Annotated in this window: 61 protein-coding genes (1 of these 61 only partly in view); 42 read left to right on the forward strand and 19 right to left on the reverse strand. The window is 41.4% G+C overall.

The window, feature by feature from the left end; translation table 11 throughout:
• Positions 1 to 319 precede the first annotated feature (319 nt).
• The 4 genes from DP73_RS01485 to DP73_RS01500 form a co-directional block, all read right to left on the reverse strand.
• Positions 320 to 1,036 (reverse strand): ATP-binding cassette domain-containing protein, encoded by a 717-nt coding sequence (locus DP73_RS01485; RefSeq protein WP_034596948.1) that lies wholly within the window; start codon positions 1,034 to 1,036, stop codon positions 320 to 322.
• Between the two features lies 1 nt (position 1,037).
• A complete protein-coding gene (locus DP73_RS01490; protein ID WP_034596950.1) occupies positions 1,038 to 1,739 on the reverse strand; it encodes an ABC transporter permease in 702 nt (233 codons plus the stop codon).
• A gap of 111 nt (positions 1,740 to 1,850) precedes the next feature.
• Positions 1,851 to 2,741, reverse strand: coding sequence for a substrate-binding domain-containing protein (locus DP73_RS01495; protein WP_034596952.1), 891 nt, complete (start codon positions 2,739 to 2,741; stop codon positions 1,851 to 1,853).
• Between the two features lie 302 nt (positions 2,742 to 3,043).
• Positions 3,044 to 3,961: a helix-turn-helix transcriptional regulator gene (locus DP73_RS01500; RefSeq protein WP_034596954.1), complete on the reverse strand. Its 918-nt coding sequence runs from the start codon at positions 3,959 to 3,961 to the stop codon at positions 3,044 to 3,046.
• Between the two features lie 366 nt (positions 3,962 to 4,327).
• Here DP73_RS01500 and speD point away from each other — a divergent pair, with 366 nt between their 5' ends.
• From speD to DP73_RS01600, 21 genes are all read left to right on the forward strand, one after another.
• On the forward strand, positions 4,328 to 4,705 hold the full coding sequence (gene speD / locus DP73_RS01505; protein WP_034596956.1) for an adenosylmethionine decarboxylase: 378 nt from the start codon (positions 4,328 to 4,330) through the stop codon (positions 4,703 to 4,705).
• 257 nt (positions 4,706 to 4,962) lie between these two features.
• Complete coding sequence (locus DP73_RS01510) at positions 4,963 to 5,730, forward strand: geranylgeranyl pyrophosphate synthase (RefSeq protein ID WP_034596957.1); 768 nt, start codon at positions 4,963 to 4,965, stop codon at positions 5,728 to 5,730.
• Positions 5,731 to 5,745: 15 nt separating this feature from the next.
• Positions 5,746 to 6,600, forward strand: coding sequence for a UbiA-like polyprenyltransferase (locus DP73_RS01515; RefSeq protein WP_034596958.1), 855 nt, complete (start codon positions 5,746 to 5,748; stop codon positions 6,598 to 6,600).
• 19 nt (positions 6,601 to 6,619) lie between these two features.
• Positions 6,620 to 7,246, forward strand: a complete 627-nt coding sequence (locus DP73_RS01520) for an FO synthase (protein WP_034596959.1) — start codon at positions 6,620 to 6,622, stop codon at positions 7,244 to 7,246.
• A 22-nt stretch (positions 7,247 to 7,268) separates the two neighbouring features.
• A complete protein-coding gene (mqnC, locus tag DP73_RS01525) occupies positions 7,269 to 8,351 on the forward strand; it encodes a cyclic dehypoxanthinyl futalosine synthase (RefSeq protein WP_034596960.1) in 1,083 nt (360 codons plus the stop codon).
• Between the two features lie 3 nt (positions 8,352 to 8,354).
• Positions 8,355 to 9,122, forward strand: a complete 768-nt coding sequence (gene tatC / locus DP73_RS01530; RefSeq protein ID WP_034596962.1) for a twin-arginine translocase subunit TatC — start codon at positions 8,355 to 8,357, stop codon at positions 9,120 to 9,122.
• Positions 9,123 to 9,134: 12 nt separating this feature from the next.
• Positions 9,135 to 9,497, forward strand: coding sequence for a twin-arginine translocase TatA/TatE family subunit (locus DP73_RS01535; protein WP_034596963.1), 363 nt, complete (start codon positions 9,135 to 9,137; stop codon positions 9,495 to 9,497).
• A 7-nt stretch (positions 9,498 to 9,504) separates the two neighbouring features.
• Positions 9,505 to 10,473: a polyprenyl synthetase family protein gene (locus DP73_RS01540; RefSeq protein ID WP_034596964.1), complete on the forward strand. Its 969-nt coding sequence runs from the start codon at positions 9,505 to 9,507 to the stop codon at positions 10,471 to 10,473.
• A 166-nt stretch (positions 10,474 to 10,639) separates the two neighbouring features.
• Positions 10,640 to 11,236: a TetR/AcrR family transcriptional regulator gene (locus DP73_RS01545; protein WP_034596966.1), complete on the forward strand. Its 597-nt coding sequence runs from the start codon at positions 10,640 to 10,642 to the stop codon at positions 11,234 to 11,236.
• 111 nt (positions 11,237 to 11,347) lie between these two features.
• The gene (locus DP73_RS01550; protein ID WP_034596968.1) at positions 11,348 to 12,667 is read left to right on the forward strand and encodes a cytochrome c biogenesis protein ResB; all 1,320 of its coding nucleotides are present in this window, start codon (positions 11,348 to 11,350) and stop codon (positions 12,665 to 12,667) included.
• Entirely contained in the window at positions 12,664 to 13,551 is an 888-nt protein-coding gene (gene ccsB / locus DP73_RS01555; RefSeq protein ID WP_034596969.1) for a c-type cytochrome biogenesis protein CcsB, read from the forward strand. The genes DP73_RS01550 and ccsB overlap by 4 nt, the downstream gene beginning before the upstream one ends.
• 110 nt (positions 13,552 to 13,661) lie before the next feature.
• Positions 13,662 to 14,300, forward strand: coding sequence for a bifunctional precorrin-2 dehydrogenase/sirohydrochlorin ferrochelatase (locus DP73_RS01560; protein ID WP_034596971.1), 639 nt, complete (start codon positions 13,662 to 13,664; stop codon positions 14,298 to 14,300).
• A complete protein-coding gene (hemA, locus tag DP73_RS01565; protein ID WP_034596973.1) occupies positions 14,276 to 15,610 on the forward strand; it encodes a glutamyl-tRNA reductase in 1,335 nt (444 codons plus the stop codon). The genes DP73_RS01560 and hemA overlap by 25 nt, the downstream gene beginning before the upstream one ends.
• Positions 15,607 to 16,518, forward strand: a complete 912-nt coding sequence (gene hemC / locus DP73_RS01570; RefSeq protein WP_034596975.1) for a hydroxymethylbilane synthase — start codon at positions 15,607 to 15,609, stop codon at positions 16,516 to 16,518. The genes hemA and hemC overlap by 4 nt, the downstream gene beginning before the upstream one ends.
• Positions 16,519 to 16,668: 150 nt before the next feature.
• Complete coding sequence (gene cobA / locus DP73_RS01575; RefSeq protein ID WP_034596976.1) at positions 16,669 to 18,174, forward strand: uroporphyrinogen-III C-methyltransferase; 1,506 nt, start codon at positions 16,669 to 16,671, stop codon at positions 18,172 to 18,174.
• Positions 18,175 to 18,178: 4 nt separating this feature from the next.
• Positions 18,179 to 19,354 carry a putative heme d1 biosynthesis radical SAM protein NirJ1 gene (gene nirJ1, locus DP73_RS01580; RefSeq protein WP_034596978.1) on the forward strand — a complete coding sequence of 392 codons (1,176 nt, stop codon included), beginning with the start codon at positions 18,179 to 18,181 and terminating at the stop codon, positions 19,352 to 19,354.
• Positions 19,355 to 19,410: 56 nt separating this feature from the next.
• Entirely contained in the window at positions 19,411 to 20,388 is a 978-nt protein-coding gene (hemB, locus tag DP73_RS01585) for a porphobilinogen synthase (RefSeq protein ID WP_034596980.1), read from the forward strand.
• Positions 20,389 to 20,390: 2 nt separating this feature from the next.
• On the forward strand, positions 20,391 to 20,525 hold the full coding sequence (locus DP73_RS24115) for a hypothetical protein (RefSeq protein WP_282432644.1): 135 nt from the start codon (positions 20,391 to 20,393) through the stop codon (positions 20,523 to 20,525).
• A gap of 1 nt (position 20,526) precedes the next feature.
• Entirely contained in the window at positions 20,527 to 21,546 is a 1,020-nt protein-coding gene (locus DP73_RS01590; protein WP_034596981.1) for an AsnC family transcriptional regulator, read from the forward strand.
• A gap of 198 nt (positions 21,547 to 21,744) precedes the next feature.
• A complete protein-coding gene (gene hemL, locus DP73_RS01595) occupies positions 21,745 to 23,034 on the forward strand; it encodes a glutamate-1-semialdehyde 2,1-aminomutase (protein ID WP_034596982.1) in 1,290 nt (429 codons plus the stop codon).
• Positions 23,035 to 23,090: 56 nt separating this feature from the next.
• Complete coding sequence (locus DP73_RS01600; RefSeq protein ID WP_034596984.1) at positions 23,091 to 23,393, forward strand: hypothetical protein; 303 nt, start codon at positions 23,091 to 23,093, stop codon at positions 23,391 to 23,393.
• A gap of 212 nt (positions 23,394 to 23,605) precedes the next feature.
• Here DP73_RS01600 and DP73_RS01605 read toward each other — a convergent pair whose 3' ends face one another.
• A complete protein-coding gene (locus DP73_RS01605; RefSeq protein WP_034596985.1) occupies positions 23,606 to 25,303 on the reverse strand; it encodes a M3 family oligoendopeptidase in 1,698 nt (565 codons plus the stop codon).
• A 1,219-nt stretch (positions 25,304 to 26,522) separates the two neighbouring features.
• Positions 26,523 to 27,509 carry an MBL fold metallo-hydrolase gene (locus DP73_RS01615; protein ID WP_081962907.1) on the reverse strand — a complete coding sequence of 329 codons (987 nt, stop codon included), beginning with the start codon at positions 27,507 to 27,509 and terminating at the stop codon, positions 26,523 to 26,525.
• 164 nt (positions 27,510 to 27,673) lie between these two features.
• Between DP73_RS01615 and DP73_RS23270 the strand changes: the two genes are divergently transcribed.
• Entirely contained in the window at positions 27,674 to 27,811 is a 138-nt protein-coding gene (locus DP73_RS23270; RefSeq protein WP_165574366.1) for a hypothetical protein, read from the forward strand.
• Positions 27,808 to 28,806: a DUF4434 domain-containing protein gene (locus tag DP73_RS01620; RefSeq protein WP_034596988.1), complete on the forward strand. Its 999-nt coding sequence runs from the start codon at positions 27,808 to 27,810 to the stop codon at positions 28,804 to 28,806. Before DP73_RS23270 ends, DP73_RS01620 begins: the two co-directional genes overlap by 4 nt.
• A 77-nt stretch (positions 28,807 to 28,883) precedes the next feature.
• Here DP73_RS01620 and DP73_RS01625 read toward each other — a convergent pair whose 3' ends face one another.
• Together DP73_RS01625 and DP73_RS01630 are read right to left on the reverse strand one after the other, a co-directional pair.
• Complete coding sequence (locus tag DP73_RS01625; protein ID WP_034596990.1) at positions 28,884 to 30,056, reverse strand: TraB/GumN family protein; 1,173 nt, start codon at positions 30,054 to 30,056, stop codon at positions 28,884 to 28,886.
• 281 nt (positions 30,057 to 30,337) lie between these two features.
• Positions 30,338 to 31,954 (reverse strand): (Fe-S)-binding protein, encoded by a 1,617-nt coding sequence (locus DP73_RS01630; protein ID WP_034596991.1) that lies wholly within the window; start codon positions 31,952 to 31,954, stop codon positions 30,338 to 30,340.
• Positions 31,955 to 32,257: 303 nt separating this feature from the next.
• On the opposite strand from DP73_RS01630, the gene DP73_RS01635 reads away from it, so the two are divergent.
• The 8 genes from DP73_RS01635 to tatA all read left to right on the forward strand — a co-directional run bounded on the left by DP73_RS01635 (position 32,258) and on the right by tatA (position 36,783).
• Positions 32,258 to 32,467 (forward strand): DUF5320 domain-containing protein, encoded by a 210-nt coding sequence (locus DP73_RS01635; RefSeq protein ID WP_034596993.1) that lies wholly within the window; start codon positions 32,258 to 32,260, stop codon positions 32,465 to 32,467.
• Positions 32,468 to 32,597: 130 nt separating this feature from the next.
• Positions 32,598 to 32,978 (forward strand): DUF134 domain-containing protein, encoded by a 381-nt coding sequence (locus DP73_RS01640; protein WP_034596995.1) that lies wholly within the window; start codon positions 32,598 to 32,600, stop codon positions 32,976 to 32,978.
• Positions 32,975 to 33,355, forward strand: coding sequence for an iron-sulfur cluster assembly scaffold protein (locus DP73_RS01645; protein WP_034596996.1), 381 nt, complete (start codon positions 32,975 to 32,977; stop codon positions 33,353 to 33,355). Before DP73_RS01640 ends, DP73_RS01645 begins: the two co-directional genes overlap by 4 nt.
• Positions 33,356 to 33,368: 13 nt before the next feature.
• Positions 33,369 to 33,737, forward strand: coding sequence for a NifB/NifX family molybdenum-iron cluster-binding protein (locus tag DP73_RS01650; protein ID WP_034596998.1), 369 nt, complete (start codon positions 33,369 to 33,371; stop codon positions 33,735 to 33,737).
• A 1-nt stretch (position 33,738) separates the two neighbouring features.
• Positions 33,739 to 34,596: an ATP-binding protein gene (locus DP73_RS01655; protein ID WP_034597000.1), complete on the forward strand. Its 858-nt coding sequence runs from the start codon at positions 33,739 to 33,741 to the stop codon at positions 34,594 to 34,596.
• Positions 34,574 to 35,449, forward strand: a complete 876-nt coding sequence (locus tag DP73_RS01660) for an ATP-binding protein (protein WP_034597002.1) — start codon at positions 34,574 to 34,576, stop codon at positions 35,447 to 35,449. Before DP73_RS01655 ends, DP73_RS01660 begins: the two co-directional genes overlap by 23 nt.
• A gap of 190 nt (positions 35,450 to 35,639) precedes the next feature.
• Positions 35,640 to 36,410 (forward strand): peptidase, encoded by a 771-nt coding sequence (locus tag DP73_RS01665; protein ID WP_034597004.1) that lies wholly within the window; start codon positions 35,640 to 35,642, stop codon positions 36,408 to 36,410.
• 181 nt (positions 36,411 to 36,591) lie between these two features.
• Complete coding sequence (tatA, locus tag DP73_RS01670; RefSeq protein WP_014902163.1) at positions 36,592 to 36,783, forward strand: twin-arginine translocase TatA/TatE family subunit; 192 nt, start codon at positions 36,592 to 36,594, stop codon at positions 36,781 to 36,783.
• Positions 36,784 to 36,834: 51 nt separating this feature from the next.
• On the opposite strand, the gene DP73_RS01675 is transcribed toward tatA, so the two are convergent.
• Both DP73_RS01675 and DP73_RS01680 read right to left on the reverse strand, forming a co-directional pair.
• Positions 36,835 to 37,101 carry a spore coat protein gene (locus DP73_RS01675; RefSeq protein WP_052090332.1) on the reverse strand — a complete coding sequence of 89 codons (267 nt, stop codon included), beginning with the start codon at positions 37,099 to 37,101 and terminating at the stop codon, positions 36,835 to 36,837.
• 27 nt (positions 37,102 to 37,128) lie between these two features.
• Complete coding sequence (locus DP73_RS01680; protein ID WP_034597007.1) at positions 37,129 to 37,335, reverse strand: hypothetical protein; 207 nt, start codon at positions 37,333 to 37,335, stop codon at positions 37,129 to 37,131.
• A 237-nt stretch (positions 37,336 to 37,572) separates the two neighbouring features.
• On the opposite strand from DP73_RS01680, the gene DP73_RS01685 reads away from it, so the two are divergent.
• Positions 37,573 to 38,643 carry a tetraprenyl-beta-curcumene synthase family protein gene (locus tag DP73_RS01685; RefSeq protein ID WP_034597009.1) on the forward strand — a complete coding sequence of 357 codons (1,071 nt, stop codon included), beginning with the start codon at positions 37,573 to 37,575 and terminating at the stop codon, positions 38,641 to 38,643.
• A gap of 84 nt (positions 38,644 to 38,727) precedes the next feature.
• Here DP73_RS01685 and DP73_RS01690 read toward each other — a convergent pair whose 3' ends face one another.
• Positions 38,728 to 39,720, reverse strand: a complete 993-nt coding sequence (locus DP73_RS01690) for a polyprenyl synthetase family protein (RefSeq protein ID WP_034597011.1) — start codon at positions 39,718 to 39,720, stop codon at positions 38,728 to 38,730.
• A gap of 191 nt (positions 39,721 to 39,911) precedes the next feature.
• Here DP73_RS01690 and DP73_RS01695 point away from each other — a divergent pair, with 191 nt between their 5' ends.
• Positions 39,912 to 40,133, forward strand: coding sequence for a hypothetical protein (locus tag DP73_RS01695; RefSeq protein ID WP_014902168.1), 222 nt, complete (start codon positions 39,912 to 39,914; stop codon positions 40,131 to 40,133).
• Positions 40,134 to 40,478: 345 nt separating this feature from the next.
• On the opposite strand, the gene DP73_RS01700 is transcribed toward DP73_RS01695, so the two are convergent.
• Positions 40,479 to 41,738, reverse strand: a complete 1,260-nt coding sequence (locus DP73_RS01700; RefSeq protein WP_034597014.1) for an MFS transporter — start codon at positions 41,736 to 41,738, stop codon at positions 40,479 to 40,481.
• A 199-nt stretch (positions 41,739 to 41,937) separates the two neighbouring features.
• On the opposite strand from DP73_RS01700, the gene DP73_RS01705 reads away from it, so the two are divergent.
• On the forward strand, positions 41,938 to 42,498 hold the full coding sequence (locus tag DP73_RS01705) for a flavodoxin family protein (RefSeq protein ID WP_242865664.1): 561 nt from the start codon (positions 41,938 to 41,940) through the stop codon (positions 42,496 to 42,498).
• Positions 42,499 to 42,560: 62 nt separating this feature from the next.
• Here the strand turns inward: DP73_RS01705 and DP73_RS01710 are convergent, their stop codons facing one another.
• From DP73_RS01710 to DP73_RS01720, 3 genes are all read right to left on the reverse strand, one after another.
• Positions 42,561 to 42,887, reverse strand: coding sequence for a hypothetical protein (locus DP73_RS01710; protein WP_034597018.1), 327 nt, complete (start codon positions 42,885 to 42,887; stop codon positions 42,561 to 42,563).
• 100 nt (positions 42,888 to 42,987) lie between these two features.
• Positions 42,988 to 43,197: a hypothetical protein gene (locus DP73_RS01715; RefSeq protein ID WP_034597020.1), complete on the reverse strand. Its 210-nt coding sequence runs from the start codon at positions 43,195 to 43,197 to the stop codon at positions 42,988 to 42,990.
• A gap of 78 nt (positions 43,198 to 43,275) precedes the next feature.
• Positions 43,276 to 43,722, reverse strand: a complete 447-nt coding sequence (locus DP73_RS01720) for a ferritin-like domain-containing protein (protein WP_034597022.1) — start codon at positions 43,720 to 43,722, stop codon at positions 43,276 to 43,278.
• Between the two features lie 243 nt (positions 43,723 to 43,965).
• On the opposite strand from DP73_RS01720, the gene pckA reads away from it, so the two are divergent.
• Positions 43,966 to 45,543 carry a phosphoenolpyruvate carboxykinase (ATP) gene (gene pckA / locus DP73_RS01725; protein ID WP_052090333.1) on the forward strand — a complete coding sequence of 526 codons (1,578 nt, stop codon included), beginning with the start codon at positions 43,966 to 43,968 and terminating at the stop codon, positions 45,541 to 45,543.
• Between the two features lie 593 nt (positions 45,544 to 46,136).
• Here the strand turns inward: pckA and DP73_RS01730 are convergent.
• Positions 46,137 to 46,646, reverse strand: a complete 510-nt coding sequence (locus tag DP73_RS01730; RefSeq protein ID WP_034597023.1) for a type II toxin-antitoxin system HicB family antitoxin — start codon at positions 46,644 to 46,646, stop codon at positions 46,137 to 46,139.
• Positions 46,647 to 46,940: 294 nt separating this feature from the next.
• Between DP73_RS01730 and DP73_RS01735 the strand changes: the two genes are divergently transcribed.
• Together DP73_RS01735 and DP73_RS01740 are read left to right on the forward strand one after the other, a co-directional pair.
• Positions 46,941 to 47,594 carry a molecular chaperone DnaJ gene (locus DP73_RS01735; protein WP_034597025.1) on the forward strand — a complete coding sequence of 218 codons (654 nt, stop codon included), beginning with the start codon at positions 46,941 to 46,943 and terminating at the stop codon, positions 47,592 to 47,594.
• Positions 47,584 to 48,264: a cytochrome b/b6 domain-containing protein gene (locus DP73_RS01740; RefSeq protein ID WP_034597027.1), complete on the forward strand. Its 681-nt coding sequence runs from the start codon at positions 47,584 to 47,586 to the stop codon at positions 48,262 to 48,264. Before DP73_RS01735 ends, DP73_RS01740 begins: the two co-directional genes overlap by 11 nt.
• A 642-nt stretch (positions 48,265 to 48,906) precedes the next feature.
• Here the strand turns inward: DP73_RS01740 and DP73_RS01745 are convergent.
• Positions 48,907 to 49,089: a hypothetical protein gene (locus DP73_RS01745; RefSeq protein ID WP_034597029.1), complete on the reverse strand. Its 183-nt coding sequence runs from the start codon at positions 49,087 to 49,089 to the stop codon at positions 48,907 to 48,909.
• Positions 49,090 to 49,173: 84 nt separating this feature from the next.
• The gene (locus tag DP73_RS22270; RefSeq protein ID WP_081962908.1) at positions 49,174 to 49,344 is read right to left on the reverse strand and encodes a YgaP-like transmembrane domain; all 171 of its coding nucleotides are present in this window, start codon (positions 49,342 to 49,344) and stop codon (positions 49,174 to 49,176) included.
• Positions 49,345 to 49,923: 579 nt separating this feature from the next.
• On the opposite strand from DP73_RS22270, the gene sstT reads away from it, so the two are divergent.
• Entirely contained in the window at positions 49,924 to 51,153 is a 1,230-nt protein-coding gene (gene sstT / locus DP73_RS01750) for a serine/threonine transporter SstT (RefSeq protein WP_034597031.1), read from the forward strand.
• Positions 51,154 to 51,228: 75 nt separating this feature from the next.
• Here sstT and DP73_RS01755 read toward each other — a convergent pair whose 3' ends face one another.
• Positions 51,229 to 52,386: a DNA cytosine methyltransferase gene (locus DP73_RS01755; protein WP_034597033.1), complete on the reverse strand. Its 1,158-nt coding sequence runs from the start codon at positions 52,384 to 52,386 to the stop codon at positions 51,229 to 51,231.
• Positions 52,387 to 52,689: 303 nt separating this feature from the next.
• Between DP73_RS01755 and greA the strand changes: the two genes are divergently transcribed.
• The 4 genes from greA to DP73_RS01775 all read left to right on the forward strand — a co-directional run.
• The gene (gene greA / locus DP73_RS01760; RefSeq protein WP_034597036.1) at positions 52,690 to 53,160 is read left to right on the forward strand and encodes a transcription elongation factor GreA; all 471 of its coding nucleotides are present in this window, start codon (positions 52,690 to 52,692) and stop codon (positions 53,158 to 53,160) included.
• 780 nt (positions 53,161 to 53,940) lie between these two features.
• Entirely contained in the window at positions 53,941 to 55,269 is a 1,329-nt protein-coding gene (locus DP73_RS21900; protein WP_242865665.1) for an ATP-binding protein, read from the forward strand.
• 251 nt (positions 55,270 to 55,520) lie between these two features.
• Positions 55,521 to 56,297: a DeoR/GlpR family DNA-binding transcription regulator gene (locus DP73_RS01770; protein WP_034597077.1), complete on the forward strand. Its 777-nt coding sequence runs from the start codon at positions 55,521 to 55,523 to the stop codon at positions 56,295 to 56,297.
• A gap of 78 nt (positions 56,298 to 56,375) precedes the next feature.
• Positions 56,376 to 57,327: the 5' portion of a DegT/DnrJ/EryC1/StrS aminotransferase family protein gene (locus DP73_RS01775; RefSeq protein ID WP_034597039.1), read on the forward strand. Its footprint extends 224 nt past the window's final position; only the first 952 of its 1,176 coding nucleotides appear in the window; its start codon is at positions 56,376 to 56,378; its stop codon lies beyond the right edge, outside the window.

Below are 57,327 nucleotides of genomic sequence, written 5' to 3' on the forward strand. Positions count from 1 at the left end.
TCTTAGAAGAGCACGCCGGTGAGTTGACTGCTGCTAAAAAACATCTCATTGAAGATCAAAATGAGCGGCGCAAAGAAAGCATCAAAGGGTTTGTATTAGGGAAAAACAGCTAAGACCTGGGAGTTGCCATCTACAGACAATTAAGCATGTCCCAGATTCGTCACCGGTGACGAATCTGGGACATGCTCAGGCTGAGGGGGGCTATTTTAGTTAAACAACTGTCTTTGATTGTAAAATTACTACTATAAGGTTACAACCCAAAAGGGTTGCCTTATCATGAATGTCTGAGGACACTCATTATGAGACAACCCTTTTTTGGTTAGGCAGAAAAATGTGAGAGAAAACCGTCAACTTCTTCATTATGTTTTTCTTTCAGTAGTTGTGCGGGAGAACCTTCCCTTACTACCTTGCCATTTAGAAGGATCAAGGCTCTCTTGGTTAAATGGAGAATGTCTTTGAAATCGTGACTTACTATAACTGTAGTGGTTTGGGTAGATTTAAAAACTTTTGCCAGATCCCCCCGTAGTGCTTCTTTAGTTGGCGCATCTAGGGCCGAGAAGGGTTCGTCAAGGAATAAGATGTCAGGCTCAATAGCAAAGGCTCTGGCTAAGCTTACTCGCTGGGCTTCCCCGCCGGAGAGCGACCGTGCAGATTGTTTAGCCAGACGTGCTACACCAAATTGTTCCAGCCAAAAATCTACCTGCTCCCGAATTTTTTTAGAGGGGAGTCCTCGGATTTTTAACCCCAGGGCAACATTGTCAAAAACCTTTGTGTTTAGTAACAGTGATTCTTGGAAGACAATTGCTATTCTACGTCTAATTGCCAGTGGAACTGTCGCAGGCATTGGATTTCCTTGAAAAAAGAGCTGCCCAGAGGTTGGGGGCTCCAAAAAAGCGAGAATTTTCAACATGCTGCTTTTACCTGAACCGTTTGGACCGATTAGTCCAACACATTCTCCTGCCGATAGTTGAAAATTAATCTTTTGTAAAATGGTCTTTTGGCCCTGAAGCCAACTTATCTCTTTAGCCTCGAGCACACTAAGCTCCCCCTTGCTGTTTCTGTTGAAGTAGAGTCAAGCATAATGTAGCCCCATAAGCAAGTAAGCATAAAATAATACTTAAGGCAATAGCAATATCGAAATTACCTTTGGAGACTTCTAAGACTGTTGCTGTTGTTAAAACTCGGGTTTGGCCTTGAATATTTCCCCCAACAGCCATAGAAGCACCAATTTCTGATACGATTGCCCCAAAGCCGGCAATAATTGCCGCAAGTAGAGAATACCTAACCTCTTTAAGGAGCAGCCAAACATATTGTAAGCGAGTGGCCCCCAGTGCTTTGATTTGCAACCTCAATTTGGGGTTGGTTTGTTGAAGAGCTGCGCAAGTTAATGCAGCTACTATTGGGGAAGCAATAATTGCCTGAGCAATGATGATGGCCATTGGGGTATACATAATGTTCAAAAAGCCAAAAGGACCTGAACGCCAAAGGAATATCGAGACCCAAAGCCCCACGACTACCGGAGGTAATCCCATTCCAGTATTCACAATGCTTAAGACAACTCGACGTCCGGGAAAGGCTTTGAGAGCTAAAACTGTGCCAAATGGAATCCCGATTAAAAGACTTATTAAAGTTCCGATAGTAGAAACCCTAAGGGTGAGAAGGGTAATTTCCATCACCTCGGGATCCCCTGTTATGAGAAGGCGGAGGGCCGCTAAAATTCCTTGCCAGATCATTTCCATAGGTTTCATTTCCCTTTCATGGTAATAAACAAAGGAATTAACGGATTCAGACAGAAATTCAGACAGAGGGACGGTTCTTCTGTCTGAATTAAATAACTAATTTGTTCTTAATTACTTGCCTGCATCAGCGAAGAAAAGAGCTTCTCCAAATTTATCTTTGCCAAATGAACCAATGGTGGCTTGAGTATCTGGATTAATCATATATTCAACAAAGGCCTTCGCACCATCAGCGTTGACTTTGGGGAATTTCTCAGGATTGACCTGCATAACGTGATAAATATTCAAAAGAGACGCATCACCCTGGAGAAGAATATCGAGTTTTAAATTCTTCTTGGCGGCTAAGTAGGTAGCGCGATCGGTTAAAGTATACCCGGCTTTTTCAGAGGCGATAGTGAGAGTCTGGCCCATACCCTGACCAGTTGACTGATATTTGTCTGCTGCCGGTTTGACATTGGCCTTTACCCACAAGGCTTTTTCCATTTTGTCGGTACCGGAATCATCTCCACGGGTAACAAAAATTGAGGAAGTGGCAGCAATCCCTTTAAAGGCGTCTACAACAGATTTAGTTTCCTTTACTTTGGCCGGATCTGCGGAAGGCCCAACTATAACAAAATCATTATGCATTACCAGTTGGTAATTGATCGCAGTTTGATTATCAACTAATTTTTTTTCAGAAGAGGGGGCATGGACTAATAAAACGTCAGCATCCCCTTTTTCACCCATTGCTAAAGCAGCACCTGTGCCTACAGCAATGGTTTTAACTTTATACCCGGTTTTTTTCTCGAAATCCGGTATCAGAACATCCAGTAAACCGCTGTCTTGGGTACTGGTAGTAGTAGCGAGGATAATATCAGGTCTTGCAGGCGTCGGAGTTTCAGCTTGAGGTGTGGAAGGTGTTGGAACCGGAGTCTCAGTTTTTCCGCACCCGACAAGGGCTAACATAAGGGTAAATGTAAATAGGATAAAACAGAATGTAAGACGGTTGAAAATATTCTTCTTCATTAATTGTTTCCTCCTCTTTAAAAATTATTTACTGGATCAGCTATCATGCATAAATACACTCTGATAGGGATCCCTAACACCAGTTCAGCTTAATCCAGAGGATATACTGGCCAGGAACCGTCCCTGGTTTGCTTTACTGACTGTGTTGACATAAATAACATATATGCATATATCATGCCAAGACAATTTGAAGTCTAGGAAAAGGTACTTGGCATCAAACCATCAATCAAGTATGAACACAATTGAAATGTTTGCTAAAATATTAATTAAGAATTAGCTTTTTACTCTTTACCCAACACTGCCTATGTATTAAAAAGGATTTGCCCTGTCAAGGAAGTATCATACCCTTTTTGCTGATGAACAGCTTGGATGAATCCGGGGGATTTCAAAACACTCAAGAGTTGATTCCAAGCTGGAGTTTTAGCGGTTTTTCCCATACAAACCAGATCATACCGCTCTTGGAACAAAGGGATAAAATCCAGACCCAAGCGTTGGGCCGCCGCTTTAACCCCCACACCCACGTCGGCTTGGCCGTTGGCCACGTGACATGCCACCCCGGAGTGGGTAGATTCTTCATGCTCATACCCCAATATTCGACCGGGTGAGATCTTGGCAGCTTTTAAATAGGCATCAAGGCGGAGGCGTGTTCCGGACCCTTTCTGACGATTGATAAAATTCAGACCTTCAATGGTGATATCGTCCCATGTCTGAAGATTAAGGGGATTCCCAGGTGCTACTATAAAACCTTGCTCACGTTGGACTAAATTGACAATACAAACAGATTCCCCGGGTATTACATGTTTGACAAAGGAAGTATTATACTCCTTGGAGACTTCGTCCCATAGATGTATCCCTGAGATATCAGCCTCTCCTCTATATAGAGCAATAAGTCCGTCCATACTTCCTTTAAAGGAGATAGAGGATTCAATAGGAAGGGGGGCGTGTCTGAGAAACTCGAAGAGAAGCTCAACCACCGGATCATGGCTTCCTATAAAGCGAAGGGCAGGTGATATAAGTGGGGGAACTGAGATAGGTTTAGGAGCAGGATCATTAACACCTAGGGTTCCACGTAAGTATTGATCTAGAACAGCTGGATCAATACGAAGCTGGCGCCCGATATGGTGAGCTGGTATTTCTCCCCGTTTTACTAGTTCATAAAGAGTGTACTTGGAAACCTTGAGAATTTTAGCTGCTTCTGCAGCTGTTAAAGTTAGGCTCAAATAGACTCACCTCTCTCTTAAATATCTCATGGTTTTAAGTGTAGATTAGCTATGGAGGCAAGTCAATAGGTTAGAAGGTTCTACTTGGTTTTAATTTGCTTAAGTTGGTTATCCTGAGCTTTGTTCCGGTTAAGTTGTTAGTGAAATTAATGACTCCATAAGGCTGAAAAATATATAGGGGTATTCTCCACACATTTTTGAATAAAGAAACGTAAAATGATCTGATATAAAAATAAAATTTTATTGACAAGACGGTACTTTATGCTAAAATTTAACGTGATGGAAATTTGGAGATGATCTGAGGAAATCGAAGATCCACCCCAGATTCTTTCCTGTTTTTAGTAGAAAAGGGGGCAAAGATCACAATTGGCAAATTCTCTTGGACGTCATGTGTTGGCTGAAATCTATGGGTGTAGTTTCGACATTTTAAATGATCGAGAGCAGGTCGAAGCACTAATGGTCAACGCAGCTTTAGAAGCTGGTGCCGAAGTTCGTGAGGTAGTATTCCATAAGTTTAGTCCTCAAGGGGTGAGTGGTGTTGTAGTGATTTCTGAATCACACCTAGCCATCCATACGTGGCCAGAACTCGGATACGCGGCAGTAGACGTCTTCACGTGCGGGGACAGTGTCAATCCCTGGGATGCCTGCAATTATTTAACCGAACATTTCGAAGCAGGGCATATGACAGCAACGGAAATGAAGCGTGGTATTGTTGACGAATCAAAGGAAGCGGTAAATTTATAGGAGGGATATTTATTTTATTCCGGACTAAGTCAAGTACGGATGGAGAAGTCAGGTTCTTTTTTATTTCTTGTACCTAATAGACCTTGTAACTTATGAGTAAAGTTGCAGGGTCTATTACATTTTTAAGCAAATACACATATTCTTTCGATAATATTGTCATATTATCAGGGTATATTGCATAAATAGGGCAGGAGTTTGAATAAATATATCGAATACATAATAGGTTAATGTCCGAATGGAAGACAAGGAGCGATTACATGGTTCCCGTAGATTTCAGCTTCCAAGGGAAACTGAACAACGTACAGGCGCATTTGCGCCAAGAGATTAATTTTAAGCCAGCTGGATTTGAAGAACTGGTACACCTGGAAATGAATGAACTGGATCACAATGTGAGTCCGGCCATCGTTTTAGCAGTAAGTGGTTCATGTACAGAGGATAACGATAAATCAGAAGCATTAGCTGGCATTATTCAATTTATTTTTATGGCAAATAAGGTGCATAAACTGATGAAGGATGATGAAGATCTCCCAGAAGAACGCAGGCAGTTTCCGGTGCTTGTTGGAGATTTGCTCTATGGAAAGTTTTTTCTGGAGCTTTGTCGTGAGAAATTATTGATTTACTTAGACCCTCTGGCTCAAGTGATGGGTACAATGAGTCAAGGAGGTATTTCTCGCTGGCTTTCACGGGATAAAGATTTAAGTGGGGATGAGCTGCTGAAAATAATTGCACTAGAGAGTGCGTCGTTAACTGGGACAGCAGCTCGACTTAGTGCTGAACTAGCGGGGGTCTCACTTCCCCTGCAGAAAAAACTTGAATCTTTTGGGTGGGAGCTAGGCTTGGCTTGGGGAGCTTGGAAAGAAGGTTTGGAGACTTCTGTTATTCAGTCTATTCTTCGCAGAGCTAATGACATTTTAGAAGAAATTTCGGCTGAATCACAAATTAAGCTTCGTCCTCTGAGTGAAGTTTATCAATACATATCAGTACAACTGAATGTTGGGTATAAGGCTTCAGAGATAGGGTCGTAACGAACGGGGTGAATTATGGATAAATTAAAAGTTTTTTTTGAAATGATCAAGTTTGAGCATACTATTTTTGCTCTTCCTTTTGCCTACTTAGGAGCCTTTTTGGCAGCAGGGGGTGTTCCCTCCGGCATGAAACTTTTGTGGATAACTCTAGCCATGATTGGAGCTCGAACGGCTGCAATGTCTCTAAATAGACTGGTTGATAGGCATATTGATGCACGTAACCCTCGAACAGCCCTTAGGGCATTACCTGCCGGTCAGCTTAGAGTCAATGAGGTCTATGGTTATACCGTATTATCGTTTCTTCTGCTGGGTATATCTGCGTACAAGCTTAATCTGTTGGCCTTATGGTTAATGCCGATAGCTGTTTTTTTTCTGGTGTTATATTCTTATACTAAAAGGTTTACTTGGGCCTGCCATTTAGTACTGGGAATTTCCTTGGGTCTGGCTCCTGCAGGAGCGTGGATAGGGATAACCGGTCATTGGGCTCTGGCCCCCGTCCTCTTAGGACTTGGAGTTATGACCTGGGTTGCGGGTTTTGATGTTGTTTACGCCTGTCAGGATGTTGAGTTTGACCGTAGGGAAGGCCTCCATTCCATACCGGCAGTTTTTGGTTTGAAAAGAGCCTTGGAAATATCATCCTTTCTACATATTCTGGCACCAATACTCTTCATTTCAGTAGGAGTAGTCATGTCTTTGAGTTGGCTCTATTATGTAGGAGTTGGAATTGCCATCGTATTACTTTTTCGACAGCATCATCTTGTTTCGGCAGACGACTTTTCCAGGCTGGGAGTTGCCTTTTTTGACCTTAATGGTTATTTAAGCATCTTACTTTTTGTTTTCTCGGTTCTGGATTTAACCTTACTGCACTGAATCTAAAGGGAGGTAAACTATGCCCTCACTGTTTGCCCTAAGCGAACTTAAGGATCTGGTAGATAAAATTGAAAACGGTCAACGTTTAGATCTTGATGACGGCGTACGTTTGCTGAAAAGTCAAGAGATATTGACCCTGGGATATATGGCTAATCTGGTGCGCGAACAGAAAAACGGCAATAAAACCTACTATAAGGTTAATCGTCCGATTAACTTCGCTGATATTGGAGGGTCTCTCACTGAAAAGGAAAGGTTCTCAACCGCCTTGATGAGCTATGGCAACCCAATATCCCCGGAAGAGTTCATTGACAGTCTGATTAGACTTCGAAACCAACAAGACCAAACTAAACAATTCAGCACTTTCAGTCCTGTTCCTTATTATGCAAAGGAGCAACAAGTTGAAGGAAGTATGGGTGCCGGAAATACAACCGGTAATGAAGATTTGAAGATGCTGGCAATTTCGAGAATTCTTCTCGATAATTTTTCCCATGTTAGAGCGTATTGGATGTTACTGGGGCAAAAATTAGCTCAAGTTTCCTTGGCCTTCGGAGTCGATGACTTAGATGGTACTGTTATGGAGGAACAGAGTACGCCCTTGATCCACTTAATACAAAAGGCGGGGCGAGAGGCTGTTGAAAGGGACTAAGCTTTAGAAGGAGGATAAGGCATTGCAGACGGAAACCTTGAAGATCATCGAGAAACGTTTAGCGGGTGAACGGTTGTCCATCTCTGATGGAATTGAACTGTTACAAAATGCTGATCTTCTTTCTTTGGGACAAGGAGCAAATCTCGTTAGACAACAAATGCATCCTGAAAAGGTAGTGACATTTGTGATTGACCGAAATATTAATTATACAAATGTGTGTTCCTGTCAATGTAAGTTCTGCGCATTTTATTGTAAGCCGGGTGATCCCCAAGGATATATTTTGTCACAAGACCTATTACGTGCTAAAATTGAAGAGACCATAGCAGTGGGAGGAACTCAGCTCTTGATTCAAGGGGGACTGCATCCTGATTTGAATTTGGAGTACTTTGAGAACCTGTTGCAGGATATCAAAACTCATTACCCTATTCACATCCACTCCTTTAGCCCTCCGGAAATATGGGATCTTGCGGATAAATCTAATTTGTCAATTGAGGAAGTTATCATACGTCTCCGTAATGCCGGGCTGGATTCCATTCCCGGAGGAGGCGCGGAAATCCTCGATGACCGTGTACGTCACTTAATAAGTCCGAATAAGATCGGCTGGCAGAAGTGGATGGAGGTTATGACGACTGCCCATAAGCACGGAATGAAGACTACTGCGACAATGATGTTTGGGCATGTCGAGACCTTTGAAGAACGAATTTTACATATGGCTCGTGTTCGAGAAGCGCAAGATCAAACCGGTGGATTCACTGCCTTTATCCCTTGGAGTTTCGCTCCTACAAACACATTGCTTGGTGGAGAGGGCAGTACAGGAGTAGAGTATTTAAGGACTCTGGCCGTGGCTCGTTTAATGCTGGATAATGTCCCCAACATTCAAGCTTCCTGGGTGACACAAGGTGCTAAGATGGCTCAGGTTGCCTTAAGCTTTGGAGCCAATGATTTTGGTAGTACTATGTTAGAGGAAAATGTGGTTCGAGCCGCAGGTGTTCAAACACGCGTCCCGTTGCAAGAGATTATTCGCTGTATTGAAGATGCAGGCTATCAAGCTGTGCAACGCAATACCCATTACGAATATCTAAAGGTCTACAGGAAGGAAGTGTAATGGATGCGCAGGCGACAGCGAAAGCATGATGAGGCAAATTTGCCTTTAACGGATCATTTAAAAGCCTTACGTAAAGTGCTGATAATATCTGCGTATGCTATATTAATTGGTACGATTATCGGCTGGTTTTTCAGTGATCAAGTCTTTGCTTATCTTGCAGCTCCCGTAATTCGATTGCAAGATATTTCATTTATTACGACTACCCCTATGGAACCGATGCTGGTTAAAGTTAAGGTAGCACTGCTGATTGGTATCGTTTTATCCCTGCCTATAGTAATCTGGCAGATCTGGAGCTTCGTCTTACCCGCCTTAAGGCAAAACGAACGAAAATATTTATACTTCATAGTGCCTAGCTCTGTAATCCTCTTTCTCAGTGGAGTTGGATTATGTTTTTTCGTAGTACTACCAATTGGGTTGAAATTTCTGCTTTTTGTAGGTGGTGATGCAATAACCTCCTACACTCCGTTACTAACTAAGGCCTCATATTTCGGATTCCTCACCACCATGTTTTTAACCTTTGGTTTGGTTTTTCAAATGCCTATTGTCTTATTAGTTCTGATTAGGATAGGTGTTCTAAGCCCTCAGGTCTTAGCATCAAAAAGACGTTGGGCAGTACTGATTATCGTAATCATAGCTGTAGTAGTGTCCCCGACGCCTGATTTATTGACTCAACTCCTCATGGCTGGGCCAATGTATCTTCTCTATGAAATAAGCATTTGGTTGGGGTATCTCGTCGCGCGTAGCAGAGAAAAAGAGTTGGCTTTAAAGTAAGGGGGGGAACCGATGGGATTAAGTGAAATCCTCTTGATTTTAGTTGTTGTACTTATTTTATTTGGTCCAGAGGATCTGCCGGTTATAGCGAGGTCATTTGGTAAACTGGTTTTTGAAATTCGTAAAGCTACCAATGAATTAACTAAAGAATTTCAAAGTACAATAGAAACGCCGGCAAATGTTATTAACAAAGCCTTTGAACAGACTACTTCGCCACGTGTTGTTGAAAAGGATACGGTCTCAACCTCAGATGAGTCGGAAGATCTTAAACCAGAAGAAGAACTTTTGACGTATGAGGATGAAATCCCGAAGAATCCACTGGCGGAACTGCCATCAGATATGGTATCTTATGAAGAAAAGGGTGCGAGCAGGTGAATCGGTTTTGAAACAACTCTGGCTCTTTAATCAAATAAATTCAGATTTGCAACGGGTTGAAAAAGAACTGACTAAATTCGTGGAGACGGGTTATCCAATTCTTCAAGATTCTGCAATCCATTTGTTGGCTGCAGGAGGAAAGCGATTGCGCCCGGCTTTTACGCTCTTAGCAGGAAAATTCTATGGTTATCCGCTGGAAAAATTAATGCCGGTTGCAATGGCTTTAGAACTCATACATATGTCTTCACTTGTTCATGATGATGTAGTAGATGCTTCGATGACTCGAAGAGGACGAGCAACAGTTAAAGCTAAATGGGGAAATATCGTTTCTGTTGAAACAGGGGATTACCTACTGGCAAAATCCCTGATGCTTATCTCAAAGATTGATAATCCCGAAGTTTCTCGAATTCTTGCTGAAATTAGTGTTGAAATGTGCCAAGGCGAGATTCAACAGATTAAGTGCACATTTGATGTGGAGCAAACCTTAAAGCAATACTATTATCGAATAAAACGTAAAACCGCCTTATTAATCTCTGCTTGCTGCAAATTGGGCGCACTGGTTTCAGGTGCTCCTAAGCGTCAAGTGTGGGCGTTAGGTGCCTATGGTCATTCCTTGGGTATGGCCTTTCAAATTGTCGACGATGTTTTAGATATTACAGCTAAGCCCTCTGAATTTGGCAAGCCAATTGGAGGGGACTTGCGCCAGGGAATAATGACCTTACCCATGATTCTCGCTCTTAAATCATCGCCACAGTCTTCTGAGTTAAGAGAATTACTCAAGAAAAAGGACAAAACCGAGGAAGAGGTCTGGGAAACAATAGCCATGATTAAATCCTCCGGAGCAATTGATCAGTCCATGCATCTTGTGGACATCTATATAGAAAAAGCTAAAAAACATTTGCAGGATCTGCCTAAGATTCCAACTCGCAAAGCCTTGGAAGAGCTCGCTGAATTTATACGGACTCGCAAGTTTTAGTTAATAGCTCACACCAATAGTTAAGCCCTGTAGCATTGTCTGCGGGGCTTTATCTATGGATTTATGAATAGGTTCATTTTTAATTGACAATAATAAGGTCTACAAATATAATGAAAAATGAACAGATTCATTTTTTGTACTGAGAGGAATCTCTGGAGGGATACTAATGCATCAGGAAATGAGTAAGCGCGAGAAAAAGAAGCTTCAGACCAAAAAGACCATATCAGAAATAGCTCTAAAACTATTTTCTACCAAAGGCTTAGAGGAAACTACTATAGCTGAGATCATGGAAAAAGCTGCTCTGGGAACAGGCACTTTTTACAATTACTTCGAAACTAAAGAAGCGATTCTAAAATACTGTCTGGCTGAAAGAATAGATTGTGCCAAACAAACCTGTGAAGATATCCAAACTTCGGCCTTAAATGCTACCGAAAAATTGCATCAAATCCTAAAAGTTATATCCAAAACCCATGATGAGAATCAGCAGATGATAGGGTTATATGTTAAATTTAGTCGGAATCCTGACAAGGTTGAGCAAAAGCCACCCCATGGGTCACGGTTTGAAGAGATTCTAACCAGTATTATTATTGAAGGCCAAGCTAAGGATGAGTTCAGAAATGATATTCCACCGGAAATCATTAATGAGATGTTTTCCGGTATTCTTAAGTCTACCTTAAATAGCAATCTAGATTTTACTTTTATGGATAACATTAGCTATAAGCATTCTCTGTTATTAGAAGGTGTAATTAATAAAAAGGACTAACTAGCTACCCCTTCTTTCCAGTATCTTAATAGCAATACTTTTTTGGGGTATAATAACGCCTAAGGACTTTTTCCATAATAATGAAGACTATCTAAGAAAAGGGGCGATTTAGTGAAGGAACAACACGAGGGCATTGTAGAGGATATATGGCGGTTTTTCAGCTCAATGAAGTTAGGGCTGATACTCTTAGGATTAGTAGCTCTCGTCGCGGGAATAGGTACGGTTTTTCCACAAGTAAACTTAGACCCTCAAGGAGCTAAAGCCGTCAGTGAACTATGGCAAACACTTGGTTTTACTAATATTTATGGTTCGACTTTATTTCGTTTACTGATGGGTTTGTTATGCATCAATTTAATTGTATGCAGCATCCAGCGTTTTCAGGGGATTTATCATCAAACCTTTGCCCTAAAACCACCAGAAAACATTACAAGTGTGCCTAATAAAATTCAAGCTAAATTAAAAGGAGAGAGAGAACCTCTCAAGAATTCAGTTCAAGATCTCTTGCAACGAAATGGGTTTAAAGTTACAAGTCAAGAAATTGACAAAGACTGGAGTTTTATAGCCATTAAACGTCGCCTGGGAAACTGGGGCTCACTTATTTCCCATATTTCTTTTGTTGTGCTGGTCATCGGAGCAATCCTAGGTACAACCATGGGCTTTAAAGGCTTTATGATGCCTAGTGCCGGGACAACCGTGCCTCTAAGTTCCCTTAATTTATCCAAGGGAACCGTCAAGCAAGATTTTGATGTACATATTTATTCGGCCGAGGATCGCTTTTTGGAAAATGGAGACCGAGATAACTGGTATACAGATATGGCAATCATCGAGAACGGACAGGAAGTACTGCGTCAGACAATCTCTGTCAATCATCCCCTAACCTATCAAGGAGTGACTTTTTATCAGGCGAGTTTTGCTAATGGGGCGCGGCTTACCGTTGATCTGAAGGATCAAAAGATCCCGGTTGTTTTACAAGATCATGGGGGAAATTATTTTCAAGCACCGGGAACAGACCTTTATCTCATCGCTGCAGCCATTAAGAGTGACCCCAAAGAACCTGCTATGCTTTATCAAGTCTATAGAGGAACAGGTGTAGACCCTGTACAAAAAGGCCAAATTAACCTAGGACAAACTATTGACGTACAAGGGGAATATAAGCTAACCCTGGAGGGTAATGCGGGATTTACCGGATTACAAGTCAAGGAAGACCCTGGTGTAACGGTTATCTGGCTAGGGTGCGCTTTATTGCTGCTGGGACTTATCTTGTCTTTTTACTGGCGTACTGTGGTAGTATCGGGAGTGTTCAAATCAGGACAGGATTCAAATGGCGAACTGACGATAGGAGCCAGAGCCGGTAAAGTAACAGGTGGTCTCCAACAAGAGTTTGACCGTTTAATTCAGGGAATTCAATCGAAAAGGGAGGGCGCACTGTGAATCAGGGATTACAAAACCTGGAAACTTCATCCTTTTATATCATGTTAATGGCCTACACCCTTTCTATGTTATTTTACTGGGCTTGGATTGGAACTAAAAAAGATCTAATGGGCCGCTTTGCAACTTATCTTACCATTGTTGGCTTAGTAGCTAATACTGCAGCAATTATTTTAAGAATGATCATTGCAGGTCGTCCGCCCCTTTCCAATGCTTATGAGTTTTTGTTGACCTTCGTTTGGGGAATTACTTCTGTGTATCTGTTCGTCGAATTTCGTTATAAGCTGAAAGCTTTAGGTGCTTTTGTCATGCCTATTTCTTTCATGATTTTAATGTTCATTATTATGAGTATGGGAGCCGAGGAAAGAATCGCTCAATCCATACCTCCGGCACTTAAAAGTAAATGGATAACCTTCCACGTGGTTACAGCAATGTTTTCCTACGGAGCCTTTGCAATTTCCTTCGGCCTGGGGATTATGTATTTGCTTAAATTAAGTAGAGAAACAAATGGAAAAACGGCTAAATCTCAAGCCCAGGGAATTATCTCCCGGTTTCCTGATTTGGAAACAATCGATGAGCTATCCTATAAGGTAATTGGCTTTGCCTTTCCCCTCCTGACTCTCTGCATTATTACTGGTGCAATCTGGGCGAATTACGCTTGGGGCACATACTGGTCTTGGGATCCGAAAGAGACCTGGTCGCTGATTACTTGGATAATCTATGCTGCTTACTTACATGCCCGTTTGATGTATGGATGGAAAGGGAAAAGAGCAGCCTGGATGACCATATTTGGTTTTGCAGCGGTTTTATTCACGTTTTTTGGAGTCAATTATTTTTTGCCGGGTCTACATTCATACGCTGTCAGTCAAAACATTCTAATTGTTTAAATTGACTTTAGATTAGATAATTAGAGAGGCCAATAGTTTTTGCAGGAAAAATGTCTAATATTAAAGAACGTAAGAACTAGGAGAAAAGTTAGAGAAGGTGACTATTGTATATGTCCCAGTATTATCCGATATTTATAGATTTACATGCTCTGCCGGTTTTAGTTGTCGGAGGAGGAAAGGTTGCTTTACGAAAAGTTCAAACCCTTTTACATCACGGGTCTTTAGTCAGGATAGTCTCTCCTCGCCTCGTACCTGAACTCAAGGAGCTAATCGATGGAAAGACATGTTTCTGGAGGGAAAAAGAATATTCTGCGGAGGATATTCAAGATTCTATGTTGGTTTTTTCATGTACTGAAATTGAGGAGATCAATGCTCAAGTCTCACAGGATGCAAAAGCGAATCATCGTCTGGTGAATGTTGTGGATGATCCTGAAAAATGTAGTTTTATAGTACCTTCTATTATGGAAAAAGGTGATCTGAAAATTGCTGTGTCTACCGGAGGCAGCAGCCCCATTGTAGCTAGGCAAGTTCGAGGGGAATTGGAAGATTTGTACGGCCAGGAAATGGCTGAATATCTGGCCTTACTTAAAAATTGGAGAAGTAGAGCCAAGTCTGAATTACCTCCGGAAAAACGCACTGTTTTTTGGAATCGTGCTACAGATGGGGAAATTAGGGGACTCATTAAGGCTCAACGATTGACCGAAGCGAAAGGAGTGCTAGAAAAATGTTTCCTGTCGCTATTGGATTAAATCATCGCAGTGCACCTGTAGAAATCAGGGAAAGAATGAGTTTTCATCCATCTCAAATGCTGAAGGCTCTTAGAGAATTAAAAGAATGTCCGGGGATTCAGGGTGCAGTGATCCTCAGTACCTGCAACCGCACCGAGGTATATGCTGCCACAATGGATGTGGAGACAGGAATACGCTCAATTAAAGACTTTTTTTCCAGTCATCATGGAATAGAGGAAAAAATTCTGGAGCAATATCTGTATTCCCATACCTTATATGATGCCGTCCGCCATTTATTTCGAGTAGTTTCTGGACTGGATTCCCTGGTTCGTGGAGAAACCCAAATCCTTGGACAAGTCAGCAATGCTTATCAGCAGGCTAGCGATGCCGGGGTTACTAATAAGGTGATCAATGTCTTTTTTCAGACTGCCTTAGCAGTGGGAAAACGTGTGCGTACCGATACGATGATTGACCAGCATCCGGTGTCCATCAGTTATACAGCTGTAGAGCTGGCTAAACAGCAATTCGGAGAATTAGAAGGAAAAGGAATTCTAATCATGGGTGCCGGAGAAATGAGTACCCTGACAGCCAAACATTTAGTTTCCGCCGGAGCCACAACGGTGTTAGTTTCTAATCGCTCCTATGATAAAGCTGTTTTGTTAGCTCAAGAATGCGCCGGTCGTGCGGTTCGGCTGGATGACGTAGATCAGTATCTGGCGGAAGTAGACATAGTTATTTCTGCCACCGCCTCGAAGCATTTTGTTTTGATGCCAGAGCGCATGGAAGAAATTATGAAAATAAGAAAAAATCGTCCCATACTACTTATTGACATTGCGGTTCCACGGGATATTCACCCCGATGTTGGGAATATCCCTGAAATTACTCTATTTGATATTGATGATTTGCGGGGAGTTGTCGATCGACATCATCAAGAGCGAGAGCTGGCGGCAATTAAAGCTGAAAAGATTATCGATGAAGAAATGGAATTGTTTTTAAAATGGCATAACACCCAGTCTGTTGTACCAACAATTTTAGCCTTGCAGAAAAAAGGAGAACAAATCAGAGATCTGCAAGTTGAGCGTGCCCTGGAGCATTTTAGCGGATTAACGCCTAAACAGGAAAAGGTAATCCGTTCAATGGCCAATTCTATTGTTAATCATCTCCTGCATATTCCGATTATCAATCTCAAAGAGTATGCCAATACCAGTCAAGGACATCTCTATGCAGAAGTTTTTCAAAACATATTTGATTTAAATGTTGGTGATGAAGGTGCTCGTCGAAACATGACCAAGAAGAGTCATGCCCAGGGGTGCCATAGGAGGGCTGAATGAAGAATATACGCATTGGAACTCGAGATAGTCAATTAGCAATGTGGCAAGCTGAGTGGGTTCAATCTCAACTAACTAAGCTATATCCGGATCTCAATTTTGTGCTTGTACCTATGAAAACTAAAGGGGATAAGATTTTAGATGTTCCACTTTCTAAGATCGGAGATAAGGGATTATTCACCAAGGAATTAGAACATGGTCTCTTAAATGACGAACTCGACATGGCTGTTCATAGTCTTAAAGATATGCCAACCCAATTACCCCCGGGTTTAATCATTAGTGCTTTTTGTGAGAGGGAAGAACCCAGAGACGTTTTCCTAAGCAAGAATGGAGTAAAACTCGAGGAGCTGCCTCCTGGAGCTCTGATTGGAACAAGTAGCTTGCGTCGAAAGTCTCAGCTCAAACATTATCGGCCGGATCTAAATTTCACAGACTTAAGAGGTAATCTGCAAACTCGTTGGCGTAAGTTGCAAGAATCTGACATGGTGGGTATTGTTCTGGCTGCTGCCGGTGTCAAACGACTGGGCTGGGCAGACCGGATTACTCAGATTTTACCTGAAGACATTATGTTGTCTGCAGTCGGGCAAGGTTCTATCGCTATTGAAATCGATGAGAAACGTTCTGATATTGCCGAACTCTTAGCTCGTTTAAATCATCCGGAAACTGAAAGAGCCGTACGAGCTGAACGTACATTAATGCGCAAACTTGAAGGAGGCTGTCAAGTTCCTATCGGGGCTTTGGGTCAAGTGGTTGAAGGGGAGATAACCCTGCGAGGAATGGTGGCAAGTTTGGATGGTGTTCGCATACTTAAGGCAGAAGTAAAGGGTACAGATCCCGAAAAAGTAGGTATCGAAGTCGCTAATCGTTTGATTGAGATGGGAGCCGCTTCAATATTAGAGGAAATTCGCTAGAGTCTTATTATGTCTTGTACTGCCATGGTAATTGTGGTTACGAGATGAAATTTGAAATTAATCTAAGGTAATATATAATATAATAAGAAGCTAAGGGTGATGGCAAACAAAACGTCCCCTTGACATGCTTCCTGGATAGGAGTGTTGGTTTTGAGTAAGGGATATGTATATTTGGTGGGTGCCGGTCCGGGAGACCCTAAGTTAATTACCATTAAGGGGTCGGAGTGTATAGCCAAAGCAGATGTGTTAGTTTATGATCGATTAGCTTCACGGCGCCTTTTAACGTTAGCTCGTCCGGATTGTGAGCTCATCTATGTGGGAAAATCGCCGGATCGCCACACACTTCGGCAGGAAGAGATTAATCAAGTTCTTGTGGATAAAGGCTTAGAGGGAAAAATCGTGACCCGTCTTAAAGGTGGGGATCCTTTTGTCTTTGGCAGGGGAGGCGAGGAAGCGGAAGCTTTGCTCAAGGCAGGGATTCAATTTGAAGTAGTTCCCGGCATCACTTCGGCCATTGCGGTTCCCGCTTATGCAGGGATTCCGGTAACTCATCGTGATCTCACATCTTCCTTCGCAGTTATAACAGGGCACGAAGACCCTACTAAGAATGAGACCAGTATTCATTGGGATCATCTTGCCCAGTCTCATGGCACCTTGGTTTTCCTAATGGGCATGGAAAATCTCCCCTTGATCGCCCAAAAGTTAATGGAAAACGGGAAGAAGTCGACGACTCCTGTGGGAATTATTCAATGGGGGACAAGGCCGGAACAAAGGACTTTGGTTGGGCAACTGGATACCATTGCTGAAGAAGTTAAAAAACAGAACTTTACTAATCCTTCAATCATAATTGTTGGAGAGGTTGTATCCCTTAGGGAGAAACTCCAATGGTTCGAAAAGAAGCCATTGTTTGGTCAAAGAATCGTTGTTACTCGGGCTCGCCACCAGGCAAGCGTACTGACGCAAGAAATTGAAGCTTTAGGCGGAGAGGCTTGGGAATTCCCGACCATTGATATCGCGCCACCCACGGATAACTCAGCCTTAATTAATGCTATCAAAAATCTAAGAGAATTCCAGTGGCTTATTTTTACCAGTGTTAATGGGGTAGAGGCTTTCTTCGAAGAGTTAAGTATTCAAGAACGAGATGTGCGGGAGCTTATCGGCTTGGAGATAGTTGCCATAGGCCCAGCTACCCAAGCTTCCTTGGAGAAAAGGGGACTTCGTGCTGCTTATGTTCCTGAAGAGTATAAAGCAGAGAAGATTGTGGAAGGCCTGACAAGCAGAGTCTCCAAAGGGCAAAAGGTATTGCTGGCCAGGGCCGAAGAAGCTAGAGACGTTCTGCCTGTATCTCTTAAGGCTATGGGTGTGGAGGTCTCGGATGTCCCAGTCTATAAGACAGTTCTGGGGGGAGCAAATAGTGGGGAATTGAAACGAATGCTTGCTGAGCAGGAGATTCATAAGGTTACCTTTACCAGCTCGTCAACGGTACGAAATTTTATGGAACTTTTGGATGGAGAAATATCGCTGCTGAACGGTGTCTTACTTTACTCAATCGGTCCAATCACCAGCGCTACAGCTCGCAAGCTTGGTTTGACTATTTATAAAGAGGCAAAAGAGTATACGATTCCCGGTCTAGTTAATGCCTTAATGGAGGAGTGAGAGTATGATTAGTGTCACAAAGCTCTTATTTGATACAGAGTACTTCGGAGATTCTTTGAGATACAATAAAGACTCTCATGGTGCCCGAAACGGAACAACCACTCTTTCCGGGCCGGTGGTGGTTTGGAATTCCACCAAGACCTGTAATTTGAAATGTGCCCATTGTTATATGGAGTCTGAAGCTCAGAACTACGAGGGAGAAATGTCCACTGAAGAGGCTAAAAGATTTATTGATGATCTCGCCGAATTCAAATCTCCCGTTTTGCTTTTTTCCGGCGGAGAGCCTCTTATTCGTCCTGACTTCTTTGAGTTGGCGGAATATGCAATTTCTAAAGGTCTTCGCGCAACCCTTTCGACAAATGGTACTCTGATTACTCCTGAAGTTGCCCGCCGCATCAAAGACATCGGGATTTCCTACGTCGGAATCTCCCTGGATGGTCTGGCAGATGTGAATGACAAGTTTAGAGGTAAAGAGGGAGCCTTTAAGGCGGCAATGCAAGGAATTCAAAACTGCGTAGCCGTGGATCAGCGAGTTGGGCTGCGGTTCACTATTAACAGTCATAATATTAAAGAACTTGATAAGATCTTTGATTTTATTGAAGAAGAGAACATCGATCGGGTTTGTTTCTACCACCTGGTCTATTCAGGTCGAGGGAACAAAATGATTGCAGAAGATGTAACGCCAGAGGAATCCCGGCAAGCCATGGATACAATTATTCGCAGAACCCGAGACTTTGAAGCGCGAGGCTTAAAAAAGGAAATTCTAACCGTTGATAATCACTGTGATGGGGTTTACATGTACATTCAAGCCTTAAAAGAGGATCCTACCAGAGCACAAAAGATTAAGGATCTGATTGGTTTTAATGGTGGAAATCGTTCCGGTATTGCCTTTGGAGAAGTGGACCCCCTGGGCTATGTGCATCCCGACCAGTTCACTCAGCATATCACCTTTGGAAATGTCCGAGAACGTAAAATAGCTGATATTTGGACAGATGTTACCCATCCTTTGATGGCAGGGCTTAAAGACCGCAAAGCTTTATTAAAAGGACGATGTTCAAAATGTCAGTACCTGGATATGTGTAACGGGAATTTCCGCACCCGAGCTGAAGCAGTTTCGGGAGACTTCTGGGAGTCAGACCCGGCTTGCTATCTTACCGATGAAGAGATTGGAATTAAGTAAAGATAACAACGATGAAGTTGGGATAGGGTTTAACTACAGGAGGAGGTTCTTGAGAAATGGAATTAATCAGGCGTCCCCGCCGTTTACGGGTTAACGAGACAATCCGAAATATGGTACGAGAAAATCATCTTAGAGTAGAGAATTTGATTTATCCCATGTTTGTCATGCCCGGCGCAAAGAAAAGGGTTGAGATTTCCTCAATGCCGGGAGTATATAACTATTCCCTTGATGAATTTATCCTTGCTCTTAAAGAAGTTGTAGAACTTGGAATCCCATCGGTGCTGCTCTTTGGTATCCCCGAGAGCAAAGATACTGTGGGATCAGGGGCTTACCATGAGCAAGGAATTGTCCAACAAGCTGTACGTCTAGCCAAGGAACATTACCCCAATCTTTATATCATCACGGATGTCTGCTTGTGTGAATACACGGATCATGGACATTGCGGCTTGATAGAAAAAGGTCAGGTTTTGAATGACCCAACCCTTGACCTGCTTGCTAAGACAGCACTTTCCCAGGTCAAAGCTGGAGCAGATATGGTTGCTCCCTCGGACATGATGGATGGGCGTGTGGCAGCAATCAGAGAAATGTTAGACCTAGAGGGCTTCACTAATATTCCAATTATGGCTTACTCAGCAAAGTTCGCATCAGGATTTTACGGGCCTTTTCGCGAGGCAGCAGGATCAACTCCGCAATTCGGAGATCGCAGAACTTATCAGATGGATCCTGCCAATGGCAATGAAGCTATGATCGAGACGGATTTAGACATTGAAGAAGGGGCAGACATGGTTATCGTCAAGCCGGCAATGTCCTATGGAGATATTATTTATCGAACCAAAGAACGCTACGGTGTACCGGTGGCAGCTTATAATGTCAGCGGAGAATATGCCATGGTTAAAGCCGCTGCTGCTAACGGCTGGATTGATGAGAAGCGCATAGTTTTGGAGGCCCTGCTGAGTATGAAACGTGCAGGAGCGGATTTGCTGATCACCTATCATGCCTTAGATGTGGCGGGATGGCTTAGAGAGGAGGGTTAAGCATGATCGTTTCTTGGAATACAACCATTGATTGCAATATGGCTTGTGATCATTGTTATCGTGCTGCCTATTACAATCATGGAGATTACATGGCTGAGGAACCTTGGTGCTTGTACCACAGGAGGAAGGGGGTTTAGTATGGATGCAACGGACAGAGCCTTACTAAATGCCATCCAAAATAATTTTCCAATAGCGGTTCATCCCTATTGGATCTTAAGTGAAGCAGTAGGTATTACTGAAGATGAGGCTTTTAAACGAATTCAAAATCTTCGTCAGGAAGGGATAATTCGTCGTTTAGGGGGAGTCTTTGATTCCCGTCGTTTAGGTTATTACAGTACCTTATGTGCCGGTAAGGTTCCCGAAGATAAAATACCTGTGTTAGCTAAGCTTTTGGACGAAATTTCTGGGGTAACTCACAACTATATTCGTGACCATGACTACAACGTTTGGTTTACCCTAATAGCCCGCTCACATGCGGTAGCGGAACGCATTCTCCATAATATTCGCGAGGAGGCAGGAGTGTCGGAGATCTTTACTCTTCCCGCATCGAGAGTTTTCAAAATCAATGTTAATTTTGATTTTGAGACATCCTTAGATGACCTGGATCAAGACGACGGTCAAAATCCTTTAGGGGAGTATGCCTCAACCAGCCAAAAGCAAGAGATTCCTTCTTATGAATTAAGCAATGATGAAATAAGTCTTATTCGAGTTATCCAGGGTAATTTGCCGGATTCTCCGACGCCGTTTATTGATCTGGCCGAAAGCCTGCAATGGCCTACTGACAAAGTTATTTCAGTTGCCAGTCACTTACTGGAAATGAAAATACTCCGCCGTTTTGGGGCAGTTCTCCGTCATCAAAAGGCCGGCTTTGTAGCTAATGCCATGGGTGTTTGGCAGGTAGATCAGGACCAGACGGAAAAGGTCGGAAAAATAATGGCCCGTTTTAAAGAAGTAAGTCATTGTTACCAGCGACCGACACTTGAGGATTGGCCATATAACCTATTTACCATGATTCACGGACGTTCGGCAGATGATTGTGAAGACATAATGAAGAGGATTGCCCAGGCAACGGGAGTTAAGACTTATTCCATGCTTTTTAGCGTGGCCGAATTAAAAAAGAGCAGCATGCAGTATTTCTCCGATGACTACCAGCCGTAAGACTCCCATCTTCTATAAGTACGAAGGCATCCGGTGACGAAAACCCGGGTGAGGGTGGTGAGGAAGAGATAACGGCTGCTACGTCCCTGGATAAGTTCTTCTAAGCTTCAGATGGAGTAAGTATTCCTCTTAGGCATACTCCATCTTAAGCTAAGAATCACTTGATTAGAGGAATCCATTTAGAAAGGAGATAGGTTATTGAGTTTCGTCGATGAAAAAAGCCGTCAAGCATTTGCTAAAGCCCAGGTGGTGATTCCCGGAGGTGTTAATTCACCGGTCAGAGCATTTAAATCCGTCGGACGGGATCCCGTGTTTATCGACCGGGGTGCAGGGGCTTACATTTGGGATATTGATGGCAATCAATACATTGATTATGTAGGATCATGGGGTCCTTTAATCCTTGGACATGCTCACCCCGATGTGGTTGCAGTGATTAAGCAAGTGGCTGAACGAGGGACTAGTTACGGTGCCCCTACTGAAGTTGAAACCATCTTAGCAGAAGAAGTACTGAAAGCTTATCCTTCCATGGAAATGGTACGTATGGTCAATTCCGGAACAGAAGCGACCATGAGTGCTTTGCGTTTAGCCCGAGGGGCTACAGGCAGATCCAAGATCGTAAAGTTTGAGGGCTGCTATCATGGTCATGCGGATCAACTTTTAATCAAAGCCGGAAGTGGTGCCCTTACCTTTGGTGTGCCCACATCTCCGGGGGTTCCAACTCAAACGGCAGCTACTACAATTTCAGCTCAGTTCAATGATCTTGAAGGATTGACTGAGATCTTCAAGCGTGAAGGTGAGGAAATTGCTTGTGTAATTCTGGAACCGGTAGCAGGGAACATGGGAGTTGTCTTGCCTGAGAAAGAATTTTTACAGGGACTGAGACGTTTAACCAAAGAGTATGGGGCATTATTGATATTTGATGAAGTAATGACTGGTTTCAGAGTTAGCTACGGGGGTGCCCAGGCTTATTTTGGGATTGATCCCGATTTGACCTGTCTTGGTAAGGTAATCGGAGGGGGACTCCCAGTTGGTGCTTACGGTGGAAAACGAGAATATATGTCCCAGATCGCTCCCAGTGGTCCGATTTATCAAGCCGGAACTCTCTCAGGTAATCCACTAGCTATGAACGCAGGGTTAGCCACCTTAAAATTGTTGCAGCAACCGGGAACTTATGAGAAATTACAAGCCCTGACTGCACGGCTTTCTAATGGCTTAAAAGAGCTTGCCCAAGAAGCCGGGCTTCCAATTTGGGTTAATTCTATCGGTGCTATGTTTTCGGCCTTCTTTACAGACACTCCCGTCAGAGATTATGCCAGTGCCTGTTCCTCCGATGTAGAGAAATTTGCCAAGTTCTTTCGCGGCATGTTAGAAGGCGGCATTTACTTAGCCCCCAGTCAATTTGAAGCCGTCTTTTTATCCACGGCACACACTGATTCGGACATTGACAAAACCTTAGAGCAAGCTCGAATCGTGCTTAAAACTCTTTAGAAGGTTCTGGAAAACAGTAGATGCTTATACCATTATGACAGGGGGGACTTTGCCTGATGGAACGCAAAAAGCGCGTCATAAGAACCCTCATTACAATTAGCTTATTAGCAGCCTTAATAGCTGTGCTGTATTTTTCTCGTGACGCTGATCCTAAAAATCCGCATTCGACGGTACCTAAAGAAACTTGGATTCATGGACCGAAAGGACATGGATATGCTGTTATGAATAACCAGCAACCGTGGAAACAGTGTTATGAATGTCATGAAGAACAAGGACTGGGCGGCGAAGCCTATTGCCAAAGTTGTCATGATCAATCAGGTGTGAAGGTTGAGATACCCCAAAAGCCAGCTGGTAAATAATTATACTAAAATGTATCTTGAGAATTTTATAAGTCTCAAACAATTAACCGCTTGAATTAATATTTTTCAGCGGTTAATTTTATAGAAAAAAACTACGGCTTGAGAATTGTGATTATGCACGATTCCGAGCCATAGTTTTTTTAATTAACTGCAGGTAATACTTTGCTTAATTATATGGAGGATGTAGCTACTAGACCATATTACTGGAGAATTTACGAAAGCTTTGAATCATCGATCCCAGCCAGCCATTCTTCTATCTCACCAATAACCGATTGAACTGCTCCTTCTTTAAAGGGAGAAATTAAGTGGGCAAGCTTTACTAATTCAAGAAAGGATTTGCTGCCACCTGCTTTACAAAGAGTTAGATAATCTTGCCAAGCGCTTTCTCTCTCTTCTTGAGACCTCTTCCAAAATTGGAAGGCACAAATTTGAGCTAAGGTATAGTCAATATAGTAAAAGGGAGCGTTGAAGATATGCCCTTGCTGATGCCAGTAACCCCCCTGATCTAAGTACTCATTATCTGAATAGTTGCGGTGGGGAAGATACTTTCTCTCAAGTGAACGCCAGGCGGCTTTCCTTTCAGAGGGTGATGCTTGGGGATGAGAGTAAACATAATGCTGATACTCATCAACAGTCACTCCATAAGGGATAAAGAGAAGGGCTTCACTCAAGTGAGTAAAGCGATATTTATTGGCAGCATCCTTGAAGAATAGCTCCATCCATGGCCAGGCAAAGAATTCCATGCTCATGGAGTGAATTTCACAGGATTCATAAGTCGGCCATTGATATTCCGGTAAGGTATGACTTCTGCTTGAATAAACCTGAAAGGCATGCCCTGCTTCATGGGTAAGTACGTCTACATCACCGGAAGTTCCGTTAAAATTGGAAAAGATAAAGGGTGCTTGGTATTTGCTGATATAAGTACAATACCCGCCCCCGGCCTTGCCCTTTTTAGTGACCAGATCCATCAGATCATTTTCGAGCATGAAGCTAAAAAATTCATGAGTCTCCGGAGATAGTTCTTGGTACATACGACGTCCATTTTCAATGATCCAGTCAGCATCTCCTTGAGGCTTAGCATTGCCGCTAAGGAAGCTGAACTTCTCATCATAATATAAGAGTTCATCCAAACCGAGGCGGTTTTGTTGCCGTTCTCGAAGCTTCGTCGCCACAGGAACAATCTGTTCTTCGACTTGCTTTCTGAATTTGGCCACCATCTCCGGGGTATAATCGGAACGAAGCATACGAGCATATCCTAGCTCGATATAATTAGCAAAGCCTAGTTTCTGGGCGATTTTAGTCCTGACCTTGACAAGCTCAGCAAAGATTTGGTCAAGCTTTGCTTCCTGTTCTTTGAAGAAGCCATATTTTGCCTCGTTGGCGCGCTTTCTCAGCTCACGATTTTCGGACTGTAAGAAGGGCCCTAAACCTGAAAGATTGCGTTCTTCTCCTTCAAACAGAATTTTAGCAGAGGCAAGCAGCTTCGTGTACTCCGTGGACAATTTGTTTTCCAACTGCAGATCTTCAACAATCTCAGGCTTAAAGGTTTTAAGGGTTAATTCTGCTATATTAAACAATTGTTTGCCCCATTGTCCTTCCAGCTCCTCACGGTAAGGAGAAGTAAGCAATGCTTGATAGAATTCGGAAATCAATCCTTGATAGATCGGTGTTGTGTCATCGAAGTATTCCTGCTCTTTTTCGTAATAGGAATCTGTGGTATCTACGGAATGGCGGATTGAGACGAGTTGGGACATTGATTCGAACTCGCTTCGCAAGAGGTTAATCTGGGTCAGGGAGGCATTTTGTTCGGAGTAAGAAGGAGCTTGGCGAAACTTATCGAGAAGGGTATTAAACTCTGACTGCAGTTCGGTAATGTTGGGTCTTAGGTAAGGGTATTCTTTGAATTTCATTGAGAGTCACCTCTATTAAAGTTTTTGAGCGCTTTCAAGCGGCTTCTTTAAGTTTCAGATTTGAGCCAGATCTTTTGGATACAGGGTACGGTTCTGTCGGGCTCTGGGGGAGCGCTTTTCTGCACGCGTCTGCGAGTTCCACCGCTGGTTCGTTGGACGGTTCGCGAGCGCGTCCGAACCTCCGGGTATGCCTGCATGTGTGCCGCTCCTTGCCATCCTGCAAGAAGGCTAATACGTGCGAAGACAGTGTCTTCGGGCACCGCGGCATCAGTCCATCCATGGACAAGTCCTGCGGCGCGCTACGAGGACGCGAACCGTCGGCATTCGCCTTAGCGCGGTTCCACTGACGCAACCGCTTTGCAGAAAAGCGCTTCTCCAGCCAGCTTGCTAGGAGTGAAAGCAATACTTAGGTGGGGCTCAGGTAAGGCTCTGCGAAATCTTTAGCGTGTTAGGAAGACAGTCCTTTAGATTTTCATCATCTACCCCCAAAGGGGTGGTTTCACCCACAAGAGTGAACGAATTTCATGGAGAGGCGATAGGGCCCACAAAGCTTGCCCGGGGAAGCGTAGCCAGCGGTTCACTTCAGATATTTCCCAGAGGTTTTGCACGAAAGTGTCCGGTACGATAGTCTCCAGTGGAGAGTATCGCCGAAGCCGTGATCCCTTAAGGAATCCCTAACGGCGTAGGATACATTTTCGCTGAAGCTGCTATCTCCAAAGAATACTTATCCGCTGAAGACGCTCCCACGCAAGCGCGTGGGTTAGCCCCGGAATGTTGATTGACAAGAAACACTGTCTTCGCTCGAATTAGCAGGTCTTGCAGGATGTGGACAAAGCCGCCTGCTCCAAGGACCCTAGTTCATCCTCTGACGGTGCTGCCTTAGTAGCGGCATGAATGGCTACCATGAAAACACCCCAAAACACTCTTAGGATAAAAGACCTGAAAGACAGGGCGGCTTCGATCCACAGGAGTGAACTCATTGCATGGAGAGGCGGTAAAGCACACAAAACTTTCGTGGGAAGCGAAGCCACGGGTTCACCTCAGGTATTACCCGGAGGTTTGGCACGAAAGTGTCCGGTGGACATTTTCGCTGAAGCGGCTATCTCCAAAGAATACTTATCCGCTGAAGATCGCTCCCGCGAAAGCGAGTGGGCGAGCCTCGGAATGCTGAGTGTACGGATGTGGGCGAAGCTGCCTGCCCCGAAGGACCTATGCGATTCTACGAACGAGGCAATACCCAAGTCACTCCAGTCTCTTGGATAGCCACTTTTTCGATTTGCCCCGCAGCCGCTTGGCGGAAACGCAGGATAGGCTCATCCATGGGCTCTCTAGATAGCTTAAAAGCCCCCCAATGCATAGGGATAACCCATTTTGCTGACATCTCCTCGCCCATTTTCCAGGCCTGTTCAGGAGTTGCATGCTTATCCTCAAAAGACTTTGGTGAATATGCCCCAATACCCAGGATCGCTAAGTCAATGGGTATCCCATTCAGTTGTTGTTTGATTAATTCCGTATAGCCTGTGTCGGCTCCGAAGAAAATATTTATACCGTTTTTAGATAATAAGAGACTGTTGGCTTCCATACCTTTTTTCCAGGGTATTCTGGCTCCCCAGTGTTTTCCTTCGATGGCCTTAACCGTGACTCCAGCCAAGCAGGTAGTTTCTTGCCAGTGTAGCTCTTCAATAGATTTGTAGTTCATACCGTTCCACAGGGGGAGAGTGTTTTTGGCAGTAATAGCAAAGGTATTTGCTGATTGGAACTTGCGTAAAGTTGGATAATCAAAGTGGTCTGTGTGAGCGTGGGATACCAGCATCAAATCTATTGGACCAACTTCATCACTCTTCAAAGGTGAAGCGATGTAACGACTGGGGCCTATTGTCAGGTTCCCTACGGGAGTAATACCAATGTGTGAATATAAGGCGGGGTCAATAAGAATTCTAGTTCCGAAAAAGTTAATCAAAAAACTGGCATGGCCCAGCCAGGCTACAGTAACTTCAGAGTTTGACCATTTTTGTGGAGTTGGGATATGCTTCGGTATTATTAATTTGTTTTGATGTTCGTCATCTAAGACATTATTAATGGCAATATAACCTCCAGTCAAGCCAAGAGTACCTAACAGGCCAAGGCTAATAAATCTACGCCGTGTATATTGATTCTGGGGGGCCCTAGGTAACTCTGAGTCCAACAAATCGTCTTTATCTTTCAAACTATCACCCCTGTATGAACCTTCAGGAATATTAGAATAGCTCCACTTTACATTTTAAGATTATATTTAGTATTTGGTGAATATATCCAAATGCAATTATCCGGTTTTCTGAGAAATCCATTGAAAGATTTCATAAACTATGTAGATGGAATACACACTGTACGATGGCGAATGCAAAAAGAGAGCAAGCAAAAAGAAAGCAAGCAAAAAGAGAGCAAGTGAAAAGAGAACAAGTGAAAAGAGAACAAACAAAAAGAGTGAACAATAAAAAGAATCCAAGCAAAAAGGGGAGTGACCTATGAGAATATGGCGGGTGCTTTGTAATTGGTGGAAGTGGATTTACTACTTTTGCCGAAGATCCCCTAAGAAAGCTAAAATTCGCCCAACCTTTGGCAGCACGTTTATTCAATATTGGTACTGTCAAAACTGGGACTTTGATCGTTGGCTGGAAGAGTATCAAATGTTGCAAAAGATAGGAATTAGTGAAATTATCCTTCAGAACATTGCTGATACCAAATCTCAGTACGCGGTTTATCCAACGAAGATGGAAGGATACACCTGTAATAGTATCGATATGGTTGAAACTGCCTTGAGTGCCGCCGATAGTATAGGCATGAATGTGCGTATTGGTCTAGGGTATAGCCATGACTGGTGGTCTAACGATATTTATGAACATACCTGGCTGGAGGACGAGGCTGAAGTCAACAAGCAAATGGTATTAGAGATTGTTAGGATGTATGGTGGACATAAAGCACTAAAAGGTTGGTATATTCCCTATGAGTTTCACCCGCTAACAGCCCTGAGTATTTTCCAACAGGCAGATCTGAATAGATTTTTTAAAGAGATTGCCAACACCATCAAGGCTAACAGTTCCCAAGATATCATGGTTGCTCCCTACTATAAAGCTCAGTTGACCTGGAATATTACTTTGGCATCTTGGGCCTATAGTGTGCATCATATTTTATATGATACAGGGATCGATATTCTTGCCTTGCAGGATAGTATTGGAGCAGGCTTTAACTCCCTGAATCATTTAGATCAAATTTATGCCTATACAAGGAAGGCTACGGACGAAATCGGAATGACTCTCTATGCCATCACAGAAACTTTTGAGGTTAATGGCACGGAATATTTATCGGCTAAACAACATCGGATTAGTGAGCAACTGGCCAGAGAATCTGCTTATGTAAGGGGGTTCGTAGCTTTTAGCATCAACCACTATCAGAATCCTAAAGAAGCTGCCCAGGCAACTGGTTATAAGGATTACTATAACTACTATCTCGAACACAAACAATAAGATTTATAAATTCCGCAACATTCACTTCTTGTAAGTGGATGTTGTGATTTGCAGGTGTTCACTTATGCCTCTAAATACTACAAATTCTCGAGGAATAGACGGACAACATCCGCTCCACCTACTATAGTTCCGATTGAGCCGCCTAAGTTGGCTAAGGTAACAATAATCAGAATTCTGGTGACCTTATTATTCCAAAAACCCTTAAGGCTAAAAACATCCTCGGAAAGATTCTCAAAATCTCGAACACTGGGGCGGCGGAGATAGGCTTGAACAATTCCGGCAAACCATCCGGCTGCAATCAGAGGGTGTAAGGTAGTGATAGGAGCTACGACAAAGGATGTAAGAATCGTCAGAGGATGACCAAAAGCAAGTGCAGTTCCCAAGGCAGCAAAGGATCCGGTCCAGAGTACCCAACTTATAGTTTGCTGAATTCCAGCAGCAGGATTGGCAATAAAGGTATAGACCATAACTGCCAGGATTAGAAGGGGAATAGACCAACCGATAATTTTGAGGGTTTTTGATTGCGCTGGTACTTCAGAGAGCTTTGCTAAATCGTGCTCCTTTTTCAGTTCTTCTTTGATTCCGGGGACGTGGGCAGCCCCTAAGACTGCCACAACTTTGCTTCCTGGGGCGTCTTTAATTTTTTGTGCTAAATACTGATCTCGTTCGTCTATCAAAGGAAGTTTTAACTTTGGGAAGCTTACGGTAAATTCATTAAGTATGGAATTAAGCATATCCTGTGATTTCATCTTCTCCAGATCCTCTTCAGAAATGTCTTCATCATCAAAAATACTAAAGAAAATCCCTGTAAGAAGCTTAACTTTTCCCCAGAACCCTACACCTTGCCAAATCCGGGAAAAGGTAATTTGGATGTTTCTATCTGCCAGTACTAGGTTGGCTCCTATTTCTTTGGCAGACTCAGCCCCTTGAATCATCTCTTGACCGGCATTAATTCCAAATTGTTTGGCGAGACGCTTTTGAAAGGAAGAGATTACAAGATTTATTAGCAGTAAAGTTGCCTTCTTTTCTTTAATAATCTTGAAGATATCAGTTTCCTTCCACTTATTACCTTCAATGATTGTTTGATAGCGTGGTTCATCTAATTCTAAACAAACTGAGTCAGGCCTTTCCGCTTCAATAACTTCTTTCACAAGTTCTGCACTTTGCTTGGATACGTGAGCAGTTCCGATTAGAATGAATTCTTTACCGTATAGATCGACTCTAGAAATGCTTTCGTTTTCTTCGAACATAATTACCGTCCTTTAGCTTTAATCTTACTGCCTTGACATCTTTTCTCAAAGTTCATTGTACTCTAATTTCCCCCTGTACTACAAATTTGTTCCGGCAGAAAAACTTAGAAAAAAAGCTCCCCGGGGAGCCAAAACAGTGAAAGCACGTTGAGTGTCCAGTTCAACGTGCTTTCATGATTATATTATGGAGGTTTTCTTCTCAAACAGCCGGAGGATACTGTTTAAAGAAGGCACTTCCAACATTTTAACCGCCTTGGAGAATAAACCAATAACCATTAAATCTAATCTTCTAAAAACTCCAGGAAAGGTTTATCCATACCAACTAGTGCGTTGACCATTAGTTCTACTAAACCACCATATTGAACATTAAATTTCTCGGTTGCTTCATAGAACTCCAGAATGTCACGAATAGCTCCTTTACAATTAGAACAAGGTGCACAAACATATTTAGGGACTGAAACATTTTCCATGCTGTCCTGGAAGGCTCCAAGAATCTGGTTAAACTTCATCCGAGTGCTTATTTTATTTCTCCATTCGGAGAAATTCATCGAATTCGTAATGGCAAACCCGCCGCCTCCGCCGCAGCAGTAATTGTCAACTCCGTGAGGTGTCATTTCTCTAAATTGAGGACTAATCACTTTCAAAACATTTCTCTGAGGTTCGACGATTCCCATCCCTCGGACATAATTGCAAGGATCGTGAAGGGTTACGGGAAAATTATTCTTACTGGGATCTAGCTTTAACCGTTTATCCCTAACCATATCCCAAAGGAGAGGGAGACAACTCTCAACCGGAACTTTTGCATCCCCATAAACCATCCGATCTCCTACAATTGCCGAAGCTTTGTGGGCATGACCGCACTCTGCAATAACTATACGATTGACTCCTAATTCTTTGGCCACTTTCATTTGCTTAACAGCCAGGGTCTTGGCTTGGAAATCATCGTACCAGATGCCATAATTGACATTATCATATCCGGTGATTTCACTACTTAGAGTCCAGTCTAGACCAGCTTCTTCGAAAAGAATGGCAAAAGCGATAGGGTTTTCAGGCCAAGCCATGTACTCGCCGGCATTATGTAAGAGCAGAATATCTGCACCTTTTTTATCAATGGGGAACTTAATCTTCCGACCATATTTCTCTTCGATTTCCTCTTCCAAAAACTCAATCGTGTCCAGGAAAGCCGGTTTGGTAATGCCTGTCGAGGAGCCAGTTTTCAGTTGGAGAACGGTACCTTTGGTATGTAAGGGAAGAGGGGCTATGCCCATTTCTTGGCTGAAGATCTTACGAATCTCTTTGGTGAGGATAGCATTATCTAAGCCTAAGGGGCAGGTTTGAGCACAACGCCGACAAAGATTGCAGCGGTATGCTAATTCCCCGAGACGGGCTATGGTCTCCCAGTTCACATCGATATCAGCTCCGACGAAACGACCCAGTAGTTTTCCGCTTAGACTGAAGTACTTCTTGACAATTTTCCTGAGGACTTCCGAGCGGAAAATAGGACGATATAATTCGTTTTTTCCAGACGCTTCGTAGATATGGCAGGCAGCAGAACAAGTATCACATTTTGCGCAGTATTCGAAGGATAATAGGAAGGGTTGGAGCACTCCGTTGTTGGCATCCGAAAAGCTTTTTTCTAGGCCAAAGATGAATTTGCGTACGAACTCATCTTCTTCGTCCTTGGTTTTTGGACGAATTAAGGTATCAATACCAACATAGCCATCAAGAGATGTACAGAATTTTTCTTGCCAAGCGGGCTTTGGATCAGTTAGAGGGGGTTCCATGCCGGGCTTATTATAGGGTGGCAGTAAGGGCATGAGTTTGTCTGCTTCGAGTTTAATCAGTTGTTCATCCCGCCGTCCCATATCTTGGGGACGCAAATCTTTTTCATTGATCATTTTTAGCTCTCCTCTTCCGCAAGTTAACTCTCAAAATTATGTTAGTTATTCCTTGGGATACGCCCGTTCCGAAGATAAAAGAATTTAAATGAAAAACTTAACTATGCTATAATTTAAGAAAATAGGTACAATTAGTTATTGACATATGCCATATTCGATTTAATTATACTATGTACCGGGCATATGTCAATTACAAATTTATTCGATAAATCGAGCCTAAGCATTATTGACATATGTTCAAAACGGAGTATAATTCAAGTTATTAAGGGCATATGTCAATAACTAAGGGGAGGGTAATAGCTAATGCCAAGAAGAGATGGAACAGGACCAAACAGCTCATCAGGTAATGGTACTGGCTTAGGATTAGGGTCAGGCTACCGACGAGGTCCGGGGAAGAATTTTGCCAATGATCTAATTGAGCCAAAACAGAAAAGGGAATTGTTGCAAAAGCAAAAAGAGCTGCTGGAAAGAAAACTTGATGACCTTAACAAGCAAATTATGAGTCAAAATTAGCAGTAAAAGTGGCAGGAGAATTCTCCTGTTACTTTTAGTACTAGTCATGACAGTTTCATAACTGCACGGCTTCTGTGCTAAGTAGGAGATAGTTAAGGATTAGAAATAATGAATAATGAGGAGTAGGATAATGCCAAGACCAAGAAAATGGAGAAAAGTGTGTTGTTTACCGGAAAGCAATCGTTTTGGGCCACTCAATAACCAAATAAATCTAGAGCACTTCGTAGTTATGACTGTAGATGAATATGAAACAATAAGGCTTATCGATCTAGAAGGCTTTACCCAAGAAGAGTGTGCTGACCAAATGAAGATTGCCCGTACTACTGTTCAACGAATTTACAATGATGCTCGAAAAAAACTTGCAGAATCCTTAGTCAATGGCAAAGTGTTAAGAATAGAAGGTGGGGATTATCAGCTTTGTGACGGGTTAGAAAAATCCTGCGGTTGTGGTGGTTGCCTCAGACATAAATGTGACAGAGGTTTTACCCCAAATGATAAGGGAGGTGAATGACTATTTATTCCGAGAAAGTAATGGAACACTTTATGTGTCCCCAAAATTCCTATAGCATGCCGGATGCCAATGCCCAAGGAGTCTACGGAGATCCATCTTGCGGAGATGCACTGATCATTTTCCTCAAGGTACAGGATAATACCATCCAAGAGATCAGCTATTTAGTTTTTGGCTGTTGTGCGTCGATTGCAACCTCCAGTATGACATCAGTATTAGCTAAAGGTAAAAGCTTAGAGGATGCTTTAAGTATTACGGAAGAAGATATCGTCCGGGCTCTGGATGGTTTGCCGGAGAATAAGGTGCATTGCTCAAACCTAGGAGTCAGTGCATTGCGTAATGCCATTAATAATTACTATGAAAGTCAAAAATTGCCCTAAAGGAGGATTCCCAATGAAAGTAGCCATACCCGTTGATGATAAGTCTATGTCAACAAGTGTTTCTCAATCCTTCGGACGTACACCCTATTATCTTATTTACGATACCGATTCCAAGGAGAGTGTTTTTTTAGATAATAGCGCAATAGCCAGCCAGGGCGGGGCAGGTATTAAAGCCGCCCAAACAATTGTCGACAGTAATATTAATGCCATAATTACTCCTCAATGTGGAGAAAATGCCGCAGAAGTTCTCAAGACAGCCAATATAAAATTGTATAAGACCATTAATTTCTCTGTTCAAGATAACATATGTGCCTTAAATGATGGAAAACTTCCGGTTTTAGAAGATATTCATCCTGGATTTCATGGTCATGGAGGCAACTAGTATGAAGGTAGCTGTGCTAAGCGGCAAAGGTGGCACAGGAAAAACACTTGTATCAGTAAATCTAGCCTCAGTAGCTAAGGAATCCCTCTATATAGACTGCGATGTAGAAGAGCCCAATGGGCATCTGTTTTTTAAGCCGAAGAATTATGCCTCGGAAAGCATTGCGGTCAAAATTCCTATCTCCGATGAAAAGCTGTGTAGTGGCTGCCGTAAATGTGTTGAATTCTGCAAGTTCAATGCCTTAGCCTTTATTATTAATAAGCTAATAGTTTTTGAAAACGTTTGTCATTCCTGTGGAGGGTGTATCTTGCTTTGTCCGGAGCATGCTTTTAGGGAAAAAGACAAGCCGATTGGCCAGGTTCAGTACGGTGTTTCAGAAAATGTTACTGTCATGACAGGAGTATTAAATCCTGGGGAATTGTCGGGAGTACCCATAATTAAGAAGCTTTTACAAGACATCGTAAATGGGCCGGAACTCATCATGATCGATTGTCCACCCGGTAGTGCCTGTATTGTCATGGAGAGTATCAAGGATGCAGATTATTGTATTTTAGTAGCTGAGCCAACCTTATTCGGAGTTCACAATCTTAATCTGGTCTATGAGCTGGTCAAGTTATTTAAAAAACCTCATGGTGTGATACTGAACAAATGTGTGGAGGGGGAAAATCCTGCCGAGAAATTTTGTATAGAAAAGGATATTAAAGTTATTGGCCAGATTCCCTTTGACAGTGCTCTCGGAACCCTTAATTCTAATGCTCAAATATCCGTGAGAGAGAATAAAAAGTACCATGATCTGTTTTCTTCAATCCTGCAGGTTGTGACTCAGGAGGGATCTCATGAAACAGTTACTAATCCTTAGTGGCAAAGGTGGTACAGGGAAAACGACCCTTGTTAGCGCATTTATTAAGTTAGCAAATGCAAAAATGTATGCAGATTGTGATGTTGATGCACCAAATTTGCATTTGATCATGAATCAAGCATCTGCACCTATACAATCAGTCTATTATGGCATGCCTAAGGCAGAGATAGATCCGGATATATGTAACCAATGTGACTTATGCAGACAAAGCTGCCGCTTTGAAGCAATTGAAGGAATAGTTAAGTATACAGTGGATCCATATGCTTGCGAAGGTTGTGGTGTTTGTGAAGCTGTCTGTCCGGTAGGAGCCGTATCTCTTAAACCTGCTAAAGCCGGAGATTTGATGCTATACGTTAATGATTCAGTGTTTTCAACAGCAGAGCTGAAAATGGGGAGCGGTACATCAGGAAAACTTGTCACTGAAGTGAAAAAACAGATGAAGTCAGCCCCAATAGACACAGGTCTAGCCATCATTGACGGTTCTCCAGGGATAGGATGTCCGGTCATCGCTTCTTTAAGTGGTGTAGATATGGTTTTAATTGTCGCAGAACCATCTATTTCCGGTATTAGTGATATGGAACGGATTATTAAGACTGCAGAAAAGTTTCACACCAGAACTGCCGTTTGTATTAACAAATACGATACAAATAATGAAAACACCAAAAAAATCGTATCATTTTGTCGGAAATCCGACCTTCCTTGTGTTGGTAAAATACCTTATGATTCAGAAGTCATCAAAGCAATCAATAAAGGCCAGAGTGTCGTAGACGTTGCCACTGCAGCAGCGTATGCCATAAAGAAGGTTTTTGATAAGACAATTACAATTCTATTCAATGAGAGCTTAGTGTTGTGATGAAAGTCTGAATTAATTATAAAATTGGAGGACGGACTATAGAAATTGGCAATGAGATTTTTATCTACTAGAACTCCGGTTCTGCTGCTTACACTTTACTGTTAATAGATGGAAAAATTTTCTCTTCGCAAATCACAACGCGCTTCCATTAGGAATAATATGGAATGCGAGGAAGAGCGTGGGGGGATTGATGTTGAAAGCAGAAGAACGGGCCGGTTACATTGAGCGACTTGAAGAATTGAGAAAATCTAAAGTTTTAATCTATTTTTCTTATACACCCTTAGATGACTCTATTTTAGTCCCCCTTTATAAACAGTTAAAGGAAATCGGTCATACCACAAAAATCGATTTAGTTCTGCACAGTTATGGAGGAGCCGTAGACACACCCTATAAAGTAGTAATGCTAATTCGAGAATTTTGTGAAGAATTTGCAGTAATCGTACCCTTTGTGGCAAAATCGGCGGCATCTATGCTTGTTCTTGGGGCGGATGAAGTCGTTATGGGACCGATTTCAGAGCTGGGGCCTATTGATCCGTTGGTTAAGCATCCAACCTATAAAGACGTTTTAGTACCGGTTCAAGCAGTTTGGCATTGCTTGGATTTCTTTCAAAGGTCGATTGTTAATAGTACCAACCCGGAAGTTTCATCGATGATTGCTGCCCAAATGCTTAGTAAGCTTGACCCATGGCTCATTGGAGACTATGAAAAAACAATTAAGGCTTCCAGACAATATGCAGAAACCCTATTATCCTTATATATGCTTAAAAATAATCCGGAAAAAATTCAGATTGTCACTCACGCTTTGACAGAAGGATACTATTCTCATGGATATCCAATCGGACGACGAGAAGCCAAAGAATTAGGAATAAAAGTAACCGAGGCTCATGGAGAGCTATGGGATGTTATTTGGAATCTGTATCTGGGGTATGAAAAACTATTTAAGGAAAAGGATAGCGAATAACAACAAAAAGACTGACAGAGTTCGGTCTTTTTTCATTAATAGGGTTAGCCAAGTTTTCCATCGAAAACATATTGCGCTATTTCGCTTAATAGGGTAGGATAATCATATTGCTTGGTTTTGCAATTTATTAGTTTTAAGTATATGATTAGAGAATGATTAGATAGTTTTGGAGGTGCTTATTATGCTTACAACATTTGGCTTTGTCACTCCTATGACCGCGGGAATTATTCTTGTAATAGCTCTAGTGATTTTTGGCCCTGGTAAATTACCTGACTTAGGAAAAGCACTAGGTAAAGGGATAAAAGAATTTAAATCTGCAACTGAAGATGACAAACCGGAAGAAGTTAAAACCGTAAAAGTTGACAAAGAGTAAAAAGGTGTTTAAAGACGGAGCTGAGCTCCGTCTTTTTGTTTAAAACTATCCTTAAAGTTGTAAGGAGTTAAATCTATCTTTAGTTTTCTGCACTTCTTGGGCAGGAGCATCACTGGTCGGGTACCACCCCTTTTGGTTCATGACATTGTATAGATTTTCATGAATATTATGTTCTTCCGTCAGGATAGTCTTTAAGTTTTGCCTTAAGTTGGCGCAGGTCGATTCAGTGATAAAAGTATTAATAGTGTTTGTATGATGCTTCTCTGAAGTTAACAGATCCGTGATAATATCCTGTTCAGTCATGGTGGTGTTTTGCATGTTCAATTTTATCACCCTTTCCTTAAATTATTGATGGGAATTCAAATAGTTGAGCAAGGTGTCATAGTGTTTACGGTGTTGTTGGGCAAAGGAATTAAGCTGTGCACTGATTGCTTGGTCTTGAACAGTTTGAGCTGCTTGTGTGAACTTATGAACCAGCAGAGCCTCGGATCCAAGCTGATCATTCAAAATGGCTAAATTTTTTGAGGTTAATTCTGGATTTGCAGTGTTCATGTACATTCTCCTCTCGAAAATCTTATCCTTACTTAGGATGTCACATTGTACACTAACCTATGTAAGTTTAATAAGTTTTTAGAGCTAAAAATGGAAGCTTAATAGCTGTGTTAAGGGCTTTAACTTGCCTTTTTTGGTAATAATAGTTAAGGTGACTACAATATCCTTTTTCCCGCTCTAGCTGCAAGATACTTCCTAGAGTCATATGATAGTCTTCATTCTAAGGAGAATAAGTAAATGAATAGTTCAAGTTTAAGAACCTATAACAGCATAAAGCTGATATATTTATTTGTGGCAAAAGTCTTTCCGATTGTGAAAAGAGAACTAAACGAATGGAGACAAAAGGCCAGAGAAGCACCTGATGCACGCTTGTGTCAACAAGCCTTAGAGAGTATTCGCTGGAAAGCCTTTCACTGTCAAGGGGGGAGTATTTATGCCCTTTATCCAGGTGTCCCAAGAGTAGCAACAATCCGGTTTATAGTTGCTTATCAGACTATGAGCGATTATCTGGATAATTTAGTAGACAGTCTTGAGGTTCAGGATGAAAAAGCCTTTGCTCAGTTACATTTAGCAATGCAAGAAGCTCTAAATCCAGAGGCGGATCTTTCAGATTATTATCTATACTATCCATATCGAGAGGATGGCGGGTATTTGAAAAAGTTAGTTCAAACCTGCCAAGAAAGTCTCCGAAATTTACCCTCTTATCAGACAGTCCAAGGAGAAGCCATTAAGTTGGCGGAGCTGTATTCCTCCTTACAAACCTATAAACATTTGGCCGTCAGTGAACGAGAAGGGAAAATGGTAGATTGGATTATCCCCCATTTAGCCACCGATTCCGAGATAACAATTTGGGAGTTTGCAGCTGCCTCAGGATCCACTTTGGGGATCTTTTGTCTGTTTTCCGCAGCCCATGATCCGAAATTAGCTGAGAAAGATGTTGAAACCATAAGCCAGACATATTTTCCCTGGATCTGCGGTCTACATATTTTATTAGACTATTTTATTGATCTCCGTGAAGATCGGGAGACCAATCAGCTGAATTTTGTAGCCTATTATGAAAGCCCAGAAATAGTTTTTAAACGTTTACAATTGTTTGTAGATAACTCCTTAAAGCAAGCGGAGCGCTTAGAATACGCCAAGTTTCATCAAGTTGTGGTTCAGGGACTTTTAGCAATGTATCTCTCCGATGAAAAGAGTATGGATGGCGAGATTCAGTCGATTGTGAAGAGGCTCATCAAGAAGTGCGGCATAGGAGTAAAGCTTCTCTATTGGGTCTGTCGTCGCTTGCGAAAACGAAAAATTATTTAAAACGATAGTTGAATAGCTTTTTAATAATAGAAGGGATCACTTAGATTGGAGATAAGTGATCCCTTCTTCTACCTCATTTAGGGCTTAGGCTTTACGATGCAAAATGGTATCTGCCAAATCTAAGAGAGTGGTTTTATAGGTACTGGCTGGAATATTGTCAAGACACGCTTTTGCCTTATTTATACAGTGGGTAGCAGTCTGGTAAGCCTCTTCAATACACCCGGTGTTAAGGAGAGCCTCTCTGATGCTCAGTGCTCCCAGCGGGGTAATACTACGAACTTTGATAATTTCCCTTAACCAATTACCATAAATCGGCTTATCCAAGAGATAAAGCATAGGAAGAGTAATATTACCGTTAACCAGATCAGCTCCAATAGGTTTTCCGAGAGAATCAGCATCCCCTTCAATGTCTAAGATATCATCGGTAATTTGGTAAGCATATCCCAGATTCATTCCATATTCCCGCATCAGAGATAATTCTGCTGCAGACGCGCCTGCTAGAACCGCACCTGATTGACAGCAGGCGGCAAGAAGAATTCCCGTTTTATTAGCAATTCGCTTATAATATTCTGCAAAACTAACCTGACTCGAGAATTGTTCGTCAGCTTGATGAACTTCCCCATGGCACATTGCCTGGATGGCCTTAACGAGGAAGTTCATACTGGTCAATAATTCTGATCGTGAAAGGATATTAAAGGCTTCAGCAAACAGGTAATCCCCAGTTAATATAGCTGCATGGTTACCATATTGAGAGACAACGGTTGGTTTACCACGCCTTGTTTCTGATTCGTCAATGACATCATCATGAATTAAGGAAGCCATGTGAATAAGCTCTGACGCAACTGCTGCATCAATCATTAATGGATTTAAGGGAGCAAAGCACATACCGCTATAGAGAGTGAGAAGAGGTCGAATTCGTTTACCGCCGGATTCCAGCAAACTAATACAGGTTTGACGAATGAGACCGTCGGCTTGTTGAAGTACAGTCTGTAGTTGATCCTCGACAAAGAGTAGTTCCGTGAATTTGAGCTTTGGAAAAGATGTTTCGGTATTGACATAACTCTGTTGTATACTCATTGCATTTGCCTCTGTTCTCAAGTTTTAAATGTTAAGCTCTTATATTATGTCAAAAAGGCAATGATTGGATACTATAAGTGCAAAAAAAGATCCGAAGCTTAGAACAGATTCGATGGTCAAATGACTAATATTAAATTCTATGGGGATTCTAAAAAGGATTAAAAAAACAGAAACATTGAGGAGGCAAACTAATGACTATTGAAAATGATAAAGAACATGCTTCACAATTAAATCGTCAGACTTGGGAACCGGCTGGCGTAGTGAGTGTAGTGGAAGATGATAAAACACCCAAGTACGGTAAGGATAGCTTTAAGAATGCTAAAGGTGGGATGCTGACTTTAGAAGTAAAAGAGGCCTTTCATAACAAAGGGCTGATGCAGGGACAAAAGAACTCAAATCCGGAAATAAATTAAAGCAAACCATTTAGCAATTATAAACTCCGACTTGTGTTTATCAGATAAATTCAAGTCGGAGTTTAATAGCGGATCACGAAATAAGAAATGAAATTAAGACTGATTCTGGGGTGAATTCATCATAAAAACAATCTGGAACGAATTGATTAAGCCGACCATTATTGCCTATACTATTGCCTGTGCAATTCCTGCTAGTATTGCGGGGGTATATTATCTATATAACACCTTTTTTTAATCACACTTGAGACACCCATTTCTTATAAGGAGATGGGCAGTATTCTGCTTTGCTGTATAGTTCCCTACCGAAGTCACGATGTTCAGCTTTAGCTGAAGGCTGTGATTACCTTAGGAAGTCTTTGGCGAGAATTTATTCCGATAACTCCTAACCTTAAATATGGCTGTTAGTAATAAAATTGAAGACAGGCATAGTGCTCCGGTAAGAAAAAACGCTGTTTGAGCTCCAAATCTATCCGCAATATAACCTGCGAACATATTCCCAAGGGGTGTTGCCCCAGCAAAGACAAGTGAGTAAACGCTCATTACTCTTCCTCGATACTCGTCTTTAGCATGAATTTGTAGAGTGGAATTTGCTGTTGTACTAAACCAAATATTAAAGATTCCTGTGACGATTAATAGAAATCCAGAGTAATAGTACACTTTGGTAAGGCTGATAATCATCAAACAAATTGAAATTGCCACACTACTACCCACTAAAACCTTAGCTTTAGGCCCAGATTTACTGTTTAAGGATACCATTAAGGCACCAATAAAAGAGCCTATTCCTAGTGATGACATTAAGATACCATAGACATACTCCTCTTGGTGAAGAACGTGTTTGGTGAATACTGGGATTAAGACATTGAAGTTAAAAACAAACAGTCCAATTATTAGAACCATCAATGTAGTTTTAAAAAGGGAAGGTTCATGAATGATATACTTTAACCCATCTTTGATTTCTCTAAGGATATTAGTAGCAACCTGCTTGCGTACGTAGGGGTTAACCTTGATTTTAAGCAGGCTTATGAGTACTGCCATAAAGCTTAAGCCATTCAGGAAAAAGCACCATTCCGCTCCTAAGGAAGCCATAATCAAAGCTCCTATGGATGGACCGACAATTCTGGCTAAATTAAAGGTGGCAGAGTTCAAAGCAATGGCGTTCATTAGATCTTGTTTGCCGGCTATCTCAATTGTAAAGGATTGTCTGGTGGGTAAATCAACAGTATTTAAGAAGCCGAGCAGGAGAGCTAAAATGAGAATGTATTCATAACGAACCGTATCCGAATAAACAAGTATGAATAATGTGAATGCCAAAATCATTGAAGTGAATTGAGTAATTAAAAGTATTGTTCTTTTTGGATATTTGTCGATAACAACCCCAGCAAACAATGAAAATAATGTAATGGGCAGAAACTGAACCGCTCCTAATAAGCCTACCAATAAAGGGGAATCAGTCAGTGAAAAGACAAGCCAAGTTTGTCCGATACTCTGCATCCATGTTCCAATTAAAGAAACCCATTGTCCCAACCAAAAAATGCGAAAATTATAGTGGTTTAGGGCGGGAAGCTTGTTGGTCAATCTGTTTTTTAGATGGTTTTTAATTTCCATACGCATACACCTTCATGGCACTTGAGCTTGGGATAAGTAACGAAAACATTATATCATAGTCAATCACTAGCTCTAAAAGATTTAGGAGAATTATCTCTGCAGAGGCAATTATTCGAGCGGATTGGGCATGAAAATCCTTTAAGGGATATTGCTTTCCTGATACAATAGTAAGAGTAATTAAGAAATGTAAGGATATGATATGATGAACGTGATGATTTTAACAAGCAGCCCGAATATGGATGGGCTTACTGCAGCCTGCGGAAATGCTGCCAAAGCGGGAGCAGAGGAGACAGGTGCAAAGGTAATAATGGTTAACTTGAATCAACAAAAAATTGGTAACTGCCATGCATGTGGTAATGGCTGGGGAACCTGTCGTAATGAGCATCAGTGTCAAGTAATTGATGACTTTCAGAATTTACATGCTTCAATGAAGGACATGGATGCCTTTGTTCTAGTTTCCCCTGTATACTGGGGTGAAATGAGTGAGTCTGCTAAAGCCTTTACAGATCGCTTAAGACGATGTGAGGGTATAAAAAAAGAAAAGACCTGCTTAGAGGGGAAACCGGTAATATCAGTAGCAGCAGCAGGGGGGAGCGGCAATGGAATAACAACCTGCCTAACCTCAATGGAAAGACTTTTTACTCATGTAAAAGCCGAGAAGTTTGATTTTATAGGCGTAACTCAGAAGAATAAAAAGTACAAGACAGATACTATTCATGAAGCCACAAAGGAAATGGTTTTAAAGCTCCAGGCTAAATAAGCTATAGTATCGCTAAACGTTACAAGCCATCACGAATAGTGATGGCTTGTAACGTTTATAGACTATTGCTTAGCAGCTTCCTGCCTCTTATAGTATTCGGAGACTGCAGTGGACTGCATTTCTTCCCAAGTTTTAAAATCGGTGTTTTTAGCAATAAATTTATCGAATTCTGCGTTGAGAAGAGCTAAGAATTCCTCAAATCTACTTACATTATACTTTCCTACGATAAGCAGTTCCCCGAAATTAGCGAACTTGGTATATTTGCTCATAAAATCCGGAGTAAACAGATCTGTGAAACTAACTAGGCCAAGTGATTGATTAGGCTTATCAGCATTTTTTTCTAGACTATCCGTTAAACGTTCTAAATCAGATTTATTATCATCACTCATGAATATTCAGCCACCTTCTTATTATTGTTTAGAATTGATTAACTTCCGAACAGCTAAATTTGATTATATTATAAATGCAGAGAGAGTAAAAGTATTTTGGTTATTCAGAGTCGTTCTTGAAGGGGTGTTCCTCGATGTTCCAAAAGGAACCACCGGGTTTAAAAGCATCTGTGCTAAGTATCTCCATTTCTCCTTCACGAAGAGCGGTATCAAAGAATTGTTCGATGGTAATACCCAGCTTGGTGCATACATAGTTAAGTCGTTTACGTTCTTCATCGGTTACCGGAATAACTAGATACTGGGTCTTCATAATAAATCACCTCTAATCTAGTGATTCGATAGAAAGATTAAAAAACCTTCTTAAGGGATAGAAAAACTAAAAATCCCTTTAATGAGGGTGCCTTACCATGTAATCCCTAAGCCAAAGAGCGTGGAATTCCTCATCTAGAAGATAGTCCATAAGAGTATTCCGAAGTTCAGAATAATGTTTGTCCTTACTCTCATCAATGAAAGTCCGATAAGCTTCCATAGCTTTGTTTTCCAGAGCAATCCCAAGTTTGAAGGTGTTGCCGGAACCGGTTAGACCGACTATATCTCCAACCAAGCCGCCAGCCAGTTCAAAGGCTGAACCTACAATCTCAGGCACTTCTGCATCAGCCTTGGTTAAGACTTGGGCAAAGAAATCTACGTGGCCGCTTTCGATTTCTACCATTTTTTCGAATGCTTTTTTGTAATATTCATTAGTAGATGATGAGATCTGTGATTCATAAAAAGTAACTTGAAAGGTTTCTAGGGTATAGAATTCTTTTAAACGAGAAATCAATTTATCATCCATTTTGTTACCTCACTATACTAGTCTCCTAATATATTTAGAATCTATCAAAATTGGATTTTATATCCTTGGTAAAAAATGCTTGGAAAAGTAAGGCGGTTTCTGTTAATATAACCTATAGAGTGATAATTGTTCAATGTATACAATGTTCAAAAGTCCGCGTCGCTAAGAACCCGATAAATTGTGTATTAAGTGTTTTCAATTAATGGGTATACATAATAGAGAAATCTAGGGGGTTAATAAGAGATGGGTACTAATTCCAATATCGATCACTTGTTCACGGTAAAGGCTCCTGTTGGCAGGAATATTCCGGTGAGTAAGCTGGTTGAAATAGCTTTAGCTCGCCAAGAGGGAATGTTGACAAACACCGGGGCTCTTTGTTGTTCTACGGGAAACTACACTGGTCGCTCGCCCAAAGACCGCTTTATTGTTGCTGACGCTTCCATCAAAGGACAAATTGCTTGGGGAAAGGTTAATAAACCTATTAGTCCTGAAACATTTAATAAATTATATCGTCGTGCTTTAGAATATCTAGAGACTAAAGATTATTTTGTTTTTGATGGTTTTGCAGGGGCAGACGACAAATATAGCTTGCCAATTCGAGTAATTAATGAATATGCCTGGCACAATATTTTTGTTCAACAGTTATTTATCAGACCAACGGAAAAACAATTGGAAAACCACCAACCTGAGTTTACTATGATCTGCACCCCTGGGCTGACTGCAGATCCTCAAACAGATGGAACCAATTCCGAAGCCTATGTCATTTTGTCCCTTGAGAAAAAAGTAATTATTATAGGCGGCACTGAATACGCTGGCGAAATGAAAAAGTCGATTTTCAGTGTCCTAAATTATTTAATGCCATTTCGTGAAGTGTTGCCCATGCATTGCTCGGCCAATGTTGGGCCCAATCAAGATGTGGCTCTTTTCTTTGGCTTATCTGGTACCGGAAAAACTACCTTGTCAGCTGATCCTGAACGCAGACTGATAGGGGACGATGAGCACGGCTGGTCGGAAAGCGGTATATTTAATTTCGAAGGTGGATGCTATGCTAAATGTATAGATCTATCCCAAGAAAAGGAACCCCAGATTTGGAATGCTATCCGGTTCGGAACGGTTATTGAAAATGTGGTTTTAAATCCTGATTCCCGGCTTCCCGATTATAAGGACGGCTCCCTTACAGAAAATACCCGGGCAGGCTATCCGGTGACTTATATTGATAATGCTTTAATTCCGAGCCAAGCAGGACATCCTCGTGTGGTTGTTTTTTTGACAGCTGATGCCTTCGGAGTATTACCTCCCATCTCTAAGCTTACCAAAGAGCAGGCTATGTATCATTTTCTGTCAGGTTACACTTCTAAGCTGGCTGGGACGGAGCGAGGTATCACAGAGCCCCAGGTTACTTTCTCTACATGTTTTGGAGAACCTTTTTTACCCCTGAGTCCGGCAGTTTATGCAGAGATGCTTGGAAAACGGATTGATGAACATAATTCGACGGTTTACTTAGTGAATACCGGTTGGTCAGGTGGCTCCTATGGGGTTGGAAAACGCTTGAATCTTACATATACCAGAGCTATGATAACTGCCGCTTTAAATGGAGAATTAGAGAAAGCCGCTTATCAGCCTGATCCGGTCTTTGGTCTATTAATCCCCGAAGCAGTAAGTGGAGTTCCTTCGGAGGTTTTAACCCCGCGGAATACCTGGGCAGACACGGAGGCCTATGACAAAACAGCAAATACTTTAGCAGAGAGCTTTCGGCAAAATTTCCAAAGGTTTGAGGATGTTTCAGTTGACATTCGATCTGCCGGTCCAACGATTAAATAAACAAATGTAGATATTCTTAAGCAACTATAGATTGCGATAGAACGGACAGATGTAATCTGTAAGTATTATTTAGAAAAAGAAAAAGAAAAAGAAAACAAAAACAAAAACAGAAACAAGCGCCTCTCCGAGATTTAATGGAGAGGCGCTTGTTTTTTCCTAGGGATCACCCCTTACTATTGATTTTGGTGGGTTTGTGCCAATGTCATGAAATCTCGTGCCGCTAGATACTTGCCCGTGATGGCGAGTTGGATTAATATCTAAGGTAAGATGATCCTGATAAGAAAAAATGATCACAGATTCTACACAAATAGGTCACGAAAAAGCAATATATATAGATTATATTTAATGAAGATCCAAAACCACATCTGAAAGGAGATGGCTAAGCATGAAGTTGATACTTACTTTACTGTTAATTGGTATGATCCCCACGTTGCTGAGAATGTTGCCGACTAATGAATACTCTGAGTAATTTAGTTTGAGACAGATATATGAATCATTTCCCGTGTAAGCGGTAAAAATAGAGTTTTCTTGAACATAGCGGTGGAGATTAATCAAGAAAGGAATCCCTAACTAACAGGGATTCCTTTCTAATTTTAGGCAGATTCCTCACTTCCATTCCACTTATCTTTCCAACCGTCCCATTTGGGGGCATTGGCCAGCTGCTTTTTCATTGATTTGCATTGTATAGTCCAGGGCCCAATGCTAAGAGTTGGGGTTTGGAGGGATAAGTGAGTTAACATAATTCCTAGATGTCTTCTAAAGGCCTTGGTGCCTCTATCGTCAACAGAGTCAAACTCCTGAATAATTCCTAACACCTCACTGATATTTGAACAAATAGAGCCATTAGCTTTGTTTTTATGAGATACAAAATATCCGATAACATCCTCATCGGTCTTTTCTGGCTCCGCCTTATTTTCTGTAGACTCCTCTTCGTTGAATTGAAGTCCGTTAATTGTCTCAATGGCGTCTCTCAGTTCCTCGGCTCTTTGTATTACCTCAAAAAGATCATTACCTTGGGTTATGCAACCTTTTACTCCAAGTATTTCCGCTATCCATAGTCCTTCTTCATTAAGTGGGCTTGCAATTAAAGTGCAATTCTTCATAAAGGAAACCTCCAAATTCAGAAATTTATTTATACAATTCAAGGATGATTGTGGAAAAACCTTCCATTTTAAAAATTACGTTCGTCTTATTGCGACCCATTAATCGTAGGAATTACTGAGTTTTTAGCATTAAGACCTTTTTCTCTGGAATTAGAATAATATTGCACTACTCCCAAGGGGGTAGCCAGGCAGTGATAATTCAAATAAGCGTGCGTATACTGCACGCTTATTTGCGTTATAATAACTCCGGCACTGAGGATAGATATAAAATCTAAATTAAAAGAGGTGCATCTTATGTCTGAATTAATCAAGGGACGGTTATGGCAAGTGTTGGGCTTCCTAATACTCATTTTCCTAGCTGTGGCTATCCCGGCAACTCCTGTTCAAGCTCTAGAGAATTGTCTTCAATGCCATGGGGATCAAAAAACAAAAATTGAAAGATCGGAACACAGCTTTTTAAGTTGTACCAGCTGTCATACAGGAATAACAGGATATCCCCATCCTCAAGGAGCAGCATTAAATAAAAAAGAAAGTGTAGCCACTTGCACAAGCTGTCATAAAGGTCAGGTGACGGATAGTTATGCCAGAAGTTTTCATGGTAAAGCTGTTCATCTAGGAAGTGAAAAGTCTGCCAGTTGTGCCGATTGCCATGGCTTCCACGATATTCTCGGCCCAAATAATTCAGGTTCTAAGGTAGCTAAACAAAACATTCCAGAAACTTGTGCCAGTTGTCACGGGAAGGCATCACCTGGATTTGCTGAAGGAGAGGATCACTATGAGCTTAAGCCTGGAGGATCAGGGGCTCCGATGTACTATACAGGTAAGTTTTTTATCTGGCTTACCCTTATCATTATTACAGCCTTAGTTATCCATATTGAACTTCAGCTATACCATAACCTGCGTACAATTCTTCGGGAACGGAAAGAGGTGACGAACCGTGGACAATAAGGATGTCTTTCAACGTTTTGATCTTCACCAACGTATCCAGCATATCGGAATGTTTAGTAGTTTTTTCGTGTTGACAATTACCGGGTTACCCATTAAGTTTGAGCAAAATAGTGTCTCTGTTTGGATTGTAGCGTTGTTTGGCGGTTTCGATAATCTCTTTACCGTACATCTTGTAGGTGGAGCGGTTATGCTGTTAGCTTTTGTATATCATTTAATCTATTTAGTCCTCTATCCCTTGCTGACTAAAAAGACATCCTGGGCAATATTACCGAAGGGTAAAGATTTCGTTGACGTGGTTCATGATGTCCAGTATTTAATAGGTCTGAGAAAAGATCCGCCCAAATTTGACCGCTACACCTATAAAGAAAAATTTGACTACTGGGCCGTCTTCTGGGGTATGGCGATTATGGGCGGATCAGGACTAATGATGTGGTTTCCGGGGACATTTACCCAGTACATGCCAAGGTGGGTAATAGATTCAGCCAGGTATGCTCATACAGACGAAGCAATTCTGGCTATCAGCGCTATATTCATATGGCACTTTTTCAACTCTCACTTTAGCCCCAGGTTCTTTCCGATGAACCATGTTTGGTACAAAGGAACCATGTCTAGAGAAGAAATGGAAGAAGACCACCCATTGGAATTAGAAAGACTTGAATCGGGGAAATAAGCCGAAGACACCAAGGGGAAAGGAAGATAATACATGTCACAGTACTACAAATACAGAAAAAGTCTCCCCCTGACCATATTCCAGATGATACTTTATGTAATCATACTAGTGTATATTATTATCTGGGGTTTCAATTATATTTAGAAGTTGATAAATCAACCCAAACAAATTAGTTCATAAATATTAAGAGGAGAGCTGATATTCAGCTCTCCTGATTTATACTAAAATGAATGGTTCTTCTCGCAAGTTGTTGGCTTTATTCCTTTAAGAAGAACAATTCATTGTAAACATATTATCTCCAAGTAAGAGGTCTTTACACTGGGAGGTTTTGTATATATGATCCAAAGATTACTCCTGCCCTAAAGATAAAACCGTCCTTTCGGACGGCTTTTTTACCTTAATAATCGTTATCGCCCCAGACTTTACCTAACCAGACTGCAGCACCAATGCCGACGGCATGGATGATCAGCGAGCGAGTACTAAATAAACTACTTCTTCGTTTCAATCCCATCATAAGAAAAACCTCCTTTTCCATTAAACAATTCTAGCTTTTCTTTTTTTAAGCTTTAAGATACCAAATAATATTTGTAAATTATTAGGATGCAAGGGTTGAGCAAAGAGGCAGCAGATATTTTCTTTAGCTTAAGCATCAAGTAATCTTTTAAGCAATTGAGAGAATTCTATAGTATCAGTATTCACCTCAAGAATAGTGTCATCCTTTGGATCATCGGGATACATTACAAAGTTAAGTTTTCCAGGCTCAGTTTCATAGACTTCAAGAATATTTTTATCATCAACTATTTCAATCTTTAGTTTGCCAGGCATGGAAAACCTCCCCTTGCATTTTGCGAAAAACTAGTGTAACCTTATATGCTCGCGGGTTGACCAACCCATTATGTCATAAACAATTCAGTAGGCTATAGCAGCCTCTAAGATTAGAAATACAGCTAAAACAATAGTTGCTTGGGCTATCCAGCCTGTGGTTATATACGTCATAGCAAAACTCAACAGGATCAATCCGACAACCACGCGAATCACTCGATCTAGTACGCCAAGATTCCTAGTAAAACTTAGATTCAAATTAATCACCCTCAATCTTCAAGGATATTTTCATCATTCCCTAAAAAATACGGGGTATTCAACAATCAATTGAAAATTAATATCAATAACTAATATCAGGGTTATTGGGAGATTATCTTTTAAAAGGATCCCTGGGAGCAGTAAAATGGCCTAGGTAAACTATACCTAGGCCATAAGTTTGAGGACTGCTTTTAAAAGTGGCAGGGGTTTGGAGGCTTGGGCGGAACCGGTGGGTGAGGTGGTCTGCGAAGTAGTGCCAATAGCTCCCAAATGATTACCAACAATAAGATTACGATTATTATTAATGCAGTAAGAATCATATGCTTCACTCCCTATTATTAGATTGTCAAAGACTGTGGATCTTAGTCCATTCTATTCAACATGTCTATTGGATGTTCTAGGGATTGTTGTTATTTTAAGGAATATTCATCAAGCTGCAAAAAATGTAGAAATAAGGTATTGTATGGTCTCTAAGAAGGGAGAATAAATAAAGATCTTAATAAAAGTTGAGTTCAAGGTTGCAAAGCAAGTATAATATATTTTTTGGAACAGCTTATCTTAAATTCAGGGGGAAAGTGCATGAAAAATCTAATCAACAAATGGAATCAATTGAGTCTGGTAAAACAAATAATCATTGGTCTGATCATCGGCATAATCTTAGCTACAACAATTCCGGAACTGGCAAAACCAATCACAATTTTCGGCACATTATTTGTTGGGGCGTTAAAAGGGATAGCACCGATCTTGGTTTTCTTCCTAGTCATGTCCGCCATCTCTCAACATAAGAGTGGACATAAAACTAATATGAAATCAATTATCCTCCTATATCTGCTAGGGACCTTCATAGCTGCGCTTGTTGCGGTTATTCTGAGCTTTATGTTCCCGGTAACCTTAACACTTACAACAGGAGCTCAAGATATCAAACCCCCCGGAGGGGTCGTGGAGGTTCTGAAATCATTACTGCTAAATGTTGTCGATAACCCTATCAAAGCACTGTACAATGCCAATTATATTGGAATATTAGCTTGGGCTTTAGTTCTTGGCTATGCCTTAAAAAAAGCCTCGGATTCTACCAAAACAATGATATCCAATTTCTCCGAGGCCTTAACTCAAATGGTAAGATGGGTCATTAAATTCGCCCCCTTAGGTATCATGGGGCTTGTGTTTGATTCCATTGCCACCAGTGGTCTAAAAGTCTTACTCAGCTATGCACAATTATTGGCCCTGCTCCTGGGCTGCATGGTGATTATCGCTCTGGTCGTTAATCCAATTATTGTTTATCTAAATATCCGCCAAAACCCCTATCCTTTAGTACTGAAGTGCTTAAAGGAAAGTGGCATTACAGCATTCTTTACACGCAGCTCAGCAGCAAATATTCCTGTAAATATGAGCTTGTGCGAATATCTAGGTTTAGACAGAGATACCTATTCAGTTTCAATTCCCTTAGGTGCCACAATTAATATGGCTGGTGCAGCGATAACCATAACTGTTATGACCCTTGCAGCAGTTAATACCCTGAACATCCAAGTTGATATGGCTACCGCATTAATTCTTAGTGTATTAGCAGCTATTAGCGCTTGTGGCGCTTCTGGAGTGGCGGGTGGTTCTCTTCTGTTGATTCCTTTGGCCGCCAGTCTATTTGGAATCTCAAACGAGATTGCAATGCAGATTGTTGGAGTAGGCTTTATAGTAGGTGTTTTACAGGACTCTTTCGAAACGGCACTTAATTCATCTTCAGACGTAATCTTCACAGCAACATCAGAATTCGCCAAGCTGCGTAAAGAAGGAAAAGAAATCATTATTAAGTAATACAGGAATGTTTAAGGCCTAGGCGGAATGCCTAGGCCAAATGTTTTATGGGAGTTATCCATGATATGTTAGGCATTAGGGTTTCTCTGACCTATTCAAAAGTTGCTCATGGACAGATGTACCGCGAGTTCGCCGTGTTTTTATTACTGCCTTATTGTTAGCAACAGCAATTAGCATTTGCCCAATTGCTATACCTAACCCCGTAGGAACTGCGTTGCCTATTTGACGGTAACAATCAGTTAGTCTACCTTCAATTCTCCAATTGTCAGGGAACTGTTGGATACGAGCATATTCTTTTACAGATAATGCTCTGTCCTGGGTAGGATGGCAAAGCATTGTGGCTTTTTGCACAGGACTTGTTACTAGAGTAGGTGAGGGTTGGTCATAATCTAAACGACGATAGAAGCCTGCATTTCCACCTCCGCTCTGGAATGCACCACCCATTGCAGTGCGAACCACTTCAGAGGGTAAGTTCCTCCAATTGCCGCCCATGGGGATATCTCGCAAATAAGACAATCGTTCTGGGGAAAATGTCGCATATAACCCCGGATCAGCCTCTAAATCCTCAATGGCATCCCGTAGAGTTCTCCAGCGATAAGAGGAGTTTTGATGGGTCTGAAAATGGGTAGGGAGAGGCAAAAATACGTTTTCATTGTCACGGGAACCTACGATAATGAGTCTTTCTCTGAATTGCGGAACCCCGTAGTGAGCTGCATCCAGAACACCGTAAACCAGTTTATATCCTAACCTACTAAACTCTTGTTTAATTACCTCGAATACTGACCCGGCAATTTCAGCCGGTTCTAAGGGGCCATCTCCTCGTCCAACAAGTTGATTTATTGCTGCTGACAACAAACCTTTGACATTTTCCATGACAAAAAAGCGAGGGCGCACAATACTTATCACATGAATGAATTCCATAAATAAACTTCCACGAGGATCATTTGTGCCCATACGTTTACCTGCAGTACTAAAGGGTTGACAGGGAGGGCCTCCCACTACCGCAAAAGCTTCCCCGACTTTAAGTCCTGATGGATCAAGCAAGAAACTACAGTTGGGGTCATTTGCCACCAATTGACGAATATCGCCATGTACAAACTGACGATTGTTTGCGGCCATGGTACGCGCGCACCATTGGTCGATATCCTGCGATATTTTAATATCCAATCCCGCTTGCTCTAAACCTAAATCTAAACCCATTGCGCCACTAAACAAAGAGATAACGGGATACATCCGGAAAACTCCTTCCTATAAAAAATATGCACCTTTGTATTCTATAAACTTAATGCTTATTCCTCTAATAACTCCTTTTAAGGTTGCTAACCAACAGCAGTGGATTGTAGTTCATCTAGATGGATAAGAACTGAATCCTTGACAATATTTTGCAAGATCCATATAATAACCATGATGTAATTAAAGATTATTATGAAGAAAAGATTCAAGCTTATAATGGTATAAGCATACGAAGGGTTAATAGTGCGCGGGGCGATAAAAAAAGTGCACAAAGAGTAGGGCGAGAAAAGGGAGAGAGATACTATGGCTGAAAAAGAAGTTATCTTAACATTGGAAGGCCTCAAAAAGCTAGAAGAAGAGTTAGAGCTAACTAAAACTGTAAAGAGGCGAGAAGTTGCCGCGCGTATTAAGCAGGCCATTGACTTTGGGGATATTAGTGAGAACTCTGAGTACGATGATGCGAAAAATGACCAAGCCTTTATAGAAGGACGGATTATTACCCTTGAGAAAATGCTTAGGAATGCGCGGATTATTGATGAATTAGAGGGAACGGATACTGTGGCGGTTGGGGCAAAAGTACGTCTGAAAGACCTGGAATTTGGTGATGAGGAAGAGTATTTTATTGTCGGCTCAGCAGAGGCTGATCCCGGCACGAATAAAATATCCAACGAGTCTCCAGTGGGGAAAGCGGTCTTGGGTCAAACTAAAGGGTCTGTTGTAGAAGTAAATGTTCCTGTAGGTGTCATACACTATCAAATTCTGGATATTAAATAAGAGCCCTATAGAAATAAAGATCCAAGAATTTAGTTAATTTCACCACTCCCCTTAAGTTAAAAAGGAAGTAGATTGCTCATCTAAATGCTCTAGCTAAAATGCTAGGGCATTTTGTTTTCCTACAGGATTAAGAGCTTCTGGTCTTTTGAATTTTTCACCTGGGTTTATAACAAAGAGAAATGATTTTTCATTCGACGGGATTTTTCTTTTTTTTCTAAAAATCTTAAACTAATAGCAGGAATATTAGGGATAACGTGGAAAGCTTCAAATAAGTTAATAATCTCCCGATTTTTAATTAGTTTAAGCTTTAGGAGGATCATGTTGAGCACTGATTTAGAAAAACAAAACATGAAAATTAGGTGCGACATTAGGATTATTAACAATAAAAGGATGAGATTCCTCTCAATTATGTTTTTGATTTTAATCTCCATCATATTATTGATCGATAATAATAATAGAGTCACAGGCTTATGGCATAATAATAATGCGTATGAACTATTATGCTATATTCATATATCTTTTTTTTGCATTGCGGTCTATGGTATCTTGATCAGTTATTTAGATAAGGAATCTCATAAAGAAATCTATTTGCTGGTTAATCTCTTTCTGGGTCTAAACATGAGTTCTTTACTTTCGGGTTGGGTATCTCCCTATCTGAATGGTCAAATTTCTGTATATATTATCTGCTGTCTTTGTGTCTCCATTTTGTTTTCACTAAGACCTAGATACTCAAGTCTTTTATTTATACAATCGTATTTGCTCCTCATAGTTGGCTTATATATGAATCAGACAAACTTAGAAACGTTTCAAGCCAATTTAATGAATGCTTCTTTAGTCTTTCCTATGGCCCTTTATATTTCAATCATCCTTTACAGATATACAGAAAGAGAATTGTATAATAAATACAATTTAGAGCACTTAGTAAAAGAACGAACAAGTGAATTATTGCGGGCAAATAATTTACTTAAAGCAGAGACTTCTCAACGGGAACAGATGCAAAGGGAAAAAATAGAGCACCTTACGAAATACTTAACGTTAGAGGTCGAACTTTCTCGTAGTAACCAACTTATCGCAGATATTATAAAGAATATGCCAGATAGTTTTTTTGCTATCGATAAGAACTGGCAAATAACCTATATCAATCGTGCTGGAGAGATAACCTTTGCCAAATCTCACGCTGAGTTAGTTGGAAAAACAATAACTGAATTATTCTGGGTCACTGACACCGTCCTCAATCACTTCTACGAGGTACTGACTGAAAAGAAATCCGTTTCCTTTGAATTCTTTGCCAAGGATTTAGGGGATAAATGGCTGGAAGTTAGGGCGTACCCAATGGAAAGTGGCCTGACTTGTTATCTTAGAGATATTACAAGCCGAAAAATAACAGAACACGAATTAGCAAGACTTGATCGACTTTACCTTGTAGGGCAATTGGCCTCAGGACTTGCCCATGAAATTCGCAATCCCCTTACAGTAGTACGTGGATACCTACAACTATTGGGCTCAAATTCAGCTTTTGGAGACAAAAAATCAGCCTTCGATCTAATGATTTCCGAATTAGATCGAGCCAATGCTATCATCACCGAATTTCTTTCCCTGGCTCAGATCAAACAAACAGACCTAAAAACTATGAACTTAAATGGAATCCTCACTAATCTATATCCGCTTTTAAGCGCAGATGCTACTAATCAAAATAAACAAATTCAACTCCTTCTTGGTGAGATACCCGACCTAAGGCTAAATTGTAAAGAAATCTCTCAAATGGTTCTGAATTTTGTCCGCAATGGTCTGGAATCTATGGATGCAGGCCGCTCACTTACGATAAAAAGTTTTAGAGAAGATAATATGGTCGCTCTGGAGATTATTGACGAGGGATGTGGCATACCACAAGAAAACCTTAACAAGCTAGGAACCCCCTTCTTTACGACTAAAGACTACGGCACGGGACTTGGGTTAGCGACATCGTATAGAATTGCCGAATCTCACAATGCTAAGATTCGTGTCCTTTCCAGCTCTACCGGGACAAGTTTCTGCATCCTGTTTCCCATACCGGAACAAGGACAGGACGCCAGTAAGTCTGAAGCTGAACTTCATTCGTTTTCCGCTTGATAAATCTAATGATTAGGAAATCACTATTTCTATAAGAAAACGGTCTTTTTCCATTGTAGAAGTGGAAGGGACTGTTTTACTTTATGTTATGAAGTGAAATCTGGATGAACCTTGGGTTAGGTCATAGTTATAAGGTTTCTCTGCAATTGCTTACAATAACTTAAAAAAGCAGATTAATGCATGAACGCGCAGAAAAAACAGTGGAAAAAAGCACAAAACGTGATATGATTAGTATCAAGGAGTTGTTAAATATGTTTGCTGAGGAACGTCAAGAGGTAATCCTTGCAAAACTAAAGTCTCTCGGTAGGGTATTTGCAAAGGAGCTGGCGCAAGAATTTGAAGTCTCCATTGATACCATTCGCAGAGACCTTACAACCATGGAACAAAAAGGTCTTATAAAAAGAACCCACGGAGGGGCAGTACCGTTATCAAAGGTCAGAAGATTTCCTATCGATGATCGGATTAGGTATAGTGAGGGAACGGAGCATCAGAATGCAGTGGCTAAGCTCGCTACATCATTTATCGAGCCAGGTGACACTGTTTTTATCGGCGGGGCCAGTATCCACTATGTTCTATTGAAATATCTACCGGTTGATTGGAATTATACAGTAATCACAAATTCCCTGGTTATTGCTGATAAACTTCAACATCAACGCAATATTGAAACCTATATCGTTTGCGGAAAAGTTAAAAGTGAAGAAGGAATCGTCGATCCTTTGGCCACAGAATTCATGAGAACTTTACGCCTAGATACGGCTTTCTTAACCGGTGGAGGGATCTCTGCAAAACATGGTCTAAGTAGCTCAACTCCCGAAGGAGCAATTTTTCAAAGAACCGTAGCAGAAGTTTCACGGCAAACTGTCTGCCTGGCTAATTTTGACAAAGTGGGAACGGAATTTTTTGCCAAAACCATTGATTTGAAAGGTTTAGATATTCTCATCACTGATTGGGAAGCACCCCATGAGGAAATTGAGAGAATTGAAGAGTTAGGGGTTAAGGTCTTAATTGCCCAGGAAAACTACCTTTAGCAGATAATTGTTTGAATGAGAGAGATAAAAGGAAACCTATTTAAAAGTTCTAGAAATGAATTATGGAGGCGTTTAATAATGTACAAAAAAATACCCTTTTCACCACCTGATATAACTGAAGAAGAAATTTCAGCCGTTTCAGAAATTTTAAGATCCGGTTGGATCACAACAGGTCCCAACACTGGATTGTTTGAACAAGAATTAGCAGCTTATTGCGGTACCCAGTATGCGGTAGCTTTAAATAGTGCTACAGCAGGCATGGAGCTGATTTTAAAAGTTTTAGGTATAGGTGGAGATGATGATGAAGTGATAACAACTCCTTATACCTATGCTGCAACCGCCAATGTACTTGTTCATCGTGGAATTATGCCAACTTTTGTCGATGTTAAGAAAGGAAGCTTTCTGATTGATGAAGAGAAGATTTATAGCGCGATTACGCCAAAGACAAAGGCGATAATGACCGTTGACATTGCAGGAGTCCCGGTTGACTATGATGGTATAAGGCAGATTCTCAAAACACTGGGTCGGGAAGATATTACTTTGATTTCTGATTCTGCTCATTCCTTTGGGGCTGCGTATAAGGGGCAGAAAGTTGGAGGGCAGATGGATTTTCATGTGTTTTCTTTTCATGCTGTAAAGAACTTAACCACAGCAGAAGGGGGAGCCATTACATATAATGACAACAATTTTAAGGGTAAGGAAGACTTATATAAGGAATTCAAATATACATCCTTACATGGGCAAAATAAGGATGCTTTGTCAAAAACCCAGGCCGGTGCTTGGAAATACGATATCTTGACCGATGGATTCAAATGTAATATGACCGATATTATGGCAGCAATTGGACGGGTTCAACTACGACGGCATGAAGAAATGATCAGAAAAAGAGCCGAAATCCATGAAGTATATAGCGAAATACTTGGCGCAAAAGAATGGGCGATTCTGCCGCTTGATAAAAACCATGAAGTAGCAACAAACTATCATTTATATACCCTAAGGCTGAAGGATTTTAGCGAGGAACAAAGGGATC

Source organism: Desulfosporosinus sp. HMP52 (genome assembly GCF_000765145.1).
Lineage (GTDB): Bacteria > Bacillota > Desulfitobacteriia > Desulfitobacteriales > Desulfitobacteriaceae > Desulfosporosinus.

Bases quoted from the DNA above. Each gene is read 5' to 3' on its own strand.
- DP73_RS01520 (WP_034596959.1), top strand. From the start codon at position 6,620: ATGCCCTCACTGTTTGCCCTAAGCGAACTTAAGGATCTGGTAGATAAA.
- DP73_RS01620 (WP_034596988.1), top strand. From the start codon at position 27,808: ATGAGAATATGGCGGGTGCTTTGTAATTGGTGGAAGTGGATTTACTAC.
- pckA (WP_052090333.1), top strand. From the start codon at position 43,966: ATGGGTACTAATTCCAATATCGATCACTTGTTCACGGTAAAGGCTCCT.
- DP73_RS01665 (WP_034597004.1), top strand. From the start codon at position 35,640: ATGTTGAAAGCAGAAGAACGGGCCGGTTACATTGAGCGACTTGAAGAA.
- DP73_RS01640 (WP_034596995.1), top strand. From the start codon at position 32,598: ATGCCAAGACCAAGAAAATGGAGAAAAGTGTGTTGTTTACCGGAAAGC.
- DP73_RS01490 (WP_034596950.1), bottom strand. From the start codon at position 1,739: ATGGAAATGATCTGGCAAGGAATTTTAGCGGCCCTCCGCCTTCTCATA.
- DP73_RS01650 (WP_034596998.1), top strand. From the start codon at position 33,369: ATGAAAGTAGCCATACCCGTTGATGATAAGTCTATGTCAACAAGTGTT.
- DP73_RS01625 (WP_034596990.1), bottom strand. From the start codon at position 30,056: ATGTTCGAAGAAAACGAAAGCATTTCTAGAGTCGATCTATACGGTAAA.
- tatC (WP_034596962.1), top strand. From the start codon at position 8,355: ATGCGCAGGCGACAGCGAAAGCATGATGAGGCAAATTTGCCTTTAACG.
- DP73_RS01590 (WP_034596981.1), top strand. From the start codon at position 20,527: ATGGATGCAACGGACAGAGCCTTACTAAATGCCATCCAAAATAATTTT.
- DP73_RS01695 (WP_014902168.1), top strand. From the start codon at position 39,912: ATGACTATTGAAAATGATAAAGAACATGCTTCACAATTAAATCGTCAG.
- DP73_RS01515 (WP_034596958.1), top strand. From the start codon at position 5,746: ATGGATAAATTAAAAGTTTTTTTTGAAATGATCAAGTTTGAGCATACT.
- hemB (WP_034596980.1), top strand. From the start codon at position 19,411: ATGGAATTAATCAGGCGTCCCCGCCGTTTACGGGTTAACGAGACAATC.
- DP73_RS01745 (WP_034597029.1), bottom strand. From the start codon at position 49,089: ATGCCTGGCAAACTAAAGATTGAAATAGTTGATGATAAAAATATTCTT.
- DP73_RS01535 (WP_034596963.1), top strand. From the start codon at position 9,135: ATGGGATTAAGTGAAATCCTCTTGATTTTAGTTGTTGTACTTATTTTA.
- DP73_RS01680 (WP_034597007.1), bottom strand. From the start codon at position 37,335: ATGAACACTGCAAATCCAGAATTAACCTCAAAAAATTTAGCCATTTTG.
- DP73_RS24115 (WP_282432644.1), top strand. From the start codon at position 20,391: ATGATCGTTTCTTGGAATACAACCATTGATTGCAATATGGCTTGTGAT.
- DP73_RS01545 (WP_034596966.1), top strand. From the start codon at position 10,640: ATGCATCAGGAAATGAGTAAGCGCGAGAAAAAGAAGCTTCAGACCAAA.
- DP73_RS01605 (WP_034596985.1), bottom strand. From the start codon at position 25,303: ATGAAATTCAAAGAATACCCTTACCTAAGACCCAACATTACCGAACTG.
- sstT (WP_034597031.1), top strand. From the start codon at position 49,924: ATGAAAAATCTAATCAACAAATGGAATCAATTGAGTCTGGTAAAACAA.
- DP73_RS01705 (WP_242865664.1), top strand. From the start codon at position 41,938: ATGATGAACGTGATGATTTTAACAAGCAGCCCGAATATGGATGGGCTT.
- tatA (WP_014902163.1), top strand. From the start codon at position 36,592: ATGCTTACAACATTTGGCTTTGTCACTCCTATGACCGCGGGAATTATT.
- DP73_RS01660 (WP_034597002.1), top strand. From the start codon at position 34,574: ATGAAACAGTTACTAATCCTTAGTGGCAAAGGTGGTACAGGGAAAACG.
- DP73_RS01600 (WP_034596984.1), top strand. From the start codon at position 23,091: ATGGAACGCAAAAAGCGCGTCATAAGAACCCTCATTACAATTAGCTTA.
- DP73_RS01690 (WP_034597011.1), bottom strand. From the start codon at position 39,720: ATGAGTATACAACAGAGTTATGTCAATACCGAAACATCTTTTCCAAAG.
- DP73_RS01685 (WP_034597009.1), top strand. From the start codon at position 37,573: ATGAATAGTTCAAGTTTAAGAACCTATAACAGCATAAAGCTGATATAT.
- DP73_RS01495 (WP_034596952.1), bottom strand. From the start codon at position 2,741: ATGAAGAAGAATATTTTCAACCGTCTTACATTCTGTTTTATCCTATTT.
- DP73_RS01755 (WP_034597033.1), bottom strand. From the start codon at position 52,386: ATGTATCCCGTTATCTCTTTGTTTAGTGGCGCAATGGGTTTAGATTTA.
- DP73_RS01710 (WP_034597018.1), bottom strand. From the start codon at position 42,887: ATGAGTGATGATAATAAATCTGATTTAGAACGTTTAACGGATAGTCTA.
- hemA (WP_034596973.1), top strand. From the start codon at position 14,276: ATGTTTCCTGTCGCTATTGGATTAAATCATCGCAGTGCACCTGTAGAA.
- DP73_RS23270 (WP_165574366.1), top strand. From the start codon at position 27,674: ATGGCGAATGCAAAAAGAGAGCAAGCAAAAAGAAAGCAAGCAAAAAGA.
- DP73_RS01655 (WP_034597000.1), top strand. From the start codon at position 33,739: ATGAAGGTAGCTGTGCTAAGCGGCAAAGGTGGCACAGGAAAAACACTT.
- DP73_RS01730 (WP_034597023.1), bottom strand. From the start codon at position 46,646: ATGAAGAATTGCACTTTAATTGCAAGCCCACTTAATGAAGAAGGACTA.
- DP73_RS01510 (WP_034596957.1), top strand. From the start codon at position 4,963: ATGGTTCCCGTAGATTTCAGCTTCCAAGGGAAACTGAACAACGTACAG.
- DP73_RS01645 (WP_034596996.1), top strand. From the start codon at position 32,975: ATGACTATTTATTCCGAGAAAGTAATGGAACACTTTATGTGTCCCCAA.
- DP73_RS21900 (WP_242865665.1), top strand. From the start codon at position 53,941: ATGAATCAGACAAACTTAGAAACGTTTCAAGCCAATTTAATGAATGCT.
- DP73_RS01630 (WP_034596991.1), bottom strand. From the start codon at position 31,954: ATGATCAATGAAAAAGATTTGCGTCCCCAAGATATGGGACGGCGGGAT.
- DP73_RS01635 (WP_034596993.1), top strand. From the start codon at position 32,258: ATGCCAAGAAGAGATGGAACAGGACCAAACAGCTCATCAGGTAATGGT.
- DP73_RS01770 (WP_034597077.1), top strand. From the start codon at position 55,521: ATGTTTGCTGAGGAACGTCAAGAGGTAATCCTTGCAAAACTAAAGTCT.
- DP73_RS01700 (WP_034597014.1), bottom strand. From the start codon at position 41,738: ATGGAAATTAAAAACCATCTAAAAAACAGATTGACCAACAAGCTTCCC.
- DP73_RS01720 (WP_034597022.1), bottom strand. From the start codon at position 43,722: ATGGATGATAAATTGATTTCTCGTTTAAAAGAATTCTATACCCTAGAA.
- DP73_RS01715 (WP_034597020.1), bottom strand. From the start codon at position 43,197: ATGAAGACCCAGTATCTAGTTATTCCGGTAACCGATGAAGAACGTAAA.
- DP73_RS01735 (WP_034597025.1), top strand. From the start codon at position 46,941: ATGTCTGAATTAATCAAGGGACGGTTATGGCAAGTGTTGGGCTTCCTA.
- DP73_RS01560 (WP_034596971.1), top strand. From the start codon at position 13,662: ATGTCCCAGTATTATCCGATATTTATAGATTTACATGCTCTGCCGGTT.
- hemC (WP_034596975.1), top strand. From the start codon at position 15,607: ATGAAGAATATACGCATTGGAACTCGAGATAGTCAATTAGCAATGTGG.
- DP73_RS01675 (WP_052090332.1), bottom strand. From the start codon at position 37,101: ATGCAAAACACCACCATGACTGAACAGGATATTATCACGGATCTGTTA.
- greA (WP_034597036.1), top strand. From the start codon at position 52,690: ATGGCTGAAAAAGAAGTTATCTTAACATTGGAAGGCCTCAAAAAGCTA.
- nirJ1 (WP_034596978.1), top strand. From the start codon at position 18,179: ATGATTAGTGTCACAAAGCTCTTATTTGATACAGAGTACTTCGGAGAT.